A 57671-nucleotide genomic window follows, 5' to 3' on the forward strand; every position below is an offset into this window, starting at 1 on the left:
TCCTGAAAAATCCACCACAGCAGCCTGTAAATACCTAGCAAGCTTGTACAAAATATTTGGCGATTGGGATTTGGCATTAGCCGCCTACAATTCTGGTCCAGGAAATGTTTCCAAAGCCATCAGACGTTCTGGCGGTTATGAAAACTACTGGAATATTCGTCCCAACTTACCACGCGAAACCGCAGGATATTTACCAGCGTTTCTAGCTACGATGTATATTTTCGAATATGCGGACGAACACGGTTTTCAGGTAGAAACTATCGAAGTGCCACACTTTGCCACTGACACCATTCGCGTGAAGCAATTGTTGACCTTTGATCAAATTTCGGAAGTATTAAACGTAAAAGTAGAAGACATCCAATTTTTCAATCCAGCGTACAAATTAGACATCATTCCACACATAAAAGACAGAAACTACACCTTGCGATTGCCTGTACAAGAAGTTGGGAAATTTGTCAATAACGAAGCCGCGATTTACAATTTGGCAAAAGAAGAACTTGCCAAACGTGAAAAACCATTACCACAACTGTTTGAAATGGACAAACGCACGCGCTATCGTGTCAGACAAGGTGATTACTTAGGGAAAATTGCAAGACGCTTTGGAGTGCGTGTCAGCGATATCAAACGATGGAATGGAATGCGCTCAAACCGATTGCGCATTGGGCAACGTTTAACTATATATCCAAAAAAACCAGGTTTTGCAGCTAAAAAATCTTCCAAAAAGAAAAAAAACACAGGAAATGCAAAAACCTATACGGTTAAGTCTGGCGACTCTTTGTGGAGCATTGCGCAAAAATTTCCTGGAGTTTCTGTAAAGAATATTCAAAAATGGAACGATATTAGCGGGAATAAACTAAAACCGGGTATGAAGCTCAAGGTTTCAACTAAATAAATAACAATCATAAAACTGATTTCTCGTGAAAAAACTATACGTATTTCTCTTGGTGCTGGCATTATTTTCTGCATGCGAAGATCCCAATGATAAAGCTGTTGCTGAACAATATTTACCATTATCTGCTGGAAAAGTAAATATGGTCGCGGTCATCATGGATAGCGATCAATGGAAAGGAAAAGTAGGCGATAGCATTCGAAGTATTTACGGCGCTCCTACAGACGGTTTGCCGATGGAAGAACCACTTTTTTCGTTAAAACAAATCAATCCGCAACTTTTTGATGGTCCCATCACACATTACCGAAGTGTATTGATCGTAAAAAATTCAGACAAAAAACAATACAAAGTCCAAACGAATTCCTTTGCAAAACCACAAAAAATCATCTTTGTTTCTGGAACAGATGATGAAATTGTGCAGCAGCTTAGTGAAAATGCTGAAAAATCTATTAAAATATTAAAAAACAACGAATTGGTTTCCAAACAGCGATTTATCAACAACGCTTTAAGCGATGATAAAACTTTAGAAGAAACCTTTGGAATTTCACTCAACATTCCGTCCGTATACAAAATGGTAAAAAAGGAAGATAACTTTGTCTGGTACGAACGCAGAGTAAAAAATGGAACGATGAATATTATTGCGTATGCGATGCCTTCTGAAAGCATTCCAAAAAATGATACTACGATTGACGCCATTATCAAAATGCGCGATTCTATCGGAGAAGCGTATGTACCCGGAAGAGATCCGGAAACAATGTATATGATTACCGAAAAAGCGTATGCACCGTATTTGTATGAAGCTAAAATTGACAATAAATTTGCCTTTGAAACCAAAGGAATGTGGGAAGTGTTCGGTTTTCAAATGGCAGGTCCGTTTATCAACTATGTTGTGGAAGACAAAGAACACAATCGTTTAATGGTCATTGAAGGATTTACCTTTGCACCATCGGAAGACAAACGCGATTTTATGTTTGAAATTGAAGCCATCTTAAAGTCGTTAAAGATTCAGCAATAAAAAATTACAATCTTATCTATATCAAAAAGTGCTAGTCCGAGTTTATAACTCGGACTAACTTTTTATATTTGCTATGTGAGTTAGAAATTCACGATATAAAACAAGCTTCCATGACCCAACTCCAATACATACAATCCCAACTTTCATTACCAGAAAAAAGTATTCTAAAAACAATTGAATTACTCAATGAAGATTGTACGATTCCGTTCATATCACGCTATCGAAAAGAAATGACAGGCAATTTGGATGAAGTACAAATTGGTCAAATTGTAAAACTAAAAACAGCCTTTGAAGAGTTAGAAAAACGCAGAGAAACCATCCTAAAAGCGATTACGGAGCAAGATGCGCTTACACCACAATTACAGGAAAAAATCGCGGAAGCGAATACCTTAACTGCTTTAGAAGATATATACTTACCATTCAAGAAAAAACGCAAAACCAAAGCGTCGATTGCCAAAGAAAACGGATTGGAACCACTGGCAAAAATCATCATGAAACAACAACATGAAGATGTTGAATATGCAGCACAACGTTTTGTAAAAGGTGAGGTTACTTCGGTAGCAAAAGCATTGGAAGGCGCGCGCCATATTATGGCAGAATGGATGAACGAAAACGAATACGTTCGAAACAAAATAAGACGGCTGTACCAACGAAAAGCAACGATTACAACCAAAGTAGTGAAAGCAAAAATTGCTGACGAAACCGCGCAGAAATACAAACAATATTTTGATTGGAGCGAATCGCTGCATCGAACACCTTCTCATAGATTGTTAGCCATGTTGCGTGCCGAAAACGAAGGTTTCATCAAACTCAAAGTTGCGGTTGACAAAGAAGAAGCGTTGGAAATCATTGACAGACTCATTATTAAAACCGATGTAGCTTCCTGTACCGATCAAGTGTTTCTTGCCATTGAAGATGCGTACAAACGTTTGTTGGCGCCCGCAATTGTCAATGAAGTCATGAACGATGTAAAAGCCAAAGCAGATGCAACGGCGATTTCAGTATTTGCGGATAATTTAAAGCAATTATTACTCGGTGCGCCTTTGGGGCAAAAACGGGTGTTGGCGCTTGATCCTGGGTTTAAATCGGGTTGTAAAGTAGTGTGTTTGGATGAAAAAGGCGATTTACTGCATAATGAAAATATATATCCACATCCGCCGCAGCGAAAAAATGTAGAAGCAGGAAAAAAAATACGTTCCTTGGTCAATGCCTATAAAATTCAAGCCATTGCGATTGGAAACGGAACCGCTTCACGCGAAACCGAATTTTTCATTAAAAAAATACAATTTGATCGCGATTTGCAAGTGTTTATCGTGAATGAAGCAGGCGCATCTGTGTATTCTGCATCTAAAATTGCCCGTGCCGAATTTCCAAATTACGATGTTACAGTGCGTGGCGCAGTTTCTATCGGAAGACGCTTAAAAGATCCGTTGGCAGAATTGGTAAAGATTGATCCGAAAGCGATTGGCGTAGGACAATATCAGCACGACGTTGATCAAACCAAATTAAAAGAAGAACTTGATACTGTGGTGATGAGTTGTGTAAATGCCGTTGGTGTCAATGTGAATACGGCAAGTAGCGCATTGTTGAGTTATGTATCTGGAATTGGCGTGAATTTGGCAGAAAACATTGTGAACTATCGTTCGGAAAACGGGAAAATTGATTCCCGAAGTAACTTAAAAAAAGTCCCGCGATTGGGGCCAAAAGCATTTCAGCAAGCTGCTGCGTTCTTGCGAATTACGGACGCCAAACATCCGTTGGACAATTCGACTGTGCATCCTGAAAGTTATCATATTGTAGAAAAAATGGCGAAAGACGCGAAACTTTCCGTAGATGAATTGATTGGAAACAAAGCAATTTTAAGCAACATAAAACTAGAAAACTATTGCACAGAAACCATTGGTTTGCCAACGTTGAACGATATTGTCAAAGAATTGGAAAAGCCAGGCGTAGATCCGCGGAAAGCAGCCAAACTTTTCGAATTTGATCCGAATGTAAAAACCATTTCCGACGTAAAAGTGGGCATGTCTTTGCCAGGAATTGTCAATAATATTACCAATTTTGGTTGTTTTGTCGATATCGGCATCAAAGAAAGTGGTTTGGTGCACATTTCAAAATTGGCAAATGAATTTATCAGCGATGTCAATTCGGTGGTAAAACTACACCAACATGTTACCGTGACTGTTGTTGAGGTTGATGAAGCGCGCAAACGCATTCAGTTGTCGATGATTGACTAAGTACAGTTTGTCATTGACTTTGTCGAATCTTCGATTTCCTACGTGTTATATTGAGCGTAGTTGAAATGAAGGCAGGAATTTAGTACGCATTTCCATTAATCAATTTGTAACTCATAAATTTCTTTGGTACTCAAGTTTATTTTGAACCTATAATAGCAATTTCCACCAGACATCGTACTAAAAGCAGCTGTCTTCCAGTTTAGATTTTTAGGAACTTTACAGAAAAAATTAATCCACACTTCTTTTTCTTCTTTTGCATTAATGACAGGTAAATATTGCCTTTTAAAACCATTGGTTTCTAGTTCATCTCCAGTTTCTTCTTCTTGATACAACGGATTTTCTTTATTATACTTTACCAATGCTTTTGCTTGTGCTGAATTGTGTGCAACAATCATTTTTTGTAACAATTCTTCAATTTCAATCAATTCTTTAGTTGAAAGCGTTGCTTCTTTCACATTTTTAAAATAATAACCTCTATTTTCACTAAAAGGTAAAATGGTATACTCCGTTTTTGCTAGAGGAAAGCTATCTTTTTTTGTTTCCACGGAAGTGTTTTGACCTTTACAGGACATATACATGCCTAACGAAATTATAAGTAATATATACTTCTTCATACTATTTTTGGATATCATCACTAAGTTTGTATTGGTTTTAACGAGCAAGTTAGGCTTTATTTTTTGAAAGTTGATTGACAACTTCTTCTAGCAAATTCATTCCTTTTCGATCTAGTTTTTCAAGCATATATACGCTTACATTTTCATTTCCATCTTGAAATGTAACGGTTGCAGTTTCGCCACGTATATCAATCGTTTCAATTTTAGAAATCGGCAGTTTAAACTTTTCGCCAATTTCTGTTTTTAAATATGTATACGAAGTTAATGCGAGGACTAAAACCGAACCAACAACAGTGTACTTAATCGTTGGATCGACCTTAAATAGCATAAAAAAAGCCAGTACTACTGCTATTCCGACCAATATAAATGGAATAAATCGCATTCGAAATTGCCGAAACGAATCCTGTTTCTGAATTCCTTTTTCTTTCAAGTCTTTCACTTCTGACCAATTTCCAGTATTTGTAAAATATAGATTTTCGGAATCTATATTCACAAATCCATATTTGTATTTAAACCAATCTTTCATCTTAGCTAATCTTTAAGTTTCTCCACAATATCTTTATACATGTCCATCATGTAAAAACCACCTGAACTTACAAAATAAAGTCTATTTTCTTCTACAAATAGTTCGTATGGCGCTTTGCTAACGTACATCCAAACAGAACTTTCACTTTTTGAATTCAGCAACATTTCGTATGTCATTTCTGCACTTTCAGGAGTTTTAAAAATATATTCTTCCACCGTAACTCTTGGATACGTATTTCCATTAGTCTGCATTGGTTTTGTTCCTTTTAAAAAGGCTTTGTGAATCTTATGAAGTTTATTTTTAAATATAGCGATATCAATAGCTTTCAGATTACCTTTTAGTTGTAAAACGCGTTGTAAACTACCTAATAACATTGATTTTTTTGGTGAAACAACTTCTAAATTTTTCAGTTGATACTTATGTGCTAACGTTGCTAAGCGCGCTACTTTTTCTTTCAATTTAGAAGTAAGATCGCTGTTTTTTTTAGGTTCACTTTCGTGAGAATTGACTTTTGGCGAAATCGTATCTTTAGAAGTTTCTATCGTTTTCTTCCCTGTTTTATCGGCGTTTTTTTCCGAATTAACATCACAAGAGAAAAATCCCAAGAAAATAAGTAAAACAATATAGCATGCGTTATTTTTCATGTTATGAAGATATAAAATAACGCTTACACGGCATTATTTCTTTACAGGAAACTTGTGTTTTAGAAAATTAAATACCAGCTCAAAATGGTTCAATGGAGCCGCATGCGAACCTACAATGTTAATATGTACAGCTTCGTATGTAAAATGATGATATTTCAGTCTATTCATCATTTTATTGCACATTGGTGTTGTAGGTGCAATTTCATCTTCGGTGGCAGATATTAGTAAAATAGGCGCTTGTATCTTTTCAATCTGGATCAATGCGTTCTTTTCGGCTTCTGTATCTTGCAACATCGTTTCAAAAGCACCGCGTAAATCGCGTTTCATCAAAAAAGGAACAGTGGCTTCATTTATAGGAACAAAAGGCAATTCAGCACCATTAAATGTCCAAGAGGAACTTGTAAAATGATTGGTGTTTCCTAGAAATACAGCGTGACTTGGCACTAAGGCCACCACACAATCAATATCATCGTAATAACTAGCAATTAGCAATGCCAAATCACCTCCACGCGAACCACCAACAATAGCAATTTGTTCCGCATGTACTTGTGCGTGTTTTGTTGCTTTTATAATAGCGTTGTGTATATCTTCAATGGCAATTTTTTCTAAAAGCTTCGGTGTGTTTTTTGCATTAAAATAGCCAATTGCTAAAAAAGCATAGCCTTTTTCAAGAAATTGATCTCTCGTTTTTTTCCAATGATTGCTTGTCCAAGCGTTTCCACCTTCCGAACCGCCAAGTCCAACAACTAAAGGTTGATTTTGCCCGTTTCCAACATATAAAACAGCTTCTGTATTTTTGGTAGCAAGTGTTTCTTGTGCATGTAATAATGTGGTAGCAATTAAAAAAAAGAAGAAGAATGCGAATTGTATTTTTTTTGATGAAATCATAGTAGTTTGCTTTTGAGACAAAGTAACTGTTTCATAATTTCAAAACTTTTGACTTAGGTCAAAAAATCATTTTTCGGCGCGAATTCTACTTAAAGTTTCTTGTGTAATACCAATATATGAAGCGATCATTCCTAAGGGAATTCGATGGTAAATATCGTGATACGTTTCACAAAAATGATCGTATTTTTCTTTGGCAGAAGCAAAACGCATGGAGGTAATTCGCTCCATTAAATGTCCAAAAATAGTTCCCATAGAAAGTCGCGAGTAGCGTTCCATTTCTGGGAAATGATCAAACAAATATACCAAATCATTTACGTGTAACGAGAAAGCTTCTGTAGTTTCAATAGCGTCAATATAATAGATGTCTTTTTTGCGTTGCATAAAGCTTCTGGGAGAATTGATCCATTCATTTACACTGCAAAAGTATTCACTAACCTCTTTTCCATCTTTCAAAAAATACGTACGCAACATTCCTTTTCTAATAAAATAACTTTTAGTAGAAATTTGATGGGCATCTAACACAAGTTCGCCTTTTTTAAACGTAACAATATGTAATTTATCTTTTAATTCCGCTTTAAGCTGATCGGAAAGTTTGATGTATTGCTCAAAATGTTCAAATATATTTTCGGTAGTTTCGATATGAAATAGTTTTTAGGATTCTTCTATGATTTCTAGATCAAGTTTCTCAAAAAAAACTTTGCGTTGAATGCGTTTTTCACCTTCATACACTGCTTTACAAAATAGCACATATAAGATCATAAAAACTCCAACAATGGAAGTATATAACCAAAAGCGTTCATTTTTATACAAAGAAAAAAGCTTCCAAGAAAAAAAGACAAACAATATAGAAAACACTCCCATGAAAAAGGTTTTTCCAAAAATATTAAGCTTTGTTTTAATGTCGATCAAGTGGTTTTTACGATCAAACTTAAAAATAAAAACAGCGTACAAACTTGCAGTCCAACTATTGTGTTGCCAAAGTCGCACTTCCCTTTCTTTGCTGCTTCCGTGTAGTTTTTTATTCTTGAACAGGAAACATAAAAAATGCGCTCGAAATGTATCGGGCTTTTCTAGTGTAATCAGTGCTGCTACTTCTTTTTGTGTAATTTCTTCAGCCATTTACTTCATCTGAAACGTATCAAAAATTTTACGCGATAAAACGATATATGCGTCAAAATTACTATTCAAGCATGTAACTGTCAATACATACGCTGTGTCGTTTTCAACATAATACCGTTGCTCAAATTTGAGCGCAATACCACTTTGTGTGCCTACATACTGAATGCGATGATACGTTTTTGAATCTGCTGTAATGCGTTCACTTTTTGTAATTTTTCCGCCTTCCAGCATGTTTTTTATTTGTTCTTCAGAAAGTTTCGTATACGAATCAAGATTCAGGTTATATTCTGATAAATCTTGCACAACCACATTGATATTTTCCTTAAAATTATCACCTATTTCTTGTGGTGCGTATAAAATCAAATCAACACCAACGGTTTTAGAAGTATCTGCTTTCCAATCATTCGGATGTTGAATGGAAAAGTTATCAAGTGTAGTCGTTTTCCATGATTCTTGTGCTTCTACAGTAATACACATAAGCGCAGTTACTAGTAAAAGGAGTGTTATTTTTTTCATACGAGTATATTTTAATCTTTAATTCAGCACTTAAAACTAGTTCTTTAAATGATAGAAACAAAAAAATCCACACCGTAACAGTGTGGATTTTGTATGCAGTATATACAATAGAAAATTATTCTTTCTCTACTTTTTTCGTTTCTTCGTCTCCTTTGGTTGCATCCTTAAATTCTTTAATTCCGCTACCTAAGCCACGCATTAATTCTGGAATCTTTCTTCCTCCAAATAAAAGCAATACAACAACTACGATTAAGATAATCGAAGTTCCTCCTGGAATGGCTAAAAACATATGTAATGACATCATAATGATTCGTATTTAAGTTACAAAGGTAAAAATAAATAGATACCTAACGGTACAGAAGCATAAAAAAAACACATTCAGAGCAATAAATACTACTATTTTTCTTTTTAAGTTTGTAACCATGGCAAAAGAAAAGCAAAAAAGACAGCAACTCAAAAAGAAACTTTTGCACAAGTATCGCTTGGTCATTCTCAACGAAGATACTTTTGAAGAGCGTATTTCTTTTAAACTCACACGTTTAAATGTGTTTGTGTTGGTTGCGTTTTCCGCAATTATGTTGATCGTATTGACTACATTTTTAATTGCCTTTACGTCATTGCGTGAATATATTCCCGGCTATTCATCGACAGCATTGAAGCAACAAGCCATTGATTTGTATGAAAAAATTGATTCGTTAGAACAAGTGGCACAAAGAGATTCTATTTACTTAAACTCTATTCGTAATGTCCTTACGGGAGAACTCAAAAGTGAGAGCATCAATAAAGATTCGTTGTTCAAGTCGTTTGAATTAGATCCTGATCAGGTCGATTTATCGCCCAACAAACAAGATTCGTTATTGCGTGAAGAAGTAGCGCAGGAAGACAAATACAATCTGTTTGAAACCGCCACTGCCAAAGTCAACTTTAAACTTTTTCCACCTGTCAAAGGCGCAATTACCCAAAAATACAATCCGAAAGAAAAACATTTTGCCGTCGATGTTGTTGCGCCAAAAGATACGCCGATAAAAGCAACCGCAGACGGAATGGTGATTTTTGCCGAATGGACCGCACAAACAGGTTATGTCATTATCATTGAACATTCCAACAATCTAATATCTGTTTACAAACACAATGCGTCGTTGACAAAACAACAAGGCGATTTGGTACGCGTAGGCGAAGTTATTGCCAGTATTGGAAATACAGGCGAACTCACCACAGGACCACATTTGCATTTTGAATTGTGGAGCGAAGGATATTCCATTGATCCAGAATCGTTTATTGATTTTACACTTTAAAATAGCTGATGTAATCCAAAGAAGCAAACTCACACCGATGAAATCATTCAAAGCCTTTTTAGCAAAACCTTTTGCAAAATACATTCAAAAAAAAGTATCAAAATGGGCAAACCAACCTATTGAAACGCAGGAAAAAGTGTTTCAAAAACTCATCAAAGAAGCTGCGCATACACAATTTGGAAAAGATCACGACTTTGCTAACATTCAATCGCATGCCGATTTTATAAAACGAGTGCCGATTCGCGATTATGAAGCCTTACGTCCGTATGTAGATAGAGTTGTAGCGGGTGAAAAAGATATTCTTTGGAAAGGAAAACCGCTGTATTTTGCCAAAACTTCTGGAACGACTTCTGGTTCAAAATACATTCCGATTACCAAAGAATCCATGCCCACACATATTGAAGCGGCTCGAAATGCGATTTTGCTGTACATTGCGGAAACTGGAAATACCGATTTTGTAGATGGAAAAATGATCTTTTTACAAGGAAGTCCAGAACTCAACGAAAAAAACGGTGTAAAACTCGGACGACTTTCTGGAATTGTAGCACATTATGTACCTGGATACCTTCAAAAAAACAGAATGCCAAGCTGGGAAACCAATTGCATCGAAGATTGGGAAACCAAAGTTGAAGCCATTGTCAATGAAACGCTGCACGAAAAAATGGCGATTATTAGCGGAATTCCGTCGTGGGTGCAAATGTATTTTGAACGTATTGAAGCGCGCACGGGCAAAAAAGTAGGCGAAGTTTTCCCGGATTTTAAACTGTTTATTTATGGTGGTGTCAACTTTGAACCGTATCGCAACAAATTTGATAATTTGATTGGACGAAAAGTAGACAGCATTGAATTATATCCAGCAAGTGAAGGGTTTTTTGCCTATCAAGACCAACAAAATGATAAAGGCATGCTGCTACAACTGAATTCGGGTATTTTTTACGAATTTGTCAAAGCGGATGAATTTTTTGATGAAAACCCTAAAAGAATCACTGTAAAAGATGTGGAAATTGGCGTGAATTACGTCATGATCATTTCCTCAAACGCAGGATTGTGGAGTTACAATATTGGTGATACGGTAGAATTTACCTCCACAAAACCTTACAAAGTGATTGTTTCAGGTCGTATCAAGCATTTTATTTCGGCGTTTGGTGAACATGTTATTGGCAAAGAAGTAGAACAAGCATTACACGAAGCATTGCAGCAATCTGGCGCAAGCATTAATGAATTTACGGTGGCACCACAAATAAATCCCACAGACGGTTTGCCATATCACGAATGGTTTATTGAATTTGAAAAGGAACCCGAAAACATAGCAGCATTTGCAGAAACGATAGATGCTTCGCTACAACAACAAAACAGTTATTATTTTGATTTGATCGATGGGAAAATTTTGCAGCGATTACACATCACAAAAATTCAAAAAGATGGCTTTCAAAACTACATGAAATCCATTGGAAAATTGGGCGGACAAAATAAAATTCCTAGATTGTCAAACGATCGAAAAATAGCGGATTTACTAACGAATTACAAAAAAGCTTAGAAATATCAAATTAACTTGTATTTTTGTGCGGAAAAATCATTTATGAGCAACATTACAATACACGAAAGAACAAGAGCGCAAGAATCATCAGGAGCTATTGAACGTTTGTATATTACCATGAGACATTTATTCAATCGTGGCTTTTACAAACCAATGGGCGTTTCTGGGGAAACCTTGCGTGAATCGTTGTTGTTGTTGCGTCCAGAAATTTATGGTTCGGTTGCGGATAAAAAGGCGGAAATCAACGGATTACTGTATGTAATTGATCGTTTGCCAATTGGTATTGAAGAATGTCGCTATATCAATTTAACGTCGGATGAAGGATTTAAAAATTCGCACTTTAAAGTCATCATTCCACCAAAAAGACGCAGAAATTGTTACCGAATCGATGATGAACAAATGAATATTGAGATCACGCGTGGCCGCTCTGAAATCTATGACATTTTAACGCATTTAACGTTTTTATTTATCGAATCGCACAAAATTTGTGACCGTGTATTGATTAATGAAGATGGAGAAACAACGCGCGATTGGGAAAAATTAACACACGCTGTTGGCAAAAAGAAAAAGCTAAGTTTGGCAGAACGCGAAGTTGCTATTACACATACGGCGAATATTTTAGGAAGAACTTTTGAAGAAATATTAGACGCACATCAAACTTTTTCTACCAAGGAAAATCCAGAGCGTTTTCTAAACATTATTTATTGGTTAGGAAAATTAGCCATTGAAGAATGTACAAACGGTCAAAAAAGAAAAATTACCTTCAGTCCTGTACTGCGCGAACGTTTGGGACATCACATTCATGGTGAAGTTTGGGCAAACAACATTAAAAAAGTACTCAAAACGCATCAGTTATTACACAGACCTATTCACATCATAAGTGCCAATATGCACAGTGTAATGAACTCTATATTTGCACCAAAACTATTGCAAAAACAACTCAATACTACAGACGAATTTGATATATTTGAAGCGTTAAGTGCTTCGGAAAGTAATGCGCTTCGTACTAAAGTAGAAAAAGAAGCGTTGAAAAAGGGAATGATTTACATCAAAGACGAATCAGGAACCAACATCAACGTGCAAATTTTTGATACGGCTAAAATTGATTTCAGTAAAACATCGTATACGTGTTGCGCAACCAATGATGCTGAAAAACCAGTATTATTTGTAATGGATTATGCCTTTGGAGAACAAGCGTATGAAACCATTGATGAGTTTTTAAAACCCTACACGAGTGCGGACAAAACGCAAAAAGAATACTTAAATGTAGCGTCCGTGTCCATTATGGGAAAAGCGGGAATCTTAGAAGGCGGAAAAGGAGACATCATGATTCCGTCGGCACATATATTTGAAGGAACAGCGGACAACTATCCTTTTAAAAACGAATTGAAAAAAGAAGACTTAGAAGGTCACGGATTGCAAGTTTTTGAAGGTTCTATGATTACGGTATTAGGAACTTCATTACAAAACAAAGACATTTTAAAATTCTTTCACGATTCCACATGGAATGTCATTGGACTTGAAATGGAAGGAGCACATTATCAAAAAGCAGTGCAATCGGCTTCTAAAATACGAAGAAGTATTTCAGAAAATGTAAAAGTACGCTATGCATACTATGCTTCTGATAATCCTTTAGAAACTGGAAGCACGCTCGCTTCTGGCGGATTGGGAACTACGGGCGTAAAACCAACGTATTTAATAACAAGAAAAATATTAGAACAACTATTTAACAACTAATAATAAGAAAATGAGTGAAAATAGCCAAAACGTGTTGCCTGAACAACCACCAAAACCAGCAGGTAATGAAATAGACTTAAAAGAGCTGTTTAGAATGATAGGAAGTGCTTTCAACAGATTCTTCCTATTTATCCGAAATATTCTTTTATTCCTATTAGACTTATTAATCAGAGCGCTAATCATCGTTAGAGTACACATTGTAAAATTTGCAATTGTCGGATTTTTAAGTATTGTTATAGGATGGTTTGTTGATTCAAGAAAAGAAGCAGTATTTGGATCAAGCATGTATGTAAAAACAAACTATGGAAGTACACGTCAATTATACTCAAACATTAAGTATTACCAAGGTCTTGTAGAAGAAGGTGACAGTATGAAACTTGCAGATATTTTTAGCATTACTAAAGATGAAGCAGGGAGTTTACGTGGATTTGTTATTGATCCAGATGTAACGGATAATGGAATGCTAAAAGCATACAACGAATTCATGAAAACGGCCGATACAACGTTTGTCATGAATGAAATTGATTTCGAAAAATACAAGAAAAACACAAGTCCGATGGATTTTAGCGTGCATCAAGTTTCTGTGTATTCTACCGAAAAAGAAATCATTCCAGCATTGCAAGAACCTATTGCCAAAAAGAATGTAGAAAACTTTCACATCAAGAGACAAAAAGAAATCAATCTTGAAAATCTTGAAAAATCAGTAAAAGCACTCGAAAAACAATTGATCCGAATCGATACGTTAAGTGAAGTGTATAAAGATTTATTGTTGCAAGAGCCAAAAGAAAACTCTTCCAAAGCTTCGAATACCTATATTCAATTGGCATCCAATAACGAGAAAAAAACAAAAGAACTAGAATTACTTGCAGTAAACGAGAAAATATCGAATAGAATTCTTGAAATCAATCGACAGAGAGAAATGGAAAGAGAAACCATCAATGTGTTAAGTGATTTTTCTCCTGGAGCAAGAATTCGATCGTTCTATGATAGGTATTTGTACAGAATTCCTATGATTACCGTATCATTATTGCTGATGTTTATCTTACTAAGAGAATTAAACCAATACCTAAACACATACGCAGAAAACAAACGAATGAATGTCTAAAAATGCCGTACTTATTACTGGAGGAGCAGGATTTATAGGAGCAAACTATATTCCGTATTTCTTGGAGCAACACCAAGACACCACAGTAGTAAATATTGACAAGCTTACGTATGCTGGCGATTTGGCAAATTTATCAGCAATCAGCAATCATAAAAACTATCACTTTATAAAAGGTGATATTTGCGATCGAAATTTGATTGAGCAATTGTTTAAAACACACGATTTTAAAGCAGTTATTCACTTTGCCGCAGAATCACATGTAGACAACTCTATCAAAAATCCAGATGCGTTTATACAAACAAATATCTTTGGAACCTTCAATCTATTAGATGTCGCCAAAAAACATTGGATGGATGGACCGAATCAAGTAAAACCAGGTTGTGAAGCTTGCCGTTTTCATCACATCTCAACAGATGAGGTATACGGAACGCTGGGCGAAACAGGTTTGTTTACGGAAGACACATCCTACGCACCAAACAGTCCGTACAGTGCTTCCAAAGCATCGTCTGATTTTATTGTGCGCAGTTACTTTCACACCTACGGAATGAATGTGGTAACGACAAATTGCTCTAATAATTACGGACCGAAACAACATGATGAAAAGTTGATTCCAACCATCATTCGCAAAGCGGTTTCAGGAGAGCAAATTCCTATCTATGGCGACGGAATGAACATTCGCGATTGGTTATACGTGTTAGATCATTGCAAAGGAATTCATCTCGTATATCAAACAGGAAAAGCTGGCGAAACCTACAATATTGGTGGACGAAACGAACGTACCAATATGTACATTGCCAACACAATTTGTGAACTATTAGACAAATTACGTCCCAAAGAAACCTCTTACAAAGCACAAATTAGTTTTGTGACTGACCGACCTGGACACGATTTTCGCTACGCCATTGATGCCAGCAAAATAGAAAATGAACTCGGTTGGAAAGCCGCAGAAAACTTTGAATCGGGCATTTTAAAAACAATTGAATGGTATTTAAAAAAATACGAAACAAAATAAACACAAAATGAAGGGAATAGTATTAGCCGGTGGCTCAGGAACACGATTGCATCCACTTACGTTAGCCGTAAGCAAGCAATTGATGCCTGTGTATGACAAACCGATGATCTATTATCCTGTCTCAACCTTAATAAGTGCGGGAATTCGTGAAATACTCATCATTTCCACACCGCAAGATTTGCCATTATTTAAAAAATTGTTGGGTGATGGAAAAAAGATTGGTTGCGAATTTCAGTATGAAGTACAAGAAAACCCAAACGGACTCGCAGAAGCCTTCATCATTGGTGAAAAGTTTATTGGCGATGACAAAGTTGCCTTAATTTTGGGCGATAATATCTTTTACGGATCAGGTTTGGCAAACCTATTGCAAGCCAACAACGACCCGCAAGGAGGCATTATTTACGCATATCACGTACACGATCCAGAACGTTATGGTGTGGTAGAATTTGACAAAAACGGAAACGCCATTTCCATAGAAGAAAAACCTGCACAGCCAAAATCAAACTTCGCCGTGCCAGGTATTTATTTCTATGACAATGAAGTGGTAACAATTGCCAAAAACATACAACCAAGTGGTCGTGGCGAACTTGAAATTACCGATGTAAATCGTGTATACTTGGAAAAAGGAAAACTCAGCGTAAGCATTCTCGACAGAGGAACGGCTTGGCTAGATACAGGAACATTCAACTCGCTCATGCAAGCGTCACAATTTGTACAAGTCATTGAAGAACGACAAGGACTCAAAATTGGCGCCATTGAAGAAGCAGCATACCGAATGGGATTCATTACCAAAGAACAACTAGATGCATTGGCGAAACCTTTATTAAAAAGTGGGTACGGAAAACATCTATTAGAAATACAATAAAAAACGTCTTGAACATAACACATACACCATTAGCAGGCTGTTTTGTCCTAGAACCTCAAGTATTTGGAGACTCTAGAGGAAGCTTTATGGAAAGTTACAACGAACAAAAATTCCCAGCAAAGGTTCATTTTGTACAAGACAATCAATCCATTTCACAAAAAGGAGTTTTGCGCGGATTGCACTTTCAAAAAGGCGCACATGCACAAGCAAAACTCGTACGTGTCATTCGTGGAGAAGTATTAGATGTGGCGGTAGACATTCGTCCAGATTCTAAAACCTACGGACAGCATTTTTCCATCATTCTAAATGCCGAAAACAACAAACAGCTCTTTGTTCCAAGAGGATTTGCACATGGTTTTGCCGTGTTGGAAGATGATACTATTTTCGCTTACAAATGTGATAATTTCTACAACAAAGAAGCAGAATCAGGCATTATATACAACGATCCAGACATTGCAATTGACTGGAAACTTTCTGAGGAAGAAATCATGCTTTCAGACAAAGACAAACTATTGCCAAACTTGAAATCGCTATCGTTATGAAATCGGTTTTGGTAACAGGCGCCAACGGGCAACTAGGACAGTGTATTCAAAAGATACAAGCAGCACATTCGGACATCAACTTTCATTTTGCTTCTATTGACGAGCTAGACATTACAGACACTCAAAAAGTACAGGAATTCTTCTTGAAAAATTCGTATGATTACTGTGTAAATTGTGCCGCGTACACCAATGTGGAACTTGCAGAAAGTGAGGAAGACAAAGCGTATTTGGTGAACGCAGAAGCAGCCAAAAATCTCGCGAAAGCGTGTGCCGACAACAAGGTGACAATGATTCATATTTCTACCGATTATGTATTTGATGGCACAAAAACGACTCCATACTTGGAAACAGACGCAACAAATCCGATCAGTGTGTATGGCGCGTCTAAACTAAAAGGAGAACAAAACGTGCAAGCGGTTTCTGAAAAGTACTTTATCATTCGTACGTCGTGGTTGTATGCGGAATTTGGAAAGAATTTCTATAAAACCATGCTTCAAAAAGCCAAAGAAAAGGCAAATCTCACCATTACAACGGAACAAACAGGAACGCCAACTAACGCCAACGATTTGGCAGCATTGATCGTCAAAATCATCAACACAAACAATACAAACTACGGCATCTATCACTTTAGCAATGATGGTGAAGCAACTTGGTACGATTTCACGAAAGAAATCATTCAAAATATGCATCTGGCGGAAGCCGATCAACCTTCACTAAAACCTGTAGACAGCTATAAAACCAAAGCAGCGCGCCCTAAAAACAGCGTGTTAGACAAAACGAAAGTTCGCAGCATTATTGAAACCATTTCTTGGCAAGAAAGTCTGCGCAACCTCATGAAAAACTCCAACTAACTTGATGAACGAATATCTATACAAAGCCATTGAAACTTCCGTACATGCAGGCGGAATTATTATGGATATTTACGAAAATCAGATTGTAGCTGTTGAAACGAAATCAGACAATTCTCCCGTAACCATTGCCGATAAAAAAGCCAACGTATACATTGAAAAAGAATTGGAAAGCACGCAAATTCCTGTGCTCAGTGAAGAAGGCGAACACGCACATTACGACATTCGCCAACACTGGCAACAATGCTGGATTGTAGATCCGCTGGACGGCACGAAAGAATTCATTAAACGAAATGGCGAATTTACCGTCAATATTGCATTGGTAGAAAACGGAGTTTCGTTATTAGGCGTTATCTACATTCCTGCGGTAAAATCAGTATACTTTGCCATTCCTGCGGAAAAAAAAGCGTTCAAATTGGAATTGGAAGAACATACCATAACGCGTGACATGCTCACAAACGCTGAACAAATTTTTGCTGCAGACGAAAGTGACGAAATTACCTTAACTTCTAGTCATTCATATACCAATCAAAAAGTAGTAGACCTTATTGACACGCTTGAAACCGAAGGAAAAGAAGTCAATCTCATCATGGCAGGAAGCTCGTTAAAATTTTGCCTAATGGCAGAAGGACAAGCTTCGTATTATCCGCGATACGCACCAACAATGGAATGGGACACGGCTGCCGGACATGCTATTTGCAACGCTGTCGGACTCGAAGTATATTCCTTAGAAACCAACAAACCCCTAAAATACAACAAAGAAAACCTACTAAATCCGTGGTTTCTTGTTAGAAAAGTACGATAATTAAAAAGGGGATAAAACCCTTTCTGCAAAGGGTATTTCCCCTTAAAAGTCATTTATTTCCTAGAATTAAAATTTATAGCTAGTTTTGCAGCGAATCATAGCAACATGTATCAAGAAGCATATTACCCAGAACACCTACATACGTATCGTTTTTTAATTACCGGCGGCGCAGGATTTATTGGAGCCAATTTGGTGGAGTATCTACTAAAACACAACGCCCAAAAAGTACGTGTATTAGACAACTTAGCCACAGGTTTTAAACACAATATTGCCGAATTTGAATCGCACCCAAATTTTGAATTCATTCAAGGAGATATTCGCAATTTGGAAACCTGTAAAAACGCTGTCGCGGGAATGGACTTTGTGCTACATCAAGCCGCGTTGGGTTCCGTACCACGTTCGTTTAACGATCCTATTGCTTCTAATGAAGTAAACATTACAGGCTCTCTAAACATGCTGGTAGCTTCGCGCGATGCTGGTGTGAAACGTATGATATATGCAGCTTCTTCCAGTACGTATGGCGATAGCAAAGCATTGCCCAAGCAAGAAGAAATTATCGGGAAACCATTATCTCCGTATGCAATTACCAAATATGTAAACGAACTGTACGCAGACAATTTCTCTACAAACTTTGACTTTCACACGATCGGATTGCGTTATTTCAACGTTTTTGGACCCAAACAAAACGTACAAGGCGCGTATGCAGCCGTCATTCCACTATTTTTCAACGCAGGAATCCATAACACAAACGTAACCATCAATGGGGATGGAAATCAAACGAGAGATTTTACTTTTGTTGAAAATGTAGTGCAAGCAAACATAAAGGCGTTATTTGCAGAAATTACAAAACATGAAGTCATCAATGTAGCTGTGGGCGATCGCATTAGTGTGAACGATTTGTGGAACAATATCAAAGAAATTACACAAAGTACTATTGAAGCTTCTCACGGAGAAAGTAGAATAGGCGATGTACGCGATTCTTTGGCCGATATTTCAAAAGCAAAGCGCATTTTAGGCTACACTCCAAAATACACCGTGCGCGATGGTTTAAGCATTACGCACGACTTTTTTAAAAAACAAGCGGAAGCAAATGACAAATAAGATACTTTCTATAATAGGTTTAGGATATGTTGGATTGCCATTGGCGGTTGAATTCAGCAAAAAAGGGTATCAAGTCATTGGGTTTGATATCAATGCTGCGCGAATTCAAGAGTTGCAACAAGGAAACGATCATACGCTTGAAGTAAGCCGCGAGGAATTGCAAGAAGCCACTAGCTTACACTATACGAACCAAGCGTCCGATCTCGCGAAAGCGAACATATACATCGTCACAGTTCCGACACCCATTACCGAACATAAATTTCCAGATTTAACACCTTTAGAAGCTGCTTCTACTTTAGTTGGTTCGGTGTTGGGCAAAGATGATATTGTCATTTATGAATCCACCGTGTTTCCAGGTTGTACCGAAGAAGTGTGTGTGCCTATTTTAGAAGCACAAAGCGGATTGGTATTTAATACAGATTTTTTCTGCGGATATTCTCCAGAAAGAATCAATCCGGGCGATAAAAAACACAGAGTTAATAATATTGTGAAAGTTACCTCAGGAAGCACGCCTGAAATTGCCGAAACGATTGATGCATTGTATAAAAGTATTGTTACGGTAGGCACGTTTAAAGCGTCATCCATCAAAGTAGCAGAAGCTGCCAAAGTCATTGAAAATTCGCAACGCGATATCAACATTGCGTTTGTCAACGAATTGGCATTAATCTTTGGAAAATTAGGCATTGACACACACGAAGTATTAGAAGCTGCGGGAACCAAATGGAATTTTTTACCGTTTACGCCAGGTTTGGTGGGCGGACATTGCATTGGCGTAGATCCATATTACTTAACACACAAGGCGAAAAGTGTTGGATACATTCCGCAGGTCATCTTAGCCGGAAGAAAAATAAACGATAACATGGGCAAATACATTGCAGAACGCGTTGTAAAACTCATGATCAAGCAAGAAAAACTCATCAAAGGCGCCAAAGTGACCATTTTGGGCATCACTTTTAAAGAAAATTGCCCAGATATTAGAAATACACGCGTTATTGACATTGTACACGAACTTACCGAATACGGGATTGAAGTTGAGGTATTTGACGACAATGTAAATGCTGCTGAAGTAAAAAAGGAATACGATATTGATTTGGTTTCGACGATTTCAAACGACACCAGAGCGATTATTTTGGCAGTTGCCCATAAAAGTTTCAATAAAATTGACGTAACTCCCTTTTTTAAAGCAGGATGTATTATTTTTGACGCGAAAAATTTCTTCCCTAAACCAATAGTTACAGAGAGATTATAGCCGTAAAACACTAAATAAAGAACAAAAACAAACTGATGAAAAAAAACCTAATTGTATTTGGTACACGACCAGAAGCTATTAAAATGGCACCGCTGGTAAAAGAATTTTTAAAACACCAAGACACTTTTGAAACAAAAGTTTGTATCACGGCACAGCACAGAGAAATGCTGGATCAGGTACTGTCATTTTTTGAAATTACGCCAGATTATGATTTGGATTTGATGAAGCCGAATCAAAACTTATATGGTTTAACAGCAGATATCATTACGAACTTAAAACCTGTGTTGGAAGATTTTCAACCAGATTATGTATACGTTCACGGAGATACAACCACGACAATGGCAACAAGTATTGCCGCTTTTTATTCAGGTGCAAAAGTATGTCATGTAGAAGCTGGGTTGCGTACCTTTAATAAAAGATCGCCGTTCCCAGAAGAAATCAACCGATGTGTTACGGGAAGCATTTGCGATTATCACTTTTCTCCAACAGAAACATCCAAACAAAACCTGCTGAACGAAAACGTAGCAGACGAAAACATATTAATCACGGGGAATACCGTAATTGACGCGTTGCATTTTAGCGCAGCCAAAGTAAAATCGGACGGTTTTCAAGATCAAGAAATTGAAGACGTAAAAGAAGTATTGGACACTTCGAAACGCTTGATTTTAGTCACAGGTCACCGTAGAGAAAATCACGGACAAGGATTTATCAACATTTGCTCGGCGTTGAAGCAAATTGCAACGGATCATCCAGATACACAAATTATTTATCCTGTACACTTAAACCCGAACGTACAAAAACCCGTATACGAATTGTTAGCGGATATTGATAATGTGAATTTAATCAAACCATTATCGTATCCTGCATTTGTATGGTTAATGGACAAATCGAGCTTAATTATTACCGACAGTGGCGGCGTACAAGAAGAAGCACCAAGTTTAGGAAAACCTGTATTGGTAATGCGTGATACTACTGAACGACCAGAAGCGGTAGACGCAGGAACGGTTTTATTGGTAGGAACGGACACCGACAAAATTATTAGCGAAGCAAACAAATTACTAACAGACGAATCAGCTTATCACAAAATGAGTAAACTACACAATCCGTATGGAGATGGAACGGCTTGTGATAAGATCGTAACATACATGTCAAAATTACACTAAAACATCATGGGAAGTAACAAACCAAGCGTTGTCATGGTAGGTCTAGGATATATTGGACTTCCAACAGCAGCCTTAATTGCAAGTAAAGAAATTACAGTAACCGGCGTTGATATTCATCAACATGTGGTAGATACTATTAACAAAGGAGAAATTCACATTGTAGAGCCAGATTTAGATGGCTTGGTGCATCATGTGGTAAAACAAGGATATTTAACCGCAAGTACATCGCCAGTAGAAGCAGATGTATATTTAATTGCCGTACCAACACCTTTTAAGGGCGATTACGAACCAGATATTTCGTATGTAGAATCGGCAACGAGAGCGTTATTGCCAACCTTGAAAGAAGGCGCTTTGGTCATTGTAGAATCGACAAGTCCTGTAGGAACTACCGAAAAAATGCAAGCCGTTATTGAAGCGGAACGTCCTGAATTGATCGGAAAAATATACATGGCATACTGCCCAGAACGTGTGTTGCCAGGAAACGTAATTTACGAATTGGAGCATAACGATAGAGCTATTGGTGGAATCAATGCGGAATCGACGGAAAAAGCAGTGGAATTTTACAGACACTTTGTAAAAGGAGAATTGCACAGAACCAACTCTAAAACAGCAGAAATGTGTAAGTTGGTGGAAAACTCTTCGAGAGACGTACAAATTGCGTTTGCCAATGAACTTTCCATGATTTGTGATGAAGCAGGCATCAATGTTTGGGAATTGATCAACTTAGCCAACAAACATCCGCGTGTAAACATCTTACAGCCAGGAACTGGTGTTGGTGGACACTGTATTGCAGTAGATCCATGGTTTATTGTGTCTGAATTTCCAGAAAAAGCAAAAATTATTCGTTCTGCAAGAGAAATCAACAACTACAAAACAGAATGGGCCATTGAAAAGGTAAAAAACACAGCTTTACAATTTAAAATTGACAATGGTAAAGATGCAAAAATCGCGTGTATGGGATTGGCATTTAAACCAAATATTGACGATTTACGTGAATCGCCAGCATTATTAGTAGTTGATACCTTAGTAAATGATGGTTTCAATGTATTAGCGGTGGAGCCAAACATAAAATCGCACACAAAATTTGAAATTCACGACGTAGATGATGCGCTTTCGGAAGCAGATATTGTTGTATATTTAGTAGCACACAGAGAATTTTCTAATTTAGAAAAAACAGCAAGTACACTCGATTTTTGTGGAGTGTTTAAATAAAATAGTACGTTTAGTGCGCAATTTTGTTTTAAGTTGATCTTAGCGTAGAATTGCGTGCTAAAAACTTTATAAAAAATGTTTTTTAACTCGTTAGACTTTGCCATCTTTTTCCCCATAGTATTTATACTATATTGGGTGTTTTCACAAAATTTAAAACAGCGAAATGCTTTCATATTAATTGTAAGTTACATTTTTTATGGTTGGTGGAATTGGAAATTTTTATCACTCATCATCATTAGTTCGTTTGTTGATTATTTTGTGGGGAAGAAACTTGGAAAAGAAGAAAATCAGAAGAAGCGGAAAGGCTTATTAATACTGAGTTTATTCGTAAATTTAGGCTTTCTCATTTACTTCAAATACTTCAATTTCTTTATAGAATCTTTTGTAGATGCATTTAGTTTATTCGGAAAAGAACTCGAAATATCTACGCTCGAAATCATTTTGCCAGTTGGAATTAGCTTCTACACATTCCAAACGTTAAGTTATACAGTTGATATTTACAAAAAGAAATTTCAACCTACCAATGACATGATTGCGTTTTTTGCATTCGTAGCATTCTTTCCACAATTAGTCGCAGGACCTATTGAAAGAGCCTCACACTTATTGCCACAGTTTTTTGAAAAGTATAAATTTAACTATCAGCAGGTAAAAAGTGGATTGTTGTTGATGTTGTGGGGACTTTTTAAGAAGATGGTTATTGCGGATAGAGTGGCACTTTTGGTCAACGAAACCTACAATAACGTCGGAAGTTATTACGGGATGGAATTTGTAGTGGGAACCATCTTTTTTGCCTTCCAAATTTATTGTGATTTCTCAGGATATTCAGACATTGCCATTGGAGCTGCCAGAACCATGGGGTTTGATTTAATGAAAAACTTTGACAGTCCGTATTTCTCCAAATCAATTACTGAATTTTGGCGTAGATGGCATATTTCGTTATCTACATGGTTTCGAGATTATGTGTATATTCCGTTAGGCGGAAGTAGAGATGGAAAATACAGAACGTACTTAAACTTGTTCCTCGTATTTTTAATAAGTGGTATTTGGCACGGAGCTGCGATGACATTTGTTATTTGGGGAGCTGTTCACGGAATTATTATTGTGTTAGAAAAAGCAACAGGATCGTTTCGAAAAAATATATTTAAAACCATAAAACTGACCAAAAAGAACATCGTTGGAAGGTTGTTTTTTATGACGGTTACCTTTATTATTGTGTGTTTTGCTTGGATATTTTTTAGAGCAAACTCATTAAAGGATGCACTTGCCATTGTTGGAAAAGTATTTGCGTTTGATAAAGGAGAAAAAACAGTGATTTCTGAAATAGGAATGGACACGCCAAATTTTTATGCGGCACTTATTTTTATTGCACTTATGATTGTATTTGAAATCATTCACAAGCGTAAAAGCATGGTCGTAACCTTGGCAAAACAAAATATAGTAGTTCGATGGAGCTTTTATATTATTGCAGCGCTTATATTGGTTACTTTCGGGATTTATGGATCTTATGACGAATCGCAATTTATATACTTTCAATTCTAATTCGATATGAGAAAGTTACTTTTAAAAATGGTATTGCTCACAGGAATCGTGCTTGTATGCGTAAGCTACATGTCGTACTATGTGACTGAAAAAAGAGAAGGTGTAGATCGTTGGACAGAGTTTTACAATCAGGAAGAAAATACGGTAGACATTCTTTTTACAGGAAGTTCGCTGAGTATTTTTTCGTTTATTCCACAAGTATTTAATGCTAAACTGAATGCAAAAACATACAACTTAGCAATACCTGTACTGAACATCAAACAGATTTACTACAATTTACCAGAAATTGTAAAACACCAAAAATTAAAAGTGTTAGTTGTAGAAGCTAGATCAATTGATATTGTTGATGCTGGAGAAGACAACAGACTAGGATATAAATTTGAAAACTTAGATGGTCAAAATCTAAATTTAAACAAAGTAAAATCGGTCCTTGGCCAATTTTCAGAAAAATCGAATATTGTCAATAGCTTTTTTCCGTATTTCAGAAATCACCACGAATGGGCAAATCTTGAACTATTAGAAGAAAATTTAAACTATGAATACAAGCCTAGCGAATACGATGGTTATAAAATTGGAATCTACAGAAGAGTAAAAGACAATACGATAAAAAAGAGACTAAAAGAAGTCCCGAAAGATTTTAAATTCCCGGAAGAAAATATAGAATACTTGGGGAAAGTAGTTGACTTTTGTAACGAAAACGATATCAAACTTCATATTGTAAGAGCTCCTGTATTAAACTATAGTACCTACAAGGGTTTTTATTTAGATGAGGTATCTCCGATCACAAAAAAACTATGTGACAGCTTGCAAATCAGTTACACCGATTTATATCCAACAGGTGATGTAGAAAAATTAAATATTACCAAAGTGGATTATTATGACATGGTGCATTTTAATCATTTAGGAGCTTTAAAGTTTTCTGAAAAAATTGCTGATGTATTTGCTAATCAATATAATTTTGAGCCCAAAGAAGATGATGCATTCATGCAGAATGATGCAGAATATTACCTTTACAACAACAAATTAGACGAAGCAAAAACGGTATTTAAAGGAGATTTTCAGCTTTCAGAAGACATTCTCATCAAAGAAGTACGCATACAACGAACCAAAAATAACGAACATATCTTTTTTATTTTATTAGACAAAGAAACAGATATTACAGAAATGACCTCGCACCGATTGGGAATTTACTATTACCCTGTAAAAGAGCAAATGCCGTTATTAAAACTACCTAAAGAGGCAAAGGTAAGCTGGAAAAGAATTGTAACCGATCACGCAATTCCTACCAATTACAAAGACTATAAAGTGGTACATGCCGCGTATGAAACTATAGATCCTACGAATTTTAGAAAAATAGAAATCAAATTTTTTAAAGTTAGGGAAGGTTGGATTAAAAAAATCTTAACAATAGAAGATGTCGATTTAACTGAGTAAGAGAAACAAAGAAGCCAATCATATTAAACAAAGAAATTTCTATAAACAAATAATCATTGTATATTTGAGGTTTCAAATTAAAAAAACGAAACAAAATACATATTATGAAAAAACTCATCTTACTTTTTGCTTTAGTAGCTTTTATCGCATGTGGAGAAGATAAAAAAGGAGAAAAAAAAGATCCTGAAGCAGGCAAAACGGTTGTGAAAGAAGAAGAAAAAGAAGTAACACCTGCGTATCCTGCTATTCAGAAATTTAGTCAAGAGCCAATGTATATTCATACTGCATTACATGCTTTTGATGATGAAATTAGTGTTGAAGAAGTAGGCGTTGTACCAGCAGCTGAAAAAGATGCGTACCATTTTGTATTCTACTTTAGTGATGACACAAACTTTGAAAAATTAGAAAACTATTATTTAGCCTTAATGCTATATCCAGAAGATGTAAGCACTATTGAGTCTGAAAAAGATAGAAAAAGAGGCTTAACCGCTAAAAGTATTAAATGTGAATTGGTACAAGATGGAAAATCGGTAGCAGTTGTCATTCCAGACTTTAGAATTCTTGGAAAGAAGATGAAAAGTGGAAAAGCATATTTATACAAACCAGGCGGAGGAATTTTAAATCCAGGAAGACCAAAACTAATTGTTGAAGAGTTTTCTTTATAAAAAATACGGTTCTATCTTGATGAACCCTATTTTTTAGCTGTTAACAATTATATCCAAAATCAACGAATGAAAAGTAAGATTGCAAAAATTATATCTTCAAAGAGTATATTAATTTTTGCAATCTTACTTTTTGCTTCCAACTTTGTTTCAAAATTGTGCAAAGAAGTATTCTCCATGAATGCTTCCTTTTACCCAAGCACCATTTTAAAAATACTAGCGGTATTTGTACTAGGAATCTATTTTGTGATGTTTCTACGGAAAGACACATTGGCAAAATACGTGTATATTCTCGTTGGAGTTTTCCTAGTAGATGTACTGATCAAAGTGTTCCATCAAGAGGCGTTCTCCGTAATTATGAGCAAAGGCTATTTTTTCTCAAAATTAATTTTCTTCTTTTTATTGGCCATCGCGATCAAAGATGTAAAAAAGGAGCATTTAGAAAAAACCATCAACGCATTATTCTTAATCGCTAAAATCAATCTCATCTTTATCGTGATTGGTTTTTTGTTCAAGATTGACATCTTTAAATCGTATCCGTATACAGACCGATTCGGATTTAATGGAATCATTTCAGAACCTGGAATTAGCAGTTATTTTTACATGCTGCTCGCCATTATAGCGTACATGAAATACATTTACAAAAAAGGAAGTCTTATCAACCTGCTACTGATCTGTATTGGTGTTTTTTTCCTTGGAACAAAATCAGGATTGCTATTTCTGGCCATTTTGGTATTTATCCATATACTGATACTTCTCAAAAAGAATATATACCGACTTTCGTTTGTGGCAGTATTGGTGACTTCGTTTTTAATTTTAAAGGATACAATCATTACGTTAGCCATCAACTCGTTCAGTTTTGGACCGTATATCTACGAAAAACACGGATTGCTCACGTTTATCACTTCCAAAAGAGATTTACTCTTTATAGATGCCATGACGTACATTAAAGAAGAGTGGAATGTACTCAACTATGTTATTGGCGGAATTGATCTAAAAATGCACCGAGTAGAGTTTGAATTTGTCGATATTTTTCTATTTCTAGGAATTACAGGACTTTTGGTATACATTTTCATCCTTAAAAAAGTATTCTTCCAAAAAAAACAAGATTGGCTGTATAGTGTTTTATTTCTCACCATCATATTAATTAGCAGTTTAGGCGGAAACTTATTTTTCTCTATTACCAATGCGTTCTGTTTTGCGGTTGTTTTTATGTATTTAAGAGACATCAATACTGCCGAAGAAAAACAGTTGTAAATGCGCTCTTAGCTTGGTTTTTAAGCCAATCCATTCCAGTGAATGTACTGTCATTAGTAATAAAATAGCAATAGACGGCAGGATTTCATTTACTTCTTAGTTAATTGTGTATTTTTGCGCTTGTTGAACACACAAAACCTTGTCTGAAAACGGTAATTTATGAATGTAGCGATTACAAATTTCTTAAAAGAAAAATCGGTAAACACATACCTCATACACATTGCATGTGCGTTTGTATTCTTTATAAATATTAGTGAAAAAATATCAACACTATTACTCATCTTATTCTTTGCCACAAGCATACTGAACATTAAAAACTTTTCACGTGCACAATTTAAAAAAGTAAGTATCATCTTTCTACTATTCATTGTGTATGTAGGCATCAATCTTATTGTAGAAGAAAACTTCTTGTTTAAAACGGTTGAAAAAAAACTATCACTTTTCATTCTGCCCATTGCGTTTTCCATCATGTATGTGGATAAAAAAGCAATATACCAAGTATGTTTATTTTTTGTGTATGGAGTGGCTTTTGGTTGTCTATTAAATTTGATAGAACCATTCATCAACGATTTTGATTGGGCAACCATGCAGTTTGTGGAGGTAAAGCAAAAAGTTGTTTTTAAAAACCATAATTGGCTCAATCATTTTTACTCATTACACTTTCCAAATTTTCTAGACAGATCGTATTATTCTATATACTTGAATTTTGCGATTGCTGTGGTTTGGTATTTGTTAAATTGGAAAATGCGACACAAAATAGCCATTATCCTATTCTTTTTACTACACATATTTTTGTCTAACAGCCTCATTGGACTTTTAGGTTTAGGTGTATTATTTGTGGTATTTACCTTTAGTATTCGCAAACCATACTTAATACTGTTAATTCCTGTACTTGTCACCATTGTAGTATTGTTGTCTCCGCGACTTCTTAAATACAGTTCAGAATTTTGGTTGTATTTGACAGAACCCGATAAAATACCCAAAGACTTCTTAGGAAACCGATGGCGTATGTGGACCTGTTCTATAGACCTTATTCAAGAAGCGCCTTGGTTTGGGTATGGAAAAGAAGGTTTTGATATGGCATTCAACGATATACTGCATGAAAAAGTTGGTTGGAGTCGTTACTTACTCAGTCAAGTAGGATTCAATTCGCACAACCAATACATGCAAATTTGGGGCGAAATAGGAATTTTTGGAGTTCTCATTTACATCGCAGCATTTATTAGTTTTATCATTCAAGCGGTAAAAAAGAACACGAATGCAAAATTTCTAAAACTAACTTTCATACTACTCATTGTCCTTTTTTCTTTTTCTGAAACCGTGATTAATAGATACATAGGAATTTCCTTTTTCATATTTTTTTACTGTTTTTTACAAGTGAATTCGAGCTTGGATAGAGAAAATTGTTAATTTTGTCAAAAATTTAAAATGTTGAAGCATAGCATTATTTTAAAAATAGGAATCCTATTAATAAAAAACATAGCGATTTTTCAAGTTCCCGTATTGCGGGACATTCGATGGTTTTTTTACAGGAAATACTACGGAGCTCCTAAATTATATGTAGATAGTGGTGTAGACATTTCTTCAGCACATACCAATGCAAATGCTTCTTTTGAAGGAACAGGAAAAATAAACCTCGGAAAAGGTGTGTACATAGACTATTCTGGAGGTGTAAAAATTGGACATGCAGTCGCCGTATCTGCAGGCGCAAAAATATTTACACACAATCACGATATCAACGGAAAATTTAAAGATTGGCAAAAAAATGGCATCACCTATTCTAGCGTAGTTATTGAAGATTATGCCTGGATTGGTGCCGATGCGTTAATCATGCCGTCCGTAAAGCGTATCGGAGAAGGAAGTATCATTGGCTCAGGAGCGGTTGTTACCAAAGACACAGAACCGTATGGAATTTATGTTGGAAACCCAGCAAAGAAAATTGCACAAAGAAAGGTAGGCGAATTCAATGAATAGAATCATAGCTATTTTGCCTTCATTGGCGTTGTACGGATTAGGACTTGCCAGTTTCTTCTTCTTAGACATCTACATTTCTTCAAATTACGATCAAGAATTTGTAAGTCAATGGGCATTCTATAAATCCAGTATATTTATCCTTGGCGGATTTTGTATTTTAGGCTTCGACCAAGTCATGGTGCGTGTTCCCAAATTACACTTCTTTATCAAAAAGAAATTTGTATTTCAGTCACTGCTCATCAGTATTTTAGGCACATCGTTAGTTTGGTTTTTCTATCCGCTACAAAATGTGTGGTTGTTTTTTGTGACGCTCAACCTGTTTTCTATGGTGATTTTCCTTTCGGGAATCTTTAGAGCCAATCAAAAATTTACCATTGCACAATTAGCCACCAACGGATGGAAAATTGTCATTGTAGCTGCTTTTTTCTTAATTGTAGAAAAAAACATGCTCAACCTGCTTGCCATGAGTTTGGGACTTATATTTATCATTCTCATATTACTGTATGTAAAAAATTATAGCAAAGCACCTTCTGGCGATGAAATTCTCAAATATGATACGTATAGAAAAACGGGAATTGCCTTCTTTTTACACAACATGACCTTGACAAGTGCAGTGTATGGCGAGCAATTTATCATCAATCTATATGGAAACGAATACATTTCATCAGAATTATTTATGTATTTCGCGTATTTCAGTCCCATCATACTCAGTGCCAATGGCTTCATCGGCTTCATCATTGGTCCAAAACTAAGAGCAAGAAAAACCGTAACGACGGCAGATTATCGGTCGTTGCAATTAAAATTGGTATTATTTGCCGTAGTCATGGCGCTCATTTCTTTTGCAGTAGGGATCTTTTTATTAGATCAATTCAAAGGAACACCTTTTGCTGAGGTGAATATTCCCTTGGCAATAACGGTATTGGCGTGTTGTATGATTCGAACCGTATACACAGCTTCTTCCTTATACTTAGGCGTATTTGGAAGCAACGCTTTCTTATACAAAACGGCAGGTCTTAACTGGGCTGTGCTTATCACATATATCTCATTAATATTAGTAGGATTAATAAGTAACATCGCAGTAGACACACTGATTATTGTGATTGCAATCCTCACAACATTGCACTGGCTTTCGCGATTAATTATATCGCACAGCTATGCAGTAAACGTTTTTAAAGATGAAAAACATTAAAATAGTTGCACCACTTTCGTCACTATCTGAAAGAACTCGATTATACAAACTAACTCTATTTTTACATGATACGTTAGGCTATAAAAACATAAAACATGTGGGTTGGGAACGCATTCCTGGTGAAAGAGAAGAAAAAAGATTTGATTTTAAAATAGAGAAAAAAATCATTCTAAAAGGTGGCGGTTATGGGACAAGCAAAGTAAAAGGACTCTATTTTTTATGGTTGATCAAAACCTTTTTTTACTGTCTCAAATTTGGAAAAAAAGACATCGTTTGGGCATTGGGTTTTGAAAGTGCCTTTCCCGCAATGATGGCATCCAAAATAAAAGGCTTTAAAGTTGTATTTGACGATGCCGATCGCTTCTCTATGATCTTTAAATTTCCGAGTTTCATAGACAAAATTATACGGTTTTTAGAAAAAAGAACCTCACGAGGTGTTGACTTTCATGTAGTGCCTGGAGCAGAGCGATATGACTTTGAATCTAAAAAGTTTTATGTGTTAAAAAATACGCCCAGTGAAAGCCAAATAGAAAAAGCTAAAGAAATCAGTAAGAATTTAGAAAAACCTGCTAACTTTGTCATCAATATCAATGGATGGTTAGGCGCTGGTAGAGGAATGAATGAAGCGCTCAAACTAGTGAACACTTTAGAGAATGAAGCGATAAAAATCATTCTCATTGGAAAGTTAGATTGTACTGCTGCTGACGCTTTGGCCAAACACAAAAATGTAATATACAAAGGAAAGTTGTCTAATTCTGAAACGTTGGCAAACTACTTCCTATCAGATATGGTATTAACGTATTACGATCCAAAATTGGAAATTAATCAATATGCCGAATCAAATAAATGGGGAGATGCTGTTAAAACAGGAATTGGAATTATTGTAAATGAAGAGGTAAAGTCAGCAAAATTCATAAAAGAAAACAATCTTGGAATTAGTGTCCCGTACAATGATGTTGATGCATTGGTGAATGAAATACAAAAGCTATTAAACGATCCTTCTAAATTATTAGAATTAAAATTGAACGCAAAAAAATATTCGGAAATCATGCCGTTTTATGAAGATCAGTTGATACAACTCTTTAAAAAAATAAACAATGAAGAAGAAGCCAGGTAAAATAGAGAAAGCATATACTTTTTTGTTAATAAAAATGATCGGAAACTTCAGTCCTAGAAGAGCTACAAACATTCAATACAAGTTCTTCAAAAAATATGGAATGAAATTTAACGGGAAACCCAACTACATTTCTTCTAAAATTTGGTTTGACGGTACAGATTATTCCTTAATTTCTATTGGAAAAGAGGTAACCATGTCTAGCTATATTAGAGTATTAACACACGATTGGTCTCCACACACTATCGCAAAAGCTTTTGACATTCCACAAGAAAAACCCTTAGGGATTTTAAGTACTATTGAAATTGGAGATTACGCATTCATTGGCACAGGAACCATACTTATGCCAGGATGTAAAATAGGAAAAGGATGCATCATTGGCGCAGGAACTGTAGTAAGAGGTGACATTCCTGATTTTAGTATATACATCGGAAGTCCTGGAAAAGTTGTAGGAGATTCCAGAAAATACCTGAAATCCAAATTTCCACAATTCGACTCACCAGAATATAATATATAAAAAGTAACACATGATTATATTTCTGAGTATCTTATTAGTAATTGTATTTGCATTTACGCTATATTTTATACTTGCCAGAGGAATAGGAGCACTATTTTCTCAACCAGTGGTGTTGGGTGTATTGTTTTTTACCATCATTCATCTTTTACTACCGTTATTACAAATAAATGAAGACTATTACAGATACCAAACAGAATACGCATTACTAACCATCATACTCTCCATAGTTTTAGTGGTGTTAGGACAATTTCTGTTCATGCTGTTTATTACCCGATTTAACTTAGATTATTACAAACTATTCAAAGATCTCCAAGTCAGTGATAGGGAAATAAAGCGAATGCTCTTTGTGGGCTTCCTCGTATTTCTAGTAGGATTTTATTTCTCCTATCAAAACCTTTCCATCATTCTTTCTGTGGGCGTAACGGAATACCTCAGAGACAGAATTAGTTTCGGACAAGGAAAAGGAATACAACTATTATTTGCCCATTGGACGTACGTGTCAGCTTTCATATTCATTTTTTGCTACTATATGGCCGGCACAAAAAAACTCAGAATAAGAGCACTTATTTTAAGTATTCTCTCCTTTGGAATGAGCATGCTCTATTACTTTCTAAACAGTAACAGAAACTCTATATTTATCATGTTATTGCTTTTGGGTGGCGCATGGTTTATCAACAACAGATCGCTCAATACGAAGGCAAACAAAAAGCAGATGAAAAGAATCCTCTTGATGTTTGTACTTGTTGGAGTAGCATTTATACTTTTCTTCAATATTGGAAAAGAACGCTATGCATTATATGCATCAAGACATAAAGAATTCAAATATCCATTAGTAAAATCGTTAAACGGAGCCTTTGGAAACCATGAAAACATCCTTTGGATGCTTGAAAATGACTATGAAAAATCATACGGTCAAACCTATTTAGCAGGATATGCAAACGTAATTCCTCGAAAACTCTGGCCAGGCAAACCTTTAGGCGCTGGACCAAAACTGAAAAACTTTATTGATCCCGGAAGTTATGTGTTGGGTAGAGACAGGAATTCATCACTCACCACAGGCTTTTTTACAGAATTACAGATGAATTTTGGCGTGGTAGGAATTGTCATATTCCCCATATTCATTGCCATTGTTATGGGACTCATATTACAACACCTAAACAGATCCAATTACCTGATTGTAAAAATGGCATCCTTTTTTACCATGATTCTGTTTTTTACTCAATTTTACTTTGCGGAATTCCTTGGGTTTTTCTCGCGATATTTTATAACAATAATACCATTTATCATCATATACTTAGCTGTTAGTGTAAGATTCAAACTTACCAAAGGCTAAGCATACATTAAATACGACACTTTCTCATGAAACAAATATTACAGTCTTTTAAAACAGGAGTCACAGAATTAGCAGAATTGCCATCTCCTAAAGTAAAAGCAGGTCAAGTTTTAATACAAACAACCCGAAGCTTAGTATCCTTAGGTACAGAACGTATGTTAGTTGAATTCGGAAAAGCTTCGCTGATTCAAAAAGCAAGACAGCAACCTGATAAAGTAAAAATGGTGCTCGACAAAATAAAAGCAGAAGGATTAATGCCTACGCTTGAAACTGTCTTTAACAAACTAGAGCAACCCTTGCCATTAGGCTATTGTAATGTGGGGAAAGTAATTGCCGTTGGAAAAGGAGTAACCGATTTCAAAGTAGGAGACCGTGTAGCTTCTAACGGACAACATGCGGAATTTGTTTCCATTCCACAAAACCTAGTGGCACATATTCCCGACAATGTTTCTGATGATGAAGCCGCATTTACAGTCATTGGTTCTATTGGACTGCAAGGAATTCGGTTGATCAATCCTACGATGGGAGAAACCATTGTCGTTGTTGGACTCGGATTGATCGGTTTACTCGCCGCAGAAATGCTCATTGCCAACGGTTGTAGAGTCATTGGATACGATTTAGATGATAAAAAAGTAGAAATCGCGAAAAGCAAAGGTGTCATCGCTTTCAATCCACTCAAAGGAAATGATGCTGTAAAATTTGTACTCGAAAATACCAACAACATCGGTGCTGATGGTGTGTTAATTACCGCATCTGCCAAAACCAATCAAATCATTTCGCAAGCCGCTCAAATGAGCCGAAAAAGAGGAAGAATTGTACTTGTTGGAGTTATCGGATTAAATATCTCCAGAGCAGAATTCTACGAAAAAGAACTCAGCTTTCAAGTATCGTGTTCGTACGGACCAGGAAGATACGATGATGACTATGAATTTAAAGGAATCGACTATCCGTTGCCATTTGTGCGTTGGACAGAAAAAAGAAACTTTCAAACCGTATTGCAACTCATCTCTTCGGGGAAATTAGGGGTAGAAGAATTAATTTCGGAACACATTCCGCTTAATGATTTTGAAAAAATATATGGCGATATTGGAAACTCAAAATCCATTGCCGTACTCTTCAAATACAATGAAGACAGCAAACCAGAAAACAGCATTGTAGTTACCAAAAAAGAACTGCAAGCAGGAAACGGAGTTATTGGATTGGTAGGCGCAGGAAACTTTACCAAAATGACCTTGTTGCCAGCCTTAAAAGGAAAAAATGCACAAATAAAACACATTGTTTCTTCGGGAGGAGTCAACGGAACAGTACTTGCCAAAAAGCACGGTATTGCCCAAAGTACCACAGACTATAATTTAGTCTTGGACGACAAAGAAGTAGATGTAGTCATGATTACCACACGACACAATTTGCATGCAGATATGGTCATCAAAGCATTGGACAAAGGAAAACACGTCTTTGTAGAAAAACCGTTGGCGCTCAACAACGAAGAATTAGAAGCCATTCAAGAATCGTATAGCAAAAACAAAGGCTCCTTAATGATTGGGTTCAACAGACGATTCTCTCCACATACACAAAAAATAAAATCACTCATTGGCGATTCACCAATGAATGTTATTGCCACGATGAATGCAGGCGCCATTCCACCAGAAGTTTGGGTACACGATATGAAAATTGGAGGCGGAAGAATCATCGGAGAAGCATGTCATTACTTAGACCTTATCGTATTCCTTACGGGAAGTAAAATAAAAGCAGTTTGTATGAATGCCTTGGGAGAAAATCCGCAAGAAAACACAGACAATGCTTCCATCTTAGTCAAACTAGAAAATGGTTCTACGGGAGTTGTCAACTACTTTGCCAATGGTTCCAAATCATATTCAAAAGAACGTTTAGAAGTATTCTCACAAGAGAAAACACTCATCATGGACAACTTCATCAAAACAAGAGGATATGGTGTAAAAGGATTCTCAAAATTAAAAACAAAACTAGACAAAGGGCACAAGGCGCAATTTGGTCAAATCATTGAAAAAGCAAAACAAGGAAGCATTGAACTCATTCCGTATGAAGAACTCATCAACGTAACCAAAGCGAGTTTTGCAGCCATACAAAGTTTAAAAGAAGGGAAATGGATTGACATTGAATAACTCAATTCGTTAAATGCAGTAACAGTTCATAACATGATTCAAAAAATAAAAAAAATAAGCAATCTGATCTCCAACATGGGAGCACGCTACCTTTTTTTTAGAATCTTTTATACGATCAAAGCAAAACTAGGTTGGCAAAAAAAAGCATTTCCAACCAATCCCGATTTCAAAACATACATTTCATTAAAAGAATGGAGCGAAAACATACCTCCATTCTTTTTTTATGGAAAAAATAGTCTCAAGCTGCCAAAGCAACAAACGGAAGCGCTCGCAAATACATTTCAAGACATTGAAAACGGAATCTTCACCTTTTTCAACAAATCAAAACTCACTATTGGTACGGAATACAACTGGTTGGTCAATCCGTCCACAGGATATCGGTACAATAGCAACAAACACTGGTCGGAAATTCAAGACTTATCCACAGAAGCAGGAGATATCAAATATGTATGGGAAAAAGCAAGATTCTCATACATATATGACATTATCCGCTACGATTATCATTACAATGAAGACAAATCAGCATTTGTATTTAGTGAAATAGAAAGTTTTATAGACAAAAACCCTATCAATCAAGGACCAAATTACAAATGCAGTCAGGAAATAAGTTTACGTACGCTCAATTGGACATTTGCCTTATACTATTACAAAGATTCGCCACATCTTACGGAAGCGTTATTCAGTAAAATAATGCACACCATTTACTGGCAAATTCATCACGTATATCACAACATCAACTTCTCTCGTATTACGGTGCGAAACAATCACGCCATTACCGAAACCTTGATGTTGTACCTTTCGGCGAAACTATTTCCGTTTTTACCCAATGTACAAAAATGGAGCAAGCACGGTAAAAAATGGTTTGAGCAAGAAATTGCCTATCAAATCTATGAAGATGGTACGTTCTTGCAATTCTCAATGAATTACCACCGAGTTGTGGTACAATTGCTTACTTGGGCAATACAACTTGCAAAGCTCAATGGAGAACAATTCAATCCAAAAGTATACGAAAGAGCGCAAAAATCGCTCGATTTCTTGGACAACTGTACGGATCCCGTAAGCGGGAAATTGCCCAACTACGGTTCCAACGACGGTGCTTTGTTCTTCAAACTTACCAATGACGATTACCGAATCTATACATCGCAACTAGATGACTTACGCGCTGTATTAAACGGATACACCTACAACGAATCTGAAAGTGCGCATTGGTATGGAATTCAGCCAGAAACAAAAGCATACCAAACGCCAGACACGTTAAATTCCTATACAAAAGGCGGTTACTACATCATGCAAGATGGAAACACCAAAACCTTCATCCGTTGCGGAAAATACAAAGATCGTCCGTTTCAGTCAGACAACTTACACATTGACATTTGGGCAAACGGAATCAACTATCTCAGAGACAACGGTTCGTACAAATACAACACTTCCCAAGAAGAACTCAACTACTTCAATGGCTGTGAAGGACACAATACGGTCAGTGTTGGCAAAGCCGATCAAATGCTAAAAGGAGGCAGATTTATTTGGTATTACTGGGTAAAAAAAGCAAAAGCAAGTCTGCAAAAAAAGGCAAACACCTATGAATTTGACGGAAACATCAAAGCCTTTGCACAGTTGGGTAACAACATCGTACATCGAAGAAAAGTCACAAAAATAGCAACCGAAAATCGCTGGGAAATACAAGACATAGTTCAAAACAAAAAAGAGCATGCTTTATATCAATACTGGCATGTACATCCTGATCATTTTGACAAAGTGAACATTAGCACCAAAGACGATCAAGGAAACGAACTAAAACCGTTAGTAGAAGAAACATGGTTTTCTGGGTATTACGGAATTAAAGAAAAATCGCTTCGCATTACGTTTACTACTGAGCGAAGCAACATGACAACATCAATTCAGATTAACACCTAAGTAACAAACACCTGATGAAAATATTACTCATACACCAAGCATTTCTGGAGAAAGATGAAGGCGGCGGCTCACGTTTTAACGAAATGACAAAAATGTGGTCAGAACAAGGGCATGAAATCACAGTTTTGGCAGGAATGGTGCATTATACAACAGGAAAAAAGAACCCGAAATACAAAGGAAAATACACCTTCAAAGATGAAGACTTTTACGAAAATGTAGATGTCATTCGCTGTCATGTTTCCGAAAGTTACAATGTCAACTTCTTAGGAAGACTTTGGGCGTACTTCTCGTTTGTGTTTTCTAGCATCTATGCAGGTTTATTCAAAACCAGAGGAAAAAAATTTGATGCTATTTTGGTAACGTCGCCACCACTATTTGTGGGAATCACGGCGTATGTACTTTACGTGTTCAAGCGAATTCCGTTTGTCTTTGAAATTCGAGACTTGTGGCCAGAATCAGCCATTGACACAGGCGTGTTGAAAAGCAAAATCATGATCAAATTTGCCTATTGGTTTGAAAAATTCATGTACAAAAAAGCGCGACTCATCAATGTATTAACACCTGCATTTAGAGACAAACTCATTGCAGACAAAAATGTTCCGCCCGAAAAAATTATCTTCATTCCAAATGCTGCCGATTTTACCTTGGCGGAAGAAATACAAAAAGACTTTGATGCGCCAGCGTTCAAAAAACAACTCGGACTGCACGACAAATTTGTCATTACGTATGTTGGTGCGCACGGAGTTGCCAATCACCTCATTCAATTGGTAGATGCTGCCGAACACTTGCGCGATACGAATGTGGTATTTCAGCTTATTGGTTCAGGCATGCAAAAAGAAATGCTGCAAAGCGAAGTTGCCAAAAGAAACCTACACGAACAAGTCATCTTCAGAGATCCAGTTTCCAAAAAAGAAGTATTCAAATACATTCTTTCATCAGACATGGGCGCATCAGTACTAAAACGAATAGATACCTTTAAAACGATCTACTCAAACAAAACCTTTGACTACATGTCTTGCAAAAAACCAATTCTCTTGGCCATTGAAGGAATTTCGAAAGACTTAGTAGAAGATGCCAACTGCGGAATCTGTGTAGAACCAGAAAACGCAAAGGACATTTCAGACAAAATAAAAGAAGCCATCAATTCAGACATAATGTTTGACAAAATGGGCGATAATGGCTACTTTTACGCCAAAGAAAGATTTGATAGAAACAAGTTGGCGGACACGTATATTTCCGAAATAGAAAAACATTTTAAATAGATGTATAAAAAATATTTTAAAAGAATCGTAGACATCCTTGTTGGAGTTGGAACCTTAATCGTTTTACTGCCTTTATTTATCATTGTTGGAATACTTATCTACCTATCTAGCAAAGGATCTATATTCTACTCCCAAGATCGTATTGGGAAAAACGGAGAAATGTTCCGATTGCACAAATTCAGATCCATGTACACCAACAAAAATTTCTCTGTAAACACGCAAGTATTCAAAAACGATAAAAACGTAACAACGATTGGAAAGTTCATCAGAAGATTCAAAATTGACGAACTTGCACAAATCATCAATGTCATCAATGGCGATATGTCTATCGTAGGACCAAGACCCGTGTTGCCAGCAGTAAAAGAACACTTTGATGAAAACGCAGAACACAGACTCAAAGTGCGCCCTGGACTTACAGGACTTTCGCAAGTAAATGGAAACATTCACTTACCTTGGAAGGAAAGATGGGTTTTTGATCGAAAATATGTTGAAAACATCAGTTTCGTAAACGATATTAAAATCATTTTTAAGACTTTTGCAGTAATTCTCTTAGGAGAAGAAAAATTTAAAAAAGACAACGAATGAGAATCGTAATTGCAGGAGCCGTTTCTTCTACATTGACTACGCTAAAAAAACTAGTGGAGCACCAAATGGATATTGTAGGTGTATTAGGGTACGAACCTGCATCTCTCAAAAATGTAAGCGCGTACTCACACCTAAAACCTGTGGCACTAGAAAACGGATTGAATTACAAACCGTTTGTAAAAATAAATGATGAAAACATTGTGGCGCAAGTCAAACAATGGAAGCCAGATTTACTATTTGTAGTAGGACTTTCCCAGCTTATAGGAGACGATCTTATCCATAGTGCCACACACGGAGTTGTTGGGTTTCATCCTACAAGTTTGCCAAGAGGTCGCGGACGCGCACCTATTGCGTGGGCAATACTAAAGGAAGAAAAAGCAGGTGCTAATTTTTTCTTAATTGATGATGGCGTAGACAGCGGACCTATCTTAGCACAAGAATTATTTGACATTGAAGAAGATGACTATGCGGAAGACTTCGAATTGAAAATGATTCATGCCATACAAACTGCATTGGACAAATGGTTGCCACAACTCAAAAAAGGAGTGGTAAACGCCATTCCACAAAATGACGAAAACGCAAGTTATTACGGAAGACGTGCGCCAAACGATGGTTGTATCAATTGGCACGTATCTGCTACAGAAATATACACACTCATCAGAGCTTCCTCTAGGCCGCATCCTGGAGCATTTACCTTCAAAGAAAACATCCGAGTATTGGTGTGGAAAGCCAGACCTGAAAAAAACCGAAACATTACAGGAGTTGTAGGACGTGTGTTAGAAGTGAATGAAAAAGGGGAAGCATTAGTACAAGCGGGTGAAGGATTGCTATGGTTGACGGAATATGAATTATTTGATTTTGGCGGAAATCAACTCGAAGAAAACCTAAAAGTTGGACAGAAACTAGGATATCACATAGACTTAGAAATTTTCAAACTGAAAAAAGAACTCAAACAATTAAAAGAAAAACTAAAATGAAGATTCTAGTAATAGCACCTCATGCAGATGATGAAATATTAGGATGTGGCGGTGTCATTGCAAAACACATTGCAAATGGTAACGAGGTAAAAGTTTTGGTAGTCACAAAAGGTGCCGAAGAACTATATTCAGAAGCGGAAGTACAAGTCATTCGCAACGAAGCAAAAATTGCACATGAATATTTAGGAATATCAGAAACACTATTTTTTGACTTCCCAGCACCAATACTTGATCAGACACCTTCGTATAAAATTTCGAATGCAGTGACAAATATCATAAAAACGTATCAACCTGAAGTTGTATATTTGCCACATAGAGGAGATCTTCACAAAGACCACAGAATGGTATTTGAATCTTCTTTAGTAGCAATAAAACCGGTAAACAATTGTTCGGTAAAGCATATTTACTGTTACGAAACCTTATCGGAGACAGAATGGGGCGCACCTTTTGGTGATGATGCCTTCATTCCAAATGTGTTTGAAGACATAACAGACTATATAGAATTAAAAAAAGAGGCAATGCGAAAATTTGAAAGTCAAGTAAAAGAATTTCCTCATTCTCGATCATTAGTAGCCATTGATGCATTAGCCAAATTTAGAGGAGCCACAGTTGGAAAACATGCCGCTGAAGCTTTTATGTTAATTAGAAGTATAAATTAAATTAAAAAATTATGGAGTTTATAACTGATGTTAAATTAAGAACAAATGATCCTGTTGAAGCTACCAAAGCCGTCAAGGAAGTTTTAAAGAACAACAAAGTTGTGAAAGTAGTTCCTGAATGGTATTTAGGAGACCTTCGTGCATTTTATGAAGTACTTACGGATGAAATAGGAATTCCTATCAATATTGGAGAAGACTTCAAAAATGAAGGCGCACAAACACACGAAAAATGGTTAGAAATCCGTTACGATGCTGACATTCCAGATCTTTCTGCATACCGACATAGTAAAAATGCACAACCGTTACACACAGATGAATCTTACATCAAAGATCCTGCGGATATCATGTTATTTTACAGCATCAACAAAGCGATAAAAGGTGGCGCAACCACATTTGTCGATGGTCCTGTATTGTTAGAATACATGGAAGAAAATGCTCCAGAATTACTTGAAAAATTGAAAACAACGCCAGTTCGTTACAAAAAAGCAAATGAAGAGCGTACAGAAAAAATCATCGATATCAAAGAAGACGGAGAAATTCACTTCAACTTTAACTACTACTGTGTCGACAAAGATGAAACAGAAGAAAACAAAGCATTAAACAAAGAGTTTTTCGACTTTTTACAAAACTATGTGGCACACTCACACATGGTAGAACAAGTAGTGCTAAATCCTGGAGAAGCCGTATTATGGTGGGATGAATTGGTATTGCACGGACGCACTTCGTACGATGTAAAAAAGACAAACGACCGTTTTATATGGAAAACAGGATTTAAGTGGAAGGAATAAAACACACACTAAATCTCAGCAAGCTTACGCTTGGTACCATGCGTTTTCATGACAAACAACTATCTGTTAATGAAGTTGTAGGTATCATTAACGAAGGGCACGACATAGGAATCCATACACACCATTCTTCTTTTGAATATAGCTCGTATGAACTATACACAAAAGCATTGGAGAAATCTGGAAAAGGAAAAGAAACAAAACACATTGTAAAACTATCTTCTCCACATTTTAAAGATGATGCTTTCTCTGCCAACATACTAGAAGAACGTGTAGACAACCAACTAAAAGCATTGCAAACAGATTGTATTGACGTATTGCAATGGTTAGTTCGGTCACAACCTATCAATGATGCAGATCGTTTGCAAACATTGGAAACGCAGCAAGAAGAAATTGCTAGTAGTATAGAAGATCTAAAAAAGAAAGGCAAAATAAAAACCTGTTTTAGCTTTCCATACTCTGTAAACTTTGCCAAAAAAGTACTAGAATTTGAGCAGGTAGATGGTTTAGTTACCTACTTAAACAAAGCAGAACTAGACTATCAAGAATTTGCAAATACAGTTCCGTTCATTGCGATACGTCCGTTATTTGCAGGAAAACTTATTGAAAAATCAACAGACATTGATGTTGAAATCATCAGCAGTTTGCAATTTGTAGAAAACCATAAAACACTCCTATCAACTATTGTAGGAATCAACAGTACAAAACAACTCCAAACATATAAAAAGTATCTAAAATAGCGCTGTGTTTTCATGGCGCTTTGCTTTTTCAAAAAAATCATAACAACAACACTCAAAACGACGCGTAATGTTGGGAAAACGTATTTTTGATATCATACTTTCGTTTACATTGCTAGTCATACTATTCGTGCCCATGTGCCTATTGTGGTTTATAACTTCAATTTCTATAGGCTCCAATGGTATCTTTTTACAAACAAGAATTGGGCAACATGGCAAATCGTTTACTATGTACAAATACAAAACGATCTATGCGGACAGCGGAAAAACCTCAAAATGGGGCGCTTTTTTGCGAAAAACAAAACTGGATGAACTCCCACAATTGCTCAACATTCTCATTGGTGAAATGAGCTTTGTAGGACCACGACCCGATTTACCTGGATATTACGATAGGCTCGAAGGAGAACAAAGAAACATACTAAAACTAAAACCAGGCGTTACTTCGGAAGCTGCCTTAAAATACATCAACGAAGAACAACTATTAGCTTCCAAAGAAAACCCAAAACAATACAACGATGAAGTCATTTATCCAGACAAAATTAAAATGAATCTGGAGTACTATCACACTAGAAGTTTTTTAGTAGATTTGAACATACTAATCAAAACGATACAAAAACTAGTTTAATTATTGAAAATCAACACAAAACGACGATAAAAACGAAGAAGAATGAGTAACATTTGTCTATTTGGCGCAAGCGGACATGGAAAAGTAGTCAAAGATGTGGCAGCAAGCACAAACACGGTAATTGATGCCTTTATTGACGATCATCCCAAAAGTGAATTTCTACAAGGAATTCCCGTGGTGTCGTCTTCAAAAATAGCAACATACGCAGGAAACAAGTTTTTAATCAGTATCGGAAACAACAGCGTTCGTAAAGTCCTCAGTCAAAAAATAAAAAACGACTTTACGAGACTCATTCACAAAACAGCAACCATTTCTCCTTCGGCAAAAATAGCAGAAGGAACGGTGATAATGAACGGAACCAACATCAATGCAGATGCCAACATCGGAAAACACGTTATCATCAATACAGCGGCTATTATAGAACACGATTGCCACATTGGTGACTTTGTACACATTTCGCCAAACGCTACCATTACAGGAAATGTAACCATTGGCGAAGGAACGCATATTGGCGCAGGCGCAATTGTCATACCAAACATAAAAATTGGCAAATGGGCAACCATTGGCGCAGGTGCAGTCATCATCAACGATGTTCCAGATGATGCTGTCGTCGTAGGAAACCCAGGAAAAATAAAAAAGTACAACAACGAATAACTATGAATTCAAGAATTTGGCTTTCATCGCCCCACATGGGCGGAAACGAATTAAAATACATTCACGAAGCATTTGACACCAATTGGATTGCTCCATTAGGGCCAAACGTAACAGGTTTTGAAGACGATTTGCAACAGTTTTTAAACACGCAAAAAGAAGTAGGTGCCTTGGCGTCGGGAACGGCAGCCATTCACTTAGGACTTATCTTAGCTGGCGTTACCGCAGGCGATGAGGTACTTTGTCAAAGCATGACGTTTTCCGCTTCCGCGAATCCGATTCTCTATCAAGGAGCAACTCCAGTTTTTATTGACAGTGAACCAGAAACATGGAACATGTGTCCAAACCATCTTGAAGCGGCTATTAAAGACAGAATTGTCAAGGGAAAAAAACCAAAAGCAATCATTCCGGTACACTTATACGGAATGCCCGCAAAAATGGACGAAATTCTTGCCATAGCTAACAAATACGAAATCGCTATCATAGAAGATGCTGCGGAATCACTAGGTTCCACCTACAAAGGTCAAAATTGTGGCACTTTTGGTGAATACGCCGCGCTATCCTTCAACGGAAATAAAATTATCACGACTTCTGGTGGCGGCGCAATTGTTTGCAATGATGAAGCCGCTAAAAAGAAAGCTATTTTCTTGGCTACACAAGCAAGAGACGATGCACCGCACTATCAACATTCCGAAATTGGATACAACTACCGAATGAGCAACATTGTGGCAGGAATTGGTAGAGGACAAATGGAAGTGCTACAGGATCACATTGCACTTCGCAGAAGCATGCAAGCTTTCTACAAAGAAGTCTTCAAAGATGTAGCTGGTGTGACTGTATTTACAGAACCAAGCGACGATTATTTCTCAAATCACTGGTTGAGTTGTATCACCGTTGACACAGAAAAAGCAGGGTTTTCTCGTGAAGATTTACGACTTGCCTTGTGGGAAGATAATATAGAATCAAGACCGCTTTGGAAACCAATGCACTTACAGCCAATATTTGAAAAATATCCGTATTACGGAACTAATATTTGCGAACACCTATTTGATGTAGGACTCTGTTTGCCATCAGGTTCCAACCTAACTATACAAGAAAAAGAGCGTATTGCACAAGTTATAGCCGCTTTTCTAGCATAGATACAAATAAATTAAGTAATTTGTGCTACTAAATAAAGAATCTGTTTTTTTGAGAACATGAAGGTATCGAATTCAAGGAACATAAAAGACGCAATTAAACAAGTTCTAAAATCAAGTAAAAAACGCATTGATTTTAAGAACATAGGATATTTACCTCGATGGCTTATCTTATGTTTTGACATGTTCATTTGTTGTGTCGCGGTTATTCTTACAGGCGTTATTGTAAATAATATCAACATTAACGATCCTAACATTTCGCCACAATCTATCTTTGGATTTTCGGCAAAAGACGGATTGATCTTAATCACCAACTTATTATTCTTTATTTTCTTTAGAACGTATGCAGGACTCATTCGTCACTCTACGTTTATTGATGCGATCAAATTTTTCTTGGCATCGTTGGCAACGTTAATTACATTACTCGTTGTCAATTATTCGCATGTCATATTTAGAGGAGACACGTTATTACTAATACCGAAACTGTTTATCTACTTTGCTGTTTCTTTTTCAGCATTATTATTATTTAGAGTCTTGGTAAAACAAGTTTTTGAAGCATATTTTGATCATGCCGCAAAAGATGATCAAATCAGCGTGATGATTTACGGAATTGACTCCAACGCAATTGCCATTTCAAACGCACTCAAAGTAGAACGTCCAATTCGATACAAACTCATTGGTTTTATTGACAAGAAAGGAAAAAACCAAAGTAAAGAAATCTTAGGATTACCCATCATTCATCTCAAAAGAAAACTTGCCGTAATTCTGCGGGCACATGGAGCAAATGCTATCATCTTAGCAAACAAATCCATCACGCAAGAAGAACGCATCAAAATTGTAGATGAGTGTTTAGAGCATAACATCAAAGTATTTAGAGCGCCAATTGTTTCCGATATGGAAGACAAGGAAAATGTGAACGTGGCGCAACAAATTCAAAATGTACAAATTGAAGACCTACTCGAAAGAGAACCCATTGTCTTAAATAATAAGCTTATCGCGAAAGAACTTTTTGATCGTAGAATCTTAGTCACAGGTGGCGCGGGTTCTATAGGAAGTGAAATTGCGCGACAAGTTGCCAATTACAATCCGCAAAAACTGATCATTGTCGATCAGGCAGAAACGCCATTGTATCAAATACAAATGGAAATCAGAGCCAACTTTCCAGACTTAGATTTTGAAGCAGTCATTGCCGATGTTCGCGACAAAGAGAAACTGGAAAATATCTTTAATCTCTACAAACCACAAGTGGTCTATCACGCGGCAGCGTACAAACACGTACCATTAATGGAAGACAATCCGTCACAAGCTATTTTTACCAATGTGATGGGAACTAAAAATGTAGCAGATACTGCCTTAAAATTTAAAACATACAAATTTGTATTGGTTTCCACAGACAAAGCGGTAAACCCAAGTAATGTGATGGGAGCTTCCAAGCGAATTGCCGAAATTTACGTGCAGGCAATGCAAGAAGCATTTCAAAACGACAATCGTTACGATACCAATTTTGTCACAACACGTTTTGGAAATGTACTAGGTTCCAATGGTTCGGTAGTACCATTATTCAAACGACAAATTGCGGAAGGTGGTCCGTTAACCATTACACATCCAGATATCATTCGTTATTTTATGACCATTCCAGAAGCGTGTCAGCTTGTATTAGAAGCTGGAGCCATGGGGAATGGTGGCGAAATCTACATCTTTGACATGGGAGAAGCCGTAAAAATTATTGATTTGGCGAAGAAAATTATCAAACTTGCAGGTTTTGTACCGAACAAAGACATTGATATCAAAATCATCGGATTGCGTCCAGGTGAAAAACTATACGAAGAATTATTAAATGACAAATCGACGACATTGCCAACGTACAATGAAAAAATTATGATTGCTCGTGCGGAAATGTATGATTATGAAGTAATAAATACGAATATTGCCGAACTTATTGATTCTGCTTGTTTATACAACAAAGTAGAAGTTGTAAAACGAATGAAAGTATTGGTTCCTGAATATAAAAGTATGAACTCTTGTTATGAAGAATTAGACAAGAAAGAATTGCCACCTAAAAAAGATACCAAAACGGTCAATTTGAGAGATAAGAAAGTATCGTAAAGGAATACATCATATAAAAAATTACTAGAAGTACATTCGTCCCTTAACTCATAATGAATGTACTTTTAACCATTAAAAAGAAAAATAGCACATGAAAATAACTGTTGTTGGAACAGGATATGTAGGACTCGTCACAGGTACGTGTTTAGCGGAAACAGGAAATGATGTACTTTGTGTTGATATTGATGAAAACAAAGTGACAAGAATGCAAAATGGAGAAGTTCCTATCTACGAACCTCATTTAGATATACTCTTTGAAAGAAATATAAACGCAGGACGCTTAAAATTTACTACGTCACTTGAAGAAGGATTGACGCATGGACAAATTATTTTTTTAGCCTTGCCTACACCAGAAGATGAAGATGGCTCTGCCGATTTATCGTATGTTTTAGGTGTTGCCGAAAATATTGGGAAACTCATGACGGATTACAAAGTCATTGTAGACAAAAGTACTGTGCCTGTTGGAACTGCCGATAAAGTAACATCAGTAGTGGCAAAACATGCTACGGTTGATTTTGACATAGTTTCAAACCCTGAATTTTTACGAGAAGGTTTTGCCGTAGATGATTTCATGAAGCCCGAACGTATTGTCATTGGTTCTAGCTCTGAACGCGCTACCAAATTGATGGAACGTTTATACAAACCGTTTGTACGCTCTGGAAATCCGATTCTCATCATGGATGAAAAATCAGCAGAATTGACAAAATACGCTTCCAACTCTTTCCTAGCCGCAAAAATCACGTTTATGAATGAAATTGCGAACTTCTGTGAAAAAGTTGGCGCTGATGTAGACAAAGTTCGTATTGGAATGGGAACTGACTCACGCATTGGAAAACGTTTCCTATTTCCAGGAATCGGCTACGGCGGATCGTGTTTTCCAAAAGATGTAAAAGCCTTACACAAATCAGGAAAAGACAATCAATACAATTTCCAAATCTTAGACGCGGTTATCAATGTAAATAACAAACAAAAAACGGCGTTAATTCCAAAAGTGGTGAGTCACTTAGGAGAAGATTTAACTGGAAAAACCATTGCTATTTGGGGATTGGCATTCAAACCAGAAACCGACGATATTCGGGAAGCGCCATCGTTATATATCATTGATGAATTGCTTTCGCGAGGTGCCAAACTTAAAGCATTTGATCCAGAAGCCATGGAGAATGTGCAGAAAAAATTGGGAGAAAAAATTGAATATGCAGACAGTATGTATGGCGCTATTCAAAACACAGATGCGTTGATTATTTGTACAGAATGGAGCATCTTTAGAACACCAAATTTCAACAAACTAAGAGAAAACCTAAACCAACCTGTCATTTTTGACGGTAGAAATTTATACGACATTGCAGAAATGGAAAGAGAAGGTTTTGCCTATTTTTCTATTGGACGCAAAGAAGTTTTATAATACCTAAACCAACCAAGCTATGCAACGAATTCTCATCACAGGAGCCGCCGGATTCTTAGGTTCACACTTATGTGATCGCTTTATCAATGAAGGCTATCATGTTATTGGAATGGACAATTTAATTACGGGAGACATTCGTAACATTGAGCATTTATTTCACCTTAAAGAATTTGAGTTTTACCATCATGATGTGACAAAATTTGTACACGTACCAGGAAAACTAGACTATATTTTACACTTTGCATCGCCTGCAAGTCCGATAGATTACTTAAAAATTCCGATTCAAACCTTAAAAGTAGGTTCGCTCGGAACACATAATTTATTAGGATTGGCAAAAGAAAAAAACGCGCGTATTCTCATTGCGTCTACTTCCGAAGTGTATGGCGATCCGTTGGTGCATCCGCAACACGAAGAATACTATGGAAATGTAAATACCATTGGACCGCGCGGAGTGTACGATGAAGCCAAACGTTTTCAAGAATCTATTACCATGGCATATCACCGTTTTCACGGATTGGAAACACGGATTGTACGTATATTTAACACGTATGGTCCTCGCATGCGATTGAACGACGGACGTGTGATTCCTGCCTTCATTGGACAAGCATTGCGTGGAGAAGATTTAACCGTTTTTGGTGATGGAACACAAACACGATCATTCTGTTATATTACCGATCAAGTAGAAGGAATTTTTAGATTGTTGAAAAGTGATTATGCGGCGCCAATCAACATTGGAAATCCGCATGAAATTACCATTGGTGAATTTGCGGAAGAAATCATCAAATTGACGGGAACGACTCAAAAAGTAATTTACAAAGAATTACCAGCAGACGATCCGCTACAGCGAAAACCAGACATTCGTAAGGCAAAAGAAATCTTAGGTTGGGAACCTAAAGTAGGGCGTAGCGAAGGCATGCGATTGACCTACGAATATTTCAAATCACTACCAGAAAGCGAGTTATTTAAAAAAGAACACAAAGATTTTTCAACATATACAAGAATGTAACCCATGCATGTAAAAGGAAGATATTCATGGCTCTTGCGACCATTTTTTCTGGTGTTCGATTTGTGCGTCATCAATATTCTTGTCTTCCTTTTTTTTAACTTCAACGATCAAGATTTATACTTTTTTGATTCCAGTTTTTGGAACAATAAGCATTTACTATTTATTATTTATACGGTCATATTTTGGCCGTTATCTGCGTTCTTTTTAAAATTCTATAACGTATATCGTTTCACCTCAGTTCCGCAAATTTTATCCTTACTCATCAAGCAATTATTAGCATATACGCTTATTATGTATGCGTTTATCGGAATTTTTAGAAGTATTGATGTGCCTGCTTTTCTCACGTTTAAATATTTAATGTTGAGTTTCGGAATTATCGGATTGGGGAAAATTATTGGTTATTACGGTTTAAAAAAATATCGTTCCGTTTTAGATGGAAACATTCGTAGAGTTATTATCATTGGTTTTAGTGCAGGCGCGCAGGAATTGGAGCGTTTATTCAGAAACAACAAAGAATTGGGATACAAACTCTTGGGTATTTTTAGCGATAAGAATAGCGAATTGATCACAGGAACAATTGACGATAGCTTTGACTTTATAGAAAAAGAAACTGGGATTGACGAAATATACTGCGCCATTGATGAACTTTCAGAAAAGCATGTGAACGATTATGTCAAGTATGCCAGCATGAGCATGATCAATATTAAGTTCATTCCAAACACAAAAAAATTAATCACCAAACGACTCAAAACGGATTATTACAACTATTTGCCCGTTTTATCCATTCAAGAAGTAGCGCTAAATAATAATTTAAACCGATTTATCAAAAGAGTTTTTGATGTTGTTTTTTCATTGCTCATCATTATTTTCTTGCTTTCATGGTTGATTCCGCTCATGGCAATTTTGATCAAATTAGAATCGAGAGGTCCTGTATTTTACCGACATGTGCGAAACGGTATTAATTATAAAGAATTTACCTGTTACAAATTCCGTTCTATGGCGCACAATAGCAATTCTGATTATGAACATGTAACACCGCAAGATTCTCGGGTAACGCGCATTGGTCGTTTCATTCGAAAAACAAGTATTGACGAATTGCCACAATTTTTCAACGTACTCAAAGGCGATATGTCCGTGGTTGGTCCAAGACCACACATGATTCCGTACACAAAAGAATATGCCAAAAAAATTGACAAATACAACTTTGTATTCCGCCACAGCGTAAAACCTGGTATTTCAGGTTTGGCGCAAGTAAAAGGTTATCGCGGAGAAATTAAAAACGACGAAGACATCATCAACCGAATCAAATACGATATTTTTTATATTGAAAATTGGTCGTTGTTTTTAGACATCAAAATTATTGCTGAAACGATTCTTAATATTCTCAAAGGAGAAAAAAACGCCTACTAACCATGCGTCAACCTTTAGTTTCTGTCATTACCCCAACCTATAATACCGAAGAATTCATTGCGGATACGATTGATTCTGTTCGTGCGCAAAGTTATACGAATTGGGAACTGATTTTGGTAGACGATGCTTCTAGTGATAGAACGGTTGCCATTTTAAACGAATATGCCGCCATTGACGAGCGCATCAAAGTACAGGTGTTGAAAACCAACGCTGGCGCTGCCATTGCACGAAATACTGCCATTGAAAAAGCTTCAGGAACGTATATTGCATTTTTAGACGCGGACGATTTGTGGAAGCCTGAAAAGCTCACCAAACAAATCGCATTCATGCAAGAAAAAGATATTTCGGTGTGTTTTTCAAGCTACGAATTGATGAATGAAGCAGGAATTTCATTGGGAAAAATGATCAAAGCATTGCCCAAAGTAGATTATAACAAAATGCTAAAAAGTAATTATATAGGCAACCTTACGGGAATTTACAATGCCTCAACATTAGGGAAAGTATACATGCCAAACATTCGCAAGCGCCAAGATTGGGCATTGTGGCTTGCGTTGGTCAAAAAAGTAGAATTTGCCTATAGTTTGGAAGAACCGTTAGCGCGATATCGCTTGCGCGAGAATTCAATTTCGTCCAATAAACTAAATTTATTAAAATACAATTATACTATTTACAGAAAGGCACTTAACTTTGGGGCTTTCAAATCGAGCTTATATTTACTTCGATTTTTAATAGAACATTTCTTTATAAAACCACGACAAACCGTACAACTATGAATATTCTTGTGTTAGGATCAGGAGGAAGAGAACATACATTTACATGGAAATTAGCGCAAAGTCCGCACGTTACAAAACTTTTTGTAGCACCAGGAAATGCAGGAACCGCTAGTATTGCTGAAAATGTTGCCATGAATGTGAATGACTTTGATGCCATTGGAAAATTCTCCATTGAAAACAATATTGACATGCTTGTCGTAGGTCCTGAAGATCCATTAGTCAAAGGAATTCACGATTATTTCTTAGCAGATGATACTTTAAAAGGAATTCACGTGATTGGTCCGCAACAAGAAGCAGCCGAACTCGAAGGAAGTAAGGAATTTGCCAAAAAATTTATGATGCGTCATAACATTCCAACGGCGGCATACGAAAGTTTTACCAAAGATACGGTAGCAGCTGGTTGCGAATTTTTAACCACATTGCAACCGCCGTACGTATTAAAAGCAGACGGATTGGCGGCAGGAAAAGGTGTATTGATCATTCAAGATTTACAAGAAGCACAAAATTCGCTTCGTGAAATGCTCGTCGATGCAAAATTTGGTGACGCAAGTACGAAAGTTGTCATTGAAGAATTTTTAGATGGCATCGAATTGAGTTGTTTTGTGTTGACGGATGGAAAAAACTACCTAACGCTTCCCACAGCGAAAGATTACAAGCGCATTGGCGAAGGTGATACAGGTTTAAATACAGGCGGAATGGGCGCCATATCGCCAGTTCCTTTTGCAGATGCGGAGTTTATGGAAAAAATAGAAACACGCATCATCAAACCAACAATTGACGGTTTTCAAAAAGATAACTTGCCGTACAAAGGATTTGTCTTTATCGGATTGATCAAAGTTGGCAACGATCCGTTTGTAATAGAATATAATGTACGCATGGGCGATCCGGAAACGGAAGTCGTCATTCCACGTTTAGAAAACGACTTGGCTGAGATTTTGGAAGCTGTAGGAACGGAAACTTTAGATCAAATTGATTTAAAAATCAAGAAAGAAGCGGCAACAACTATTATGGTGGTTTCTGGCGGATATCCAGAAGCGTACCAAAAAGGAAAAGAAATTACAGGAATCGAAACCATTGAAGATTCAATCGTGTTTCACGCTGGAACCAAATTAGATGCAGAAAAAGTAGTGACCAATGGCGGAAGAGTCATTGCGATTACTTCACATGCGACAACCTACGAAGAAGCCATAAAAAAATCTTATCAAAATATAAACAAGTTACATTTTGATAAGATGTATTATAGAAAAGATATTGGCTTCGACTTATAAATACGAGTGCGAAGTAACATCTTTGCGTTCTTCACCACTGTCGTTGAATTTTTTTAACTGTAATACCCAGTATACCATTGCAGCAGCTGCAATCAACATAAAAATCCAGTTCAATGCATTGGCTAAGGTCCAATTCTGTAATTCCATCGCACGTAACGCTTCAAATGGAAGAAATAATATTTCTTCAAACAAGTAAGCAATTCCTTCAAATAAACTTTTCATAGATAAATCCTATTATATTTACACCACAAAAGTATAAAAACCTGTAAATGATCACAAGTGTTTTTGGGAAATCGAAACCAATAAATTTTATTCTCTGCATAGGAATTCTTCTTGTGTACTTTGTAATGCACTTATTTTCAGAAGATAAAGCCTTTAATTTGGATAGAATAGCTGCGGAAGTTCCGGTGTTATTATTATTGGTATTTGCGCTTTTTGTGATTGATTTTATCGTAAAGAAGAACGATTTAACCCAACAAAACGATTATGCGCTCTTTTTTGCCACTATTTTTATAGGATTTTTTCCTGCTATTTTTGAAAACATTCAAATGGTATGCATATATATTTTGATACTTTTTGCTTTCAGGCGAATCATAACGTTAGGATCATTACGGAGTGTCAAACGAAAAATATTTGATGCTACATTTTTTATAGGCTGTGCTGTATTGTTTGATTCTTGGATACTACTTTACACAATCGTTATTTACCTTGGAATTTTGTTATATGTTTCGAGCGATTATAGAAATTGGTTGGTGCCAATTGTGGCACTGACGGTCGTGATTGGTTTGTTTATCGTGTATTTATTGTTTGTTGAACAAAATGTTCTTACAAACCCACTCTTTCAGTTTGATATAAAAATTAACTATTCAGCGACAAGTTATAGGCGAATTGCGCTACATTTAGTAATCACCCTACTTTTTAGCATAAATTTTGTAATATTTTTTTTAAAATACAAAACGTATTCTTCTCAAAAAAAAATCTCTTTTTTACTAACTAAAGTGCTGTTTTTTACGGGTATTACGTACGTGCTATTCGCTAAAAATATCATGCAAAATACAGAGCTTTTATTGCTATTTCCATTAGCAGTTTTTATGGGCAATTTGCTAGAGAGGATAGAAAACAAAAGGATTGGCGATATTATTACACTTTTGCTAATGATTGTTAGTTTTCTCTTCAACATATATCCAAAATAACCTCAGAAACCGTAAAATTAATAAAGTAAATACTTACGAATTAGTAAGTTAAAAGTTACAAAAAATACTCTTTCTCGATTTTAATGACGTTTTGTCTAAAAGAAAAACCCTTAGTCTGCATTTTAGAATAATTCCAAATATTTTTGTGTTCGAGAATTAAGCCGCTCACCCCGAACTTATTTTAAACAAAATCTATTTTATGTACTACTGGTATATATAATAGTTAACTAAACAGCAAATCAATGAAGACTAAAATTACTCTTTTGGTCCTAACTGCCTTATTAGGACTGACGACTGTTTTCGCAAATTCAATGCCCACAAGCGAAAATGTAGTCGAGAATGAAATGATGACTTCCGATGGGAACTCAATTATCATTTCTGCGGGAAAAAGAATTTACTCGCTCGACATGAACACGTACCACGCTACGTTGTTGGCAACATCACCTTATGTAAACGAAATTAACTCCATCGCTAGTGACAATGCTACCGGATGGCTTTTTTACGTTTCAAACCATATCTCCAGATACAACTGGACAATTTATGGTTACAATGTGTATACCAATACACACAAAAACTTTGGATCCGTACGTCACTTTTTTACAGGTACTGGTCACGCAAGATCTTCTAGAGGATTAGCTTCTGGTGGAGCAACTTTTTACAATGGGAAATTATATTTCGCAATGGAATACCCAATTCGTTGTTACTACTACAGAGACGGACGTAGAACTTCTAGCAACTCTAATGCAAATCCAAAAGATGAGTTAGACGACAATCCAAGAGCAGCAGGAACAGTGTCTGCAGGAATGTTTACGAACTCAACAAACACTAGAGGAAACGCAATTTCTATGGAAGCTGATACAACGGCTGACAATGGAGGAAGAGATGGAAACGGAGAAACTGTAGATGATTTTGAAGAGATTGAAGCTGAAGAAGCAAATCAATTAAATGACAATGTAGTTGATTACATTTCTGAAGAAGAATTACCTGCTGAAACTGCAGACAATTCAGATTCAAACTTACAGCAAAGAGGAAACTCTTACTCAACTGAAACAAGTTACTACCACGGTTCTTACAACAACAACATTTACTTATTAGAGATTTCTTTTAGCGGATTGGCAGATTCATCTGGTCAAACTACATCTGTATTGAACGGAAGACCAGTATATGACAACTGGTGGTATTCTAGCTTCTTATACAGAGGAGAACTTGGAGATATCGTTGTTGATGACAACGGTCAAATGTATGCGGCTACTTCTTACCAAGTGCAAGCATACAATTTCAATAGCAACAGATATGACTGGGCTAACAATGAAAACATCTACGCGCAAATGGCGAAAGATAAGCACAGCCACCTTCAGTTATTGAAGAACAGAAAGTACTACACAACCTATTACTACCACGGATGTCCACAAAATGTGTACACTGCAAAGAGTTTTGTGCAAAAATATACAGCTCCTTCTCATTTAAGAACATTCAATAGCATTCAGTTAGGTTCTTTAATGGAGATTTCAGGATTAGATCCTCATGATGTTGGTAGAATTACAGATGCATCTGATTACATCAACTTAACGCCACCTGTATCATACAAAATTGAAGGCTTTGTATTTGATGATAATAATGAAAATGGAAGCTTTGACAGTGGACAAGGAGAAACTAAATTGCCAAGTGTTGAAGTAACACTATATGCTGATACCAATGCTGACGGTGCTTTAGATGCTGGAGATACTGTAATTGAAACGTTAAATACGGATGCTTCAGGAAACTATAAATTTGAAAACGTAGACGTAGCTGAAACTTTAGTAAAAGTAACAGTTCCTGCAGATGATACTGATTTTACATATAACTTAACAACTGCTGAGGTTGTATCAGTTACAGGAGGAACAGCAGATATCACAGGAATCAAATTTGGAATTAACAAAGAAGAAGTAGTTATCAATGTAAACTATGACGTATTTGGTACGGTATATGACGACGATAACGAAGATGCAATTTTTGATAACGGTGAAGCTGGATTGGACAATGTAACGTTAACATTATATGCTGATACCAATGCTGATGGAGTATTAGACGCTGGAGATACTGTAATTGCAACAACAACTTCTGCAAATGATGGCTCTTATAGTTTCTTACATGTATGTATTCAAAATACATTAGTAGCAGTAACTGTACCAACAGATACTGGAGACTTTACATATACATTAACAACTCCAGGAACACAAGCAATTGATTCAATCAATACAAATGTTACGGGACTTGATTTTGGAATCAACGAAGTACGTGTTATTGATTACAATATTTTAGGAACTGTATTTGATGATGACAACGCAAACGGAACTTCAGAGACTGGAGAAGCTGGCTTAGAAGCGGTTGCAGTAACATTATATGCTGATAACAACGCTGATGGTACATTAAATGCAGGAGATACAGTAATTTCTACTGTAAACTCTTTAGCTGATGGTTCTTATAGCTTTAGCAATGTAATTGTTGGTAATGTAGTAGTAGCGGTAACGGTACCAACAGACACTCCAGACTTTACATATACATTGACAACGGCAGGAGAACTTGCTGGAAGCTCTACAACAACTGACTTAACTGGATTTGATTTCGGAATTGACAAAGTTAAAGTTATTGACTATACAATCTCAGGAAATGTATACGATGACAATGACGAAAGTGGAGCACAAGATGCTGGTGAAGACAATTTAGAGTTAATCACCGTAACGTTATATGCTGATAATAATATTGATGGTGCGGTTGACGCTGGAGATGCCGTAATTGCAACGGCAATTAGCGCAGCAGACGGAACGTATAGCTTTGCAAACGTAACTGTTGAAAACACTGTAGTAGCTGTAACAGTACCAGGAAACACTCCAGACTTTACATACACATTGACAACACCAGGTCAAATAGATACAAGTTCAACAATTGTAAATGTTGACAATGTAAACTTCGGAATTAACGAAGTATTAGTTATTGACTATGCAATTTCAGGAACTGTATTTGATGACGATAATGAAAATGCAACACAAGATGCTGGAGAAGCTAACTTAGATGGAATCACAGTAACATTATATGCTGACAACAATGCTGACGGAGTTTTAGA

Annotated in this window: 54 protein-coding genes (2 of these 54 cut by a window edge); 45 read left to right on the forward strand and 9 right to left on the reverse strand. The window is 36.5% G+C overall.

The annotated features are described in order from the left end of the window. The 3 genes from KORDIASMS9_RS05600 to KORDIASMS9_RS05610 all read left to right on the forward strand — a co-directional run. Positions 1-892: the 3' portion of a LysM peptidoglycan-binding domain-containing protein gene (locus tag KORDIASMS9_RS05600; protein ID WP_114901898.1), read on the forward strand. Its footprint begins 752 nt before the window's first position; 892 of the gene's 1644 nt are visible here — the last part of the coding sequence; its start codon lies off the left edge, out of view; its stop codon occupies positions 890-892. Positions 893-917: 25 nt separating this feature from the next. After that, complete coding sequence (locus KORDIASMS9_RS05605; protein WP_114901899.1) at positions 918-1904, forward strand: DUF4837 family protein; 987 nt, start codon at positions 918-920, stop codon at positions 1902-1904. A 110-nt stretch (positions 1905-2014) separates the two neighbouring features. Beyond that, the gene (locus tag KORDIASMS9_RS05610; RefSeq protein ID WP_114905158.1) at positions 2015-4141 is read left to right on the forward strand and encodes a Tex family protein; all 2127 of its coding nucleotides are present in this window, start codon (positions 2015-2017) and stop codon (positions 4139-4141) included. Between the two features lie 95 nt (positions 4142-4236). Here the strand turns inward: KORDIASMS9_RS05610 and KORDIASMS9_RS05615 are convergent, their stop codons facing one another. From KORDIASMS9_RS05615 to tatA, 8 genes are all read right to left on the reverse strand, one after another. After that, positions 4237-4686, reverse strand: a complete 450-nt coding sequence (locus KORDIASMS9_RS05615; RefSeq protein ID WP_162819777.1) for a hypothetical protein — start codon at positions 4684-4686, stop codon at positions 4237-4239. Between the two features lie 118 nt (positions 4687-4804). Next, positions 4805-5281 (reverse strand): hypothetical protein, encoded by a 477-nt coding sequence (locus tag KORDIASMS9_RS05620; RefSeq protein ID WP_114901901.1) that lies wholly within the window; start codon positions 5279-5281, stop codon positions 4805-4807. 5 nt (positions 5282-5286) lie between these two features. Next, positions 5287-5925, reverse strand: a complete 639-nt coding sequence (locus KORDIASMS9_RS05625; protein WP_114901902.1) for a hypothetical protein — start codon at positions 5923-5925, stop codon at positions 5287-5289. A gap of 33 nt (positions 5926-5958) precedes the next feature. Continuing rightward, positions 5959-6813 carry an acyl-CoA thioester hydrolase/BAAT C-terminal domain-containing protein gene (locus KORDIASMS9_RS05630; protein ID WP_114901903.1) on the reverse strand — a complete coding sequence of 285 codons (855 nt, stop codon included), beginning with the start codon at positions 6811-6813 and terminating at the stop codon, positions 5959-5961. Positions 6814-6879: 66 nt separating this feature from the next. Further along, positions 6880-7335, reverse strand: coding sequence for a Crp/Fnr family transcriptional regulator (locus KORDIASMS9_RS05635; RefSeq protein ID WP_114901904.1), 456 nt, complete (start codon positions 7333-7335; stop codon positions 6880-6882). 129 nt (positions 7336-7464) lie between these two features. Further along, positions 7465-7932 carry a hypothetical protein gene (locus tag KORDIASMS9_RS05640; protein WP_114901905.1) on the reverse strand — a complete coding sequence of 156 codons (468 nt, stop codon included), beginning with the start codon at positions 7930-7932 and terminating at the stop codon, positions 7465-7467. Next, positions 7933-8448 carry a hypothetical protein gene (locus tag KORDIASMS9_RS05645; protein ID WP_114901906.1) on the reverse strand — a complete coding sequence of 172 codons (516 nt, stop codon included), beginning with the start codon at positions 8446-8448 and terminating at the stop codon, positions 7933-7935. It lies immediately after the preceding gene. 115 nt (positions 8449-8563) lie between these two features. After that, positions 8564-8752: a twin-arginine translocase TatA/TatE family subunit gene (gene tatA / locus KORDIASMS9_RS05650; protein ID WP_114901907.1), complete on the reverse strand. Its 189-nt coding sequence runs from the start codon at positions 8750-8752 to the stop codon at positions 8564-8566. A 118-nt stretch (positions 8753-8870) separates the two neighbouring features. Here tatA and KORDIASMS9_RS05655 point away from each other — a divergent pair, with 118 nt between their 5' ends. From KORDIASMS9_RS05655 to purD, 40 genes are all read left to right on the forward strand, one after another. Then, on the forward strand, positions 8871-9743 hold the full coding sequence (locus KORDIASMS9_RS05655) for a M23 family metallopeptidase (RefSeq protein WP_114901908.1): 873 nt from the start codon (positions 8871-8873) through the stop codon (positions 9741-9743). Between the two features lie 37 nt (positions 9744-9780). Further along, the gene (locus tag KORDIASMS9_RS05660; RefSeq protein ID WP_114905159.1) at positions 9781-11280 is read left to right on the forward strand and encodes a GH3 auxin-responsive promoter family protein; all 1500 of its coding nucleotides are present in this window, start codon (positions 9781-9783) and stop codon (positions 11278-11280) included. 42 nt (positions 11281-11322) lie between these two features. Next, a complete protein-coding gene (locus KORDIASMS9_RS05665) occupies positions 11323-13017 on the forward strand; it encodes a hypothetical protein (protein WP_114901909.1) in 1695 nt (564 codons plus the stop codon). Between the two features lie 10 nt (positions 13018-13027). After that, a complete protein-coding gene (locus KORDIASMS9_RS05670; RefSeq protein WP_114901910.1) occupies positions 13028-14122 on the forward strand; it encodes a hypothetical protein in 1095 nt (364 codons plus the stop codon). Next, positions 14115-15134 carry a dTDP-glucose 4,6-dehydratase gene (gene rfbB, locus KORDIASMS9_RS05675; protein WP_114901911.1) on the forward strand — a complete coding sequence of 340 codons (1020 nt, stop codon included), beginning with the start codon at positions 14115-14117 and terminating at the stop codon, positions 15132-15134. The genes KORDIASMS9_RS05670 and rfbB overlap by 8 nt, the downstream gene beginning before the upstream one ends. 7 nt (positions 15135-15141) lie before the next feature. Beyond that, a complete protein-coding gene (gene rfbA, locus KORDIASMS9_RS05680) occupies positions 15142-15999 on the forward strand; it encodes a glucose-1-phosphate thymidylyltransferase RfbA (protein ID WP_114901912.1) in 858 nt (285 codons plus the stop codon). Between the two features lie 8 nt (positions 16000-16007). After that, entirely contained in the window at positions 16008-16541 is a 534-nt protein-coding gene (rfbC, locus tag KORDIASMS9_RS05685; RefSeq protein WP_114901913.1) for a dTDP-4-dehydrorhamnose 3,5-epimerase, read from the forward strand. Next, complete coding sequence (gene rfbD / locus KORDIASMS9_RS05690) at positions 16538-17392, forward strand: dTDP-4-dehydrorhamnose reductase (RefSeq protein WP_114901914.1); 855 nt, start codon at positions 16538-16540, stop codon at positions 17390-17392. The genes rfbC and rfbD overlap by 4 nt, the downstream gene beginning before the upstream one ends. Positions 17393-17396: 4 nt before the next feature. Then, entirely contained in the window at positions 17397-18194 is a 798-nt protein-coding gene (gene cysQ / locus KORDIASMS9_RS05695; RefSeq protein ID WP_114901915.1) for a 3'(2'),5'-bisphosphate nucleotidase CysQ, read from the forward strand. A gap of 105 nt (positions 18195-18299) precedes the next feature. Continuing rightward, positions 18300-19295, forward strand: a complete 996-nt coding sequence (locus tag KORDIASMS9_RS05700) for an SDR family oxidoreductase (RefSeq protein ID WP_114901916.1) — start codon at positions 18300-18302, stop codon at positions 19293-19295. Then, on the forward strand, positions 19285-20544 hold the full coding sequence (locus tag KORDIASMS9_RS05705; RefSeq protein ID WP_114901917.1) for a nucleotide sugar dehydrogenase: 1260 nt from the start codon (positions 19285-19287) through the stop codon (positions 20542-20544). Before KORDIASMS9_RS05700 ends, KORDIASMS9_RS05705 begins: the two co-directional genes overlap by 11 nt. A 35-nt stretch (positions 20545-20579) precedes the next feature. Further along, a complete protein-coding gene (gene wecB, locus KORDIASMS9_RS05710; protein WP_114901918.1) occupies positions 20580-21707 on the forward strand; it encodes a non-hydrolyzing UDP-N-acetylglucosamine 2-epimerase in 1128 nt (375 codons plus the stop codon). Between the two features lie 6 nt (positions 21708-21713). Beyond that, positions 21714-22919 carry a UDP-N-acetyl-D-mannosamine dehydrogenase gene (wecC, locus tag KORDIASMS9_RS05715; protein WP_114901919.1) on the forward strand — a complete coding sequence of 402 codons (1206 nt, stop codon included), beginning with the start codon at positions 21714-21716 and terminating at the stop codon, positions 22917-22919. 75 nt (positions 22920-22994) lie between these two features. Further along, positions 22995-24458, forward strand: coding sequence for an MBOAT family protein (locus KORDIASMS9_RS05720; RefSeq protein ID WP_114901920.1), 1464 nt, complete (start codon positions 22995-22997; stop codon positions 24456-24458). Positions 24459-24464: 6 nt separating this feature from the next. Beyond that, the gene (locus KORDIASMS9_RS05725) at positions 24465-25892 is read left to right on the forward strand and encodes a hypothetical protein (protein WP_162819778.1); all 1428 of its coding nucleotides are present in this window, start codon (positions 24465-24467) and stop codon (positions 25890-25892) included. A gap of 104 nt (positions 25893-25996) precedes the next feature. Next, the gene (locus KORDIASMS9_RS05730) at positions 25997-26557 is read left to right on the forward strand and encodes a hypothetical protein (protein ID WP_162819779.1); all 561 of its coding nucleotides are present in this window, start codon (positions 25997-25999) and stop codon (positions 26555-26557) included. A gap of 66 nt (positions 26558-26623) precedes the next feature. Further along, a complete protein-coding gene (locus KORDIASMS9_RS05735) occupies positions 26624-27811 on the forward strand; it encodes a hypothetical protein (RefSeq protein ID WP_162819780.1) in 1188 nt (395 codons plus the stop codon). Positions 27812-27970: 159 nt separating this feature from the next. Next, entirely contained in the window at positions 27971-29221 is a 1251-nt protein-coding gene (locus tag KORDIASMS9_RS05740) for an O-antigen ligase (RefSeq protein WP_114901924.1), read from the forward strand. Between the two features lie 18 nt (positions 29222-29239). Next, complete coding sequence (locus KORDIASMS9_RS05745) at positions 29240-29785, forward strand: acyltransferase (protein WP_114901925.1); 546 nt, start codon at positions 29240-29242, stop codon at positions 29783-29785. Beyond that, positions 29778-30974, forward strand: coding sequence for a hypothetical protein (locus KORDIASMS9_RS05750; RefSeq protein ID WP_114901926.1), 1197 nt, complete (start codon positions 29778-29780; stop codon positions 30972-30974). The genes KORDIASMS9_RS05745 and KORDIASMS9_RS05750 overlap by 8 nt, the downstream gene beginning before the upstream one ends. Further along, entirely contained in the window at positions 30961-32091 is a 1131-nt protein-coding gene (locus KORDIASMS9_RS05755; protein WP_114901927.1) for a hypothetical protein, read from the forward strand. Before KORDIASMS9_RS05750 ends, KORDIASMS9_RS05755 begins: the two co-directional genes overlap by 14 nt. Beyond that, positions 32072-32605: an acyltransferase gene (locus KORDIASMS9_RS23965; protein ID WP_114901928.1), complete on the forward strand. Its 534-nt coding sequence runs from the start codon at positions 32072-32074 to the stop codon at positions 32603-32605. The genes KORDIASMS9_RS05755 and KORDIASMS9_RS23965 overlap by 20 nt, the downstream gene beginning before the upstream one ends. A gap of 10 nt (positions 32606-32615) precedes the next feature. After that, on the forward strand, positions 32616-33938 hold the full coding sequence (locus KORDIASMS9_RS05765; protein ID WP_114901929.1) for an O-antigen polymerase: 1323 nt from the start codon (positions 32616-32618) through the stop codon (positions 33936-33938). Positions 33939-33964: 26 nt separating this feature from the next. Then, positions 33965-36079, forward strand: a complete 2115-nt coding sequence (locus KORDIASMS9_RS05770; protein ID WP_114901930.1) for a bi-domain-containing oxidoreductase — start codon at positions 33965-33967, stop codon at positions 36077-36079. A 33-nt stretch (positions 36080-36112) separates the two neighbouring features. After that, positions 36113-37993: an alginate lyase family protein gene (locus tag KORDIASMS9_RS05775; protein WP_114901931.1), complete on the forward strand. Its 1881-nt coding sequence runs from the start codon at positions 36113-36115 to the stop codon at positions 37991-37993. Positions 37994-38007: 14 nt separating this feature from the next. Beyond that, complete coding sequence (locus tag KORDIASMS9_RS05780; RefSeq protein WP_114901932.1) at positions 38008-39255, forward strand: glycosyltransferase family 4 protein; 1248 nt, start codon at positions 38008-38010, stop codon at positions 39253-39255. Continuing rightward, the gene (locus KORDIASMS9_RS05785; protein ID WP_114901933.1) at positions 39256-39840 is read left to right on the forward strand and encodes a sugar transferase; all 585 of its coding nucleotides are present in this window, start codon (positions 39256-39258) and stop codon (positions 39838-39840) included. Next, positions 39837-40817 carry a methionyl-tRNA formyltransferase gene (locus KORDIASMS9_RS05790; protein ID WP_114901934.1) on the forward strand — a complete coding sequence of 327 codons (981 nt, stop codon included), beginning with the start codon at positions 39837-39839 and terminating at the stop codon, positions 40815-40817. The genes KORDIASMS9_RS05785 and KORDIASMS9_RS05790 overlap by 4 nt, the downstream gene beginning before the upstream one ends. Beyond that, positions 40814-41476: a PIG-L deacetylase family protein gene (locus KORDIASMS9_RS05795; protein WP_114901935.1), complete on the forward strand. Its 663-nt coding sequence runs from the start codon at positions 40814-40816 to the stop codon at positions 41474-41476. The genes KORDIASMS9_RS05790 and KORDIASMS9_RS05795 overlap by 4 nt, the downstream gene beginning before the upstream one ends. Before the next feature lie 11 nt (positions 41477-41487). Continuing rightward, positions 41488-42264, forward strand: coding sequence for a TauD/TfdA family dioxygenase (locus tag KORDIASMS9_RS05800; protein WP_114901936.1), 777 nt, complete (start codon positions 41488-41490; stop codon positions 42262-42264). Next, positions 42252-43001, forward strand: a complete 750-nt coding sequence (locus KORDIASMS9_RS05805) for an aldo/keto reductase (RefSeq protein WP_114901937.1) — start codon at positions 42252-42254, stop codon at positions 42999-43001. Before KORDIASMS9_RS05800 ends, KORDIASMS9_RS05805 begins: the two co-directional genes overlap by 13 nt. 67 nt (positions 43002-43068) lie before the next feature. Then, positions 43069-43623, forward strand: coding sequence for a sugar transferase (locus KORDIASMS9_RS05810; protein ID WP_114901938.1), 555 nt, complete (start codon positions 43069-43071; stop codon positions 43621-43623). A gap of 42 nt (positions 43624-43665) precedes the next feature. Then, positions 43666-44277, forward strand: a complete 612-nt coding sequence (locus tag KORDIASMS9_RS05815; protein ID WP_114901939.1) for an acetyltransferase — start codon at positions 43666-43668, stop codon at positions 44275-44277. A gap of 2 nt (positions 44278-44279) precedes the next feature. Continuing rightward, entirely contained in the window at positions 44280-45413 is a 1134-nt protein-coding gene (locus tag KORDIASMS9_RS05820) for a DegT/DnrJ/EryC1/StrS aminotransferase family protein (protein WP_114901940.1), read from the forward strand. A 57-nt stretch (positions 45414-45470) separates the two neighbouring features. Continuing rightward, complete coding sequence (locus tag KORDIASMS9_RS05825; RefSeq protein WP_114901941.1) at positions 45471-47516, forward strand: nucleoside-diphosphate sugar epimerase/dehydratase; 2046 nt, start codon at positions 45471-45473, stop codon at positions 47514-47516. A 91-nt stretch (positions 47517-47607) separates the two neighbouring features. Then, a complete protein-coding gene (locus tag KORDIASMS9_RS05830; RefSeq protein WP_114901942.1) occupies positions 47608-48918 on the forward strand; it encodes a UDP-glucose/GDP-mannose dehydrogenase family protein in 1311 nt (436 codons plus the stop codon). Between the two features lie 19 nt (positions 48919-48937). Further along, entirely contained in the window at positions 48938-49924 is a 987-nt protein-coding gene (locus tag KORDIASMS9_RS05835) for a UDP-glucuronic acid decarboxylase family protein (protein WP_114901943.1), read from the forward strand. Positions 49925-49927: 3 nt separating this feature from the next. Beyond that, entirely contained in the window at positions 49928-51334 is a 1407-nt protein-coding gene (locus KORDIASMS9_RS05840) for an undecaprenyl-phosphate glucose phosphotransferase (RefSeq protein WP_114901944.1), read from the forward strand. 2 nt (positions 51335-51336) lie between these two features. Next, positions 51337-52107: a glycosyltransferase family 2 protein gene (locus KORDIASMS9_RS05845; protein WP_114901945.1), complete on the forward strand. Its 771-nt coding sequence runs from the start codon at positions 51337-51339 to the stop codon at positions 52105-52107. Continuing rightward, on the forward strand, positions 52104-53375 hold the full coding sequence (purD, locus tag KORDIASMS9_RS05850; RefSeq protein WP_114901946.1) for a phosphoribosylamine--glycine ligase: 1272 nt from the start codon (positions 52104-52106) through the stop codon (positions 53373-53375). Before KORDIASMS9_RS05845 ends, purD begins: the two co-directional genes overlap by 4 nt. Here purD and KORDIASMS9_RS05855 read toward each other — a convergent pair. Continuing rightward, positions 53370-53597, reverse strand: a complete 228-nt coding sequence (locus KORDIASMS9_RS05855) for a uracil phosphoribosyltransferase (protein ID WP_114901947.1) — start codon at positions 53595-53597, stop codon at positions 53370-53372. The genes purD and KORDIASMS9_RS05855 overlap by 6 nt on opposite strands. A gap of 47 nt (positions 53598-53644) precedes the next feature. Here KORDIASMS9_RS05855 and KORDIASMS9_RS05860 point away from each other — a divergent pair, with 47 nt between their 5' ends. Both KORDIASMS9_RS05860 and KORDIASMS9_RS05865 read left to right on the forward strand, forming a co-directional pair. Then, on the forward strand, positions 53645-54568 hold the full coding sequence (locus tag KORDIASMS9_RS05860; protein ID WP_162819781.1) for a DUF6427 family protein: 924 nt from the start codon (positions 53645-53647) through the stop codon (positions 54566-54568). 242 nt (positions 54569-54810) lie between these two features. After that, on the forward strand, positions 54811-57671 hold the start of the coding sequence (locus KORDIASMS9_RS05865) for an S-layer family protein (protein ID WP_114901949.1). The gene runs 2962 nt beyond the window's last position; the window shows 2861 of its 5823 coding nt (coding positions 1-2861); it begins with the start codon at positions 54811-54813; its stop codon lies off the right edge, out of view.

Source organism: Kordia sp. SMS9 (assembly GCF_003352465.1).
Taxonomy (GTDB): Bacteria; Bacteroidota; Bacteroidia; order Flavobacteriales; family Flavobacteriaceae; genus Kordia.

Bases quoted from the DNA above. Each gene is read 5' to 3' on its own strand.
- KORDIASMS9_RS05810 (WP_114901938.1), top strand. From the start codon at position 43,069: ATGTTGGGAAAACGTATTTTTGATATCATACTTTCGTTTACATTGCTA.
- KORDIASMS9_RS05705 (WP_114901917.1), top strand. From the start codon at position 19,285: ATGACAAATAAGATACTTTCTATAATAGGTTTAGGATATGTTGGATTG.
- KORDIASMS9_RS05645 (WP_114901906.1), bottom strand. From the start codon at position 8,448: ATGAAAAAAATAACACTCCTTTTACTAGTAACTGCGCTTATGTGTATT.
- KORDIASMS9_RS05795 (WP_114901935.1), top strand. From the start codon at position 40,814: ATGAAGATTCTAGTAATAGCACCTCATGCAGATGATGAAATATTAGGA.
- KORDIASMS9_RS05860 (WP_162819781.1), top strand. From the start codon at position 53,645: ATGATCACAAGTGTTTTTGGGAAATCGAAACCAATAAATTTTATTCTC.
- KORDIASMS9_RS05720 (WP_114901920.1), top strand. From the start codon at position 22,995: ATGTTTTTTAACTCGTTAGACTTTGCCATCTTTTTCCCCATAGTATTT.
- purD (WP_114901946.1), top strand. From the start codon at position 52,104: ATGAATATTCTTGTGTTAGGATCAGGAGGAAGAGAACATACATTTACA.
- KORDIASMS9_RS05665 (WP_114901909.1), top strand. From the start codon at position 11,323: ATGAGCAACATTACAATACACGAAAGAACAAGAGCGCAAGAATCATCA.
- KORDIASMS9_RS05790 (WP_114901934.1), top strand. From the start codon at position 39,837: ATGAGAATCGTAATTGCAGGAGCCGTTTCTTCTACATTGACTACGCTA.
- rfbB (WP_114901911.1), top strand. From the start codon at position 14,115: ATGTCTAAAAATGCCGTACTTATTACTGGAGGAGCAGGATTTATAGGA.
- KORDIASMS9_RS05835 (WP_114901943.1), top strand. From the start codon at position 48,938: ATGCAACGAATTCTCATCACAGGAGCCGCCGGATTCTTAGGTTCACAC.
- KORDIASMS9_RS05845 (WP_114901945.1), top strand. From the start codon at position 51,337: ATGCGTCAACCTTTAGTTTCTGTCATTACCCCAACCTATAATACCGAA.
- KORDIASMS9_RS05770 (WP_114901930.1), top strand. From the start codon at position 33,965: ATGAAACAAATATTACAGTCTTTTAAAACAGGAGTCACAGAATTAGCA.
- KORDIASMS9_RS05830 (WP_114901942.1), top strand. From the start codon at position 47,608: ATGAAAATAACTGTTGTTGGAACAGGATATGTAGGACTCGTCACAGGT.
- KORDIASMS9_RS05785 (WP_114901933.1), top strand. From the start codon at position 39,256: ATGTATAAAAAATATTTTAAAAGAATCGTAGACATCCTTGTTGGAGTT.
- KORDIASMS9_RS05750 (WP_114901926.1), top strand. From the start codon at position 29,778: ATGAATAGAATCATAGCTATTTTGCCTTCATTGGCGTTGTACGGATTA.
- rfbA (WP_114901912.1), top strand. From the start codon at position 15,142: ATGAAGGGAATAGTATTAGCCGGTGGCTCAGGAACACGATTGCATCCA.
- KORDIASMS9_RS05855 (WP_114901947.1), bottom strand. From the start codon at position 53,597: ATGAAAAGTTTATTTGAAGGAATTGCTTACTTGTTTGAAGAAATATTA.
- wecC (WP_114901919.1), top strand. From the start codon at position 21,714: ATGGGAAGTAACAAACCAAGCGTTGTCATGGTAGGTCTAGGATATATT.
- KORDIASMS9_RS05735 (WP_162819780.1), top strand. From the start codon at position 26,624: ATGAAAAGTAAGATTGCAAAAATTATATCTTCAAAGAGTATATTAATT.
- KORDIASMS9_RS05780 (WP_114901932.1), top strand. From the start codon at position 38,008: ATGAAAATATTACTCATACACCAAGCATTTCTGGAGAAAGATGAAGGC.
- KORDIASMS9_RS05620 (WP_114901901.1), bottom strand. From the start codon at position 5,281: ATGAAAGATTGGTTTAAATACAAATATGGATTTGTGAATATAGATTCC.
- KORDIASMS9_RS05740 (WP_114901924.1), top strand. From the start codon at position 27,971: ATGAATGTAGCGATTACAAATTTCTTAAAAGAAAAATCGGTAAACACA.
- KORDIASMS9_RS05725 (WP_162819778.1), top strand. From the start codon at position 24,465: ATGAGAAAGTTACTTTTAAAAATGGTATTGCTCACAGGAATCGTGCTT.
- cysQ (WP_114901915.1), top strand. From the start codon at position 17,397: ATGAACGAATATCTATACAAAGCCATTGAAACTTCCGTACATGCAGGC.
- tatA (WP_114901907.1), bottom strand. From the start codon at position 8,752: ATGATGTCATTACATATGTTTTTAGCCATTCCAGGAGGAACTTCGATT.
- KORDIASMS9_RS23965 (WP_114901928.1), top strand. From the start codon at position 32,072: ATGAAGAAGAAGCCAGGTAAAATAGAGAAAGCATATACTTTTTTGTTA.
- KORDIASMS9_RS05800 (WP_114901936.1), top strand. From the start codon at position 41,488: ATGGAGTTTATAACTGATGTTAAATTAAGAACAAATGATCCTGTTGAA.
- KORDIASMS9_RS05655 (WP_114901908.1), top strand. From the start codon at position 8,871: ATGGCAAAAGAAAAGCAAAAAAGACAGCAACTCAAAAAGAAACTTTTG.
- rfbD (WP_114901914.1), top strand. From the start codon at position 16,538: ATGAAATCGGTTTTGGTAACAGGCGCCAACGGGCAACTAGGACAGTGT.
- KORDIASMS9_RS05625 (WP_114901902.1), bottom strand. From the start codon at position 5,925: ATGAAAAATAACGCATGCTATATTGTTTTACTTATTTTCTTGGGATTT.
- KORDIASMS9_RS05700 (WP_114901916.1), top strand. From the start codon at position 18,300: ATGTATCAAGAAGCATATTACCCAGAACACCTACATACGTATCGTTTT.
- KORDIASMS9_RS05840 (WP_114901944.1), top strand. From the start codon at position 49,928: ATGCATGTAAAAGGAAGATATTCATGGCTCTTGCGACCATTTTTTCTG.
- KORDIASMS9_RS05775 (WP_114901931.1), top strand. From the start codon at position 36,113: ATGATTCAAAAAATAAAAAAAATAAGCAATCTGATCTCCAACATGGGA.
- KORDIASMS9_RS05630 (WP_114901903.1), bottom strand. From the start codon at position 6,813: ATGATTTCATCAAAAAAAATACAATTCGCATTCTTCTTCTTTTTTTTA.
- KORDIASMS9_RS05660 (WP_114905159.1), top strand. From the start codon at position 9,781: ATGAAATCATTCAAAGCCTTTTTAGCAAAACCTTTTGCAAAATACATT.
- KORDIASMS9_RS05815 (WP_114901939.1), top strand. From the start codon at position 43,666: ATGAGTAACATTTGTCTATTTGGCGCAAGCGGACATGGAAAAGTAGTC.
- KORDIASMS9_RS05610 (WP_114905158.1), top strand. From the start codon at position 2,015: ATGACCCAACTCCAATACATACAATCCCAACTTTCATTACCAGAAAAA.
- KORDIASMS9_RS05765 (WP_114901929.1), top strand. From the start codon at position 32,616: ATGATTATATTTCTGAGTATCTTATTAGTAATTGTATTTGCATTTACG.
- KORDIASMS9_RS05670 (WP_114901910.1), top strand. From the start codon at position 13,028: ATGAGTGAAAATAGCCAAAACGTGTTGCCTGAACAACCACCAAAACCA.
- KORDIASMS9_RS05755 (WP_114901927.1), top strand. From the start codon at position 30,961: ATGAAAAACATTAAAATAGTTGCACCACTTTCGTCACTATCTGAAAGA.
- KORDIASMS9_RS05640 (WP_114901905.1), bottom strand. From the start codon at position 7,932: ATGGCTGAAGAAATTACACAAAAAGAAGTAGCAGCACTGATTACACTA.
- KORDIASMS9_RS05745 (WP_114901925.1), top strand. From the start codon at position 29,240: ATGTTGAAGCATAGCATTATTTTAAAAATAGGAATCCTATTAATAAAA.
- KORDIASMS9_RS05820 (WP_114901940.1), top strand. From the start codon at position 44,280: ATGAATTCAAGAATTTGGCTTTCATCGCCCCACATGGGCGGAAACGAA.
- KORDIASMS9_RS05825 (WP_114901941.1), top strand. From the start codon at position 45,471: ATGAAGGTATCGAATTCAAGGAACATAAAAGACGCAATTAAACAAGTT.
- wecB (WP_114901918.1), top strand. From the start codon at position 20,580: ATGAAAAAAAACCTAATTGTATTTGGTACACGACCAGAAGCTATTAAA.
- KORDIASMS9_RS05730 (WP_162819779.1), top strand. From the start codon at position 25,997: ATGAAAAAACTCATCTTACTTTTTGCTTTAGTAGCTTTTATCGCATGT.